This window comes from Ohtaekwangia kribbensis, assembly GCF_042676245.1.
Lineage (GTDB): Bacteria > Bacteroidota > Bacteroidia > Cytophagales > Cyclobacteriaceae > Ohtaekwangia > Ohtaekwangia kribbensis.
This window is the reverse complement of record NZ_JBHTKA010000001.1, coordinates 115,344-173,014: the sequence shown is the minus strand read 5'-3', so window position 1 is coordinate 173,014 and position 57,671 is coordinate 115,344. Positions and strand designations below refer to the sequence as shown.

The 57,671-nt window shown below is 42.7% G+C and carries 37 protein-coding genes and 1 pseudogene (1 of these 38 only partly in view); 25 read left to right on the top strand and 13 right to left on the bottom strand.

Annotated elements, in window-relative coordinates:
* Window positions 1-1,232 precede the first annotated feature (1,232 nt).
* Both ACFQ21_RS00750 and ACFQ21_RS00745 read left to right on the top strand, forming a co-directional pair.
* Window positions 1,233-1,319, top strand: coding sequence for a hypothetical protein (locus ACFQ21_RS00750; RefSeq protein ID WP_377578232.1), 87 nt, complete (start codon window positions 1,233-1,235; stop codon window positions 1,317-1,319).
* Between the two features lie 499 nt (window positions 1,320-1,818).
* Entirely contained in the window at window positions 1,819-2,433 is a 615-nt protein-coding gene (locus ACFQ21_RS00745) for a CDP-alcohol phosphatidyltransferase family protein (RefSeq protein WP_377573407.1), read from the top strand.
* A 468-nt stretch (window positions 2,434-2,901) separates the two neighbouring features.
* Here ACFQ21_RS00745 and ACFQ21_RS00740 read toward each other — a convergent pair whose 3' ends face one another.
* Window positions 2,902-3,735, bottom strand: a complete 834-nt coding sequence (locus ACFQ21_RS00740; RefSeq protein ID WP_377573404.1) for a universal stress protein — start codon at window positions 3,733-3,735, stop codon at window positions 2,902-2,904.
* A gap of 479 nt (window positions 3,736-4,214) precedes the next feature.
* Between ACFQ21_RS00740 and ACFQ21_RS00735 the strand changes: the two genes are divergently transcribed.
* The 7 genes and pseudogenes from ACFQ21_RS00735 to ACFQ21_RS00705 all read left to right on the top strand — a co-directional run.
* Window positions 4,215-4,361 (top strand): hypothetical protein, encoded by a 147-nt coding sequence (locus ACFQ21_RS00735; RefSeq protein WP_377573401.1) that lies wholly within the window; start codon window positions 4,215-4,217, stop codon window positions 4,359-4,361.
* Between the two features lie 204 nt (window positions 4,362-4,565).
* Window positions 4,566-4,751 (top strand): hypothetical protein, encoded by a 186-nt coding sequence (locus ACFQ21_RS00730; protein WP_377573398.1) that lies wholly within the window; start codon window positions 4,566-4,568, stop codon window positions 4,749-4,751.
* A 177-nt stretch (window positions 4,752-4,928) separates the two neighbouring features.
* Entirely contained in the window at window positions 4,929-5,255 is a 327-nt protein-coding gene (locus ACFQ21_RS00725; RefSeq protein ID WP_377573396.1) for a hypothetical protein, read from the top strand.
* Between the two features lie 40 nt (window positions 5,256-5,295).
* Complete coding sequence (locus ACFQ21_RS00720; protein ID WP_377573393.1) at window positions 5,296-5,451, top strand: hypothetical protein; 156 nt, start codon at window positions 5,296-5,298, stop codon at window positions 5,449-5,451.
* A gap of 122 nt (window positions 5,452-5,573) precedes the next feature.
* A complete protein-coding gene (locus ACFQ21_RS00715; protein ID WP_377573390.1) occupies window positions 5,574-6,392 on the top strand; it encodes a hypothetical protein in 819 nt (272 codons plus the stop codon).
* Between the two features lie 348 nt (window positions 6,393-6,740).
* Window positions 6,741-8,267 (top strand): sensor histidine kinase, encoded by a 1,527-nt coding sequence (locus tag ACFQ21_RS00710; RefSeq protein ID WP_377573388.1) that lies wholly within the window; start codon window positions 6,741-6,743, stop codon window positions 8,265-8,267.
* 82 nt (window positions 8,268-8,349) lie between these two features.
* Window positions 8,350-8,628: pseudogene (locus ACFQ21_RS00705) on the top strand (response regulator); the annotation flags it as partial.
* Between the two features lie 901 nt (window positions 8,629-9,529).
* On the opposite strand, the gene ACFQ21_RS00695 reads toward ACFQ21_RS00705, so the two are convergent.
* The 8 genes from ACFQ21_RS00695 to ACFQ21_RS00660 form a co-directional block, all read right to left on the bottom strand.
* Window positions 9,530-10,345: a CHAD domain-containing protein gene (locus ACFQ21_RS00695; RefSeq protein ID WP_377573385.1), complete on the bottom strand. Its 816-nt coding sequence runs from the start codon at window positions 10,343-10,345 to the stop codon at window positions 9,530-9,532.
* A gap of 260 nt (window positions 10,346-10,605) precedes the next feature.
* Window positions 10,606-11,286 (bottom strand): ABC transporter ATP-binding protein, encoded by a 681-nt coding sequence (locus ACFQ21_RS00690; RefSeq protein WP_377573382.1) that lies wholly within the window; start codon window positions 11,284-11,286, stop codon window positions 10,606-10,608.
* Between the two features lie 10 nt (window positions 11,287-11,296).
* Window positions 11,297-12,556, bottom strand: a complete 1,260-nt coding sequence (locus tag ACFQ21_RS00685) for an ABC transporter permease (protein ID WP_377573380.1) — start codon at window positions 12,554-12,556, stop codon at window positions 11,297-11,299.
* Between the two features lies 1 nt (window position 12,557).
* Window positions 12,558-13,532, bottom strand: coding sequence for an efflux RND transporter periplasmic adaptor subunit (locus tag ACFQ21_RS00680; protein ID WP_377573377.1), 975 nt, complete (start codon window positions 13,530-13,532; stop codon window positions 12,558-12,560).
* 132 nt (window positions 13,533-13,664) lie between these two features.
* Window positions 13,665-14,210 (bottom strand): DUF4136 domain-containing protein, encoded by a 546-nt coding sequence (locus ACFQ21_RS00675; RefSeq protein WP_377573375.1) that lies wholly within the window; start codon window positions 14,208-14,210, stop codon window positions 13,665-13,667.
* Between the two features lie 297 nt (window positions 14,211-14,507).
* Window positions 14,508-14,894, bottom strand: a complete 387-nt coding sequence (locus ACFQ21_RS00670) for a response regulator (RefSeq protein WP_377573373.1) — start codon at window positions 14,892-14,894, stop codon at window positions 14,508-14,510.
* Between the two features lie 327 nt (window positions 14,895-15,221).
* Window positions 15,222-16,640 carry a hypothetical protein gene (locus tag ACFQ21_RS00665; protein WP_377573371.1) on the bottom strand — a complete coding sequence of 473 codons (1,419 nt, stop codon included), beginning with the start codon at window positions 16,638-16,640 and terminating at the stop codon, window positions 15,222-15,224.
* A gap of 202 nt (window positions 16,641-16,842) precedes the next feature.
* Window positions 16,843-19,401 (bottom strand): T9SS type A sorting domain-containing protein, encoded by a 2,559-nt coding sequence (locus ACFQ21_RS00660; protein WP_377573368.1) that lies wholly within the window; start codon window positions 19,399-19,401, stop codon window positions 16,843-16,845.
* A 1,033-nt stretch (window positions 19,402-20,434) separates the two neighbouring features.
* Here ACFQ21_RS00660 and ACFQ21_RS00655 point away from each other — a divergent pair.
* From ACFQ21_RS00655 to ACFQ21_RS00640, 4 genes are all read left to right on the top strand, one after another.
* Complete coding sequence (locus ACFQ21_RS00655; protein WP_377573365.1) at window positions 20,435-20,560, top strand: hypothetical protein; 126 nt, start codon at window positions 20,435-20,437, stop codon at window positions 20,558-20,560.
* A 756-nt stretch (window positions 20,561-21,316) separates the two neighbouring features.
* On the top strand, window positions 21,317-23,503 hold the full coding sequence (locus ACFQ21_RS00650; RefSeq protein WP_377573363.1) for a beta-galactosidase: 2,187 nt from the start codon (window positions 21,317-21,319) through the stop codon (window positions 23,501-23,503).
* A 92-nt stretch (window positions 23,504-23,595) separates the two neighbouring features.
* Complete coding sequence (locus tag ACFQ21_RS00645) at window positions 23,596-26,871, top strand: InlB B-repeat-containing protein (RefSeq protein WP_377573361.1); 3,276 nt, start codon at window positions 23,596-23,598, stop codon at window positions 26,869-26,871.
* Window positions 26,868-28,247, top strand: a complete 1,380-nt coding sequence (locus ACFQ21_RS00640; protein WP_377573358.1) for a PorP/SprF family type IX secretion system membrane protein — start codon at window positions 26,868-26,870, stop codon at window positions 28,245-28,247. The genes ACFQ21_RS00645 and ACFQ21_RS00640 overlap by 4 nt, the downstream gene beginning before the upstream one ends.
* A gap of 824 nt (window positions 28,248-29,071) precedes the next feature.
* Here ACFQ21_RS00640 and ACFQ21_RS00635 read toward each other — a convergent pair.
* The 3 genes from ACFQ21_RS00635 to ACFQ21_RS00625 form a co-directional block, all read right to left on the bottom strand.
* Window positions 29,072-30,679, bottom strand: a complete 1,608-nt coding sequence (locus ACFQ21_RS00635) for a GH39 family glycosyl hydrolase (RefSeq protein WP_377573355.1) — start codon at window positions 30,677-30,679, stop codon at window positions 29,072-29,074.
* Between the two features lie 178 nt (window positions 30,680-30,857).
* Window positions 30,858-32,831, bottom strand: a complete 1,974-nt coding sequence (locus tag ACFQ21_RS00630; protein WP_377573352.1) for an alpha-L-fucosidase — start codon at window positions 32,829-32,831, stop codon at window positions 30,858-30,860.
* A 477-nt stretch (window positions 32,832-33,308) separates the two neighbouring features.
* A complete protein-coding gene (locus tag ACFQ21_RS00625) occupies window positions 33,309-35,627 on the bottom strand; it encodes a glycoside hydrolase family 44 protein (RefSeq protein ID WP_377573349.1) in 2,319 nt (772 codons plus the stop codon).
* Between the two features lie 1,021 nt (window positions 35,628-36,648).
* On the opposite strand from ACFQ21_RS00625, the gene ACFQ21_RS00620 reads away from it, so the two are divergent.
* From ACFQ21_RS00620 to ACFQ21_RS00565, 12 genes are all read left to right on the top strand, one after another.
* Entirely contained in the window at window positions 36,649-40,497 is a 3,849-nt protein-coding gene (locus tag ACFQ21_RS00620; protein WP_377573347.1) for a hybrid sensor histidine kinase/response regulator transcription factor, read from the top strand.
* Window positions 40,498-41,093: 596 nt separating this feature from the next.
* Window positions 41,094-44,252, top strand: a complete 3,159-nt coding sequence (locus ACFQ21_RS00615; protein WP_377573344.1) for a SusC/RagA family TonB-linked outer membrane protein — start codon at window positions 41,094-41,096, stop codon at window positions 44,250-44,252.
* Between the two features lie 5 nt (window positions 44,253-44,257).
* On the top strand, window positions 44,258-45,844 hold the full coding sequence (locus ACFQ21_RS00610; protein ID WP_377573342.1) for a RagB/SusD family nutrient uptake outer membrane protein: 1,587 nt from the start codon (window positions 44,258-44,260) through the stop codon (window positions 45,842-45,844).
* 21 nt (window positions 45,845-45,865) lie between these two features.
* The gene (locus tag ACFQ21_RS00605; RefSeq protein ID WP_377573339.1) at window positions 45,866-47,068 is read left to right on the top strand and encodes a hypothetical protein; all 1,203 of its coding nucleotides are present in this window, start codon (window positions 45,866-45,868) and stop codon (window positions 47,066-47,068) included.
* A gap of 196 nt (window positions 47,069-47,264) precedes the next feature.
* Window positions 47,265-48,668: a cellulase family glycosylhydrolase gene (locus ACFQ21_RS00600; RefSeq protein WP_377573337.1), complete on the top strand. Its 1,404-nt coding sequence runs from the start codon at window positions 47,265-47,267 to the stop codon at window positions 48,666-48,668.
* A 92-nt stretch (window positions 48,669-48,760) separates the two neighbouring features.
* Window positions 48,761-50,164: a cellulase family glycosylhydrolase gene (locus tag ACFQ21_RS00595; protein WP_377573334.1), complete on the top strand. Its 1,404-nt coding sequence runs from the start codon at window positions 48,761-48,763 to the stop codon at window positions 50,162-50,164.
* 130 nt (window positions 50,165-50,294) lie between these two features.
* Window positions 50,295-50,555, top strand: a complete 261-nt coding sequence (locus ACFQ21_RS00590; RefSeq protein WP_377573331.1) for a hypothetical protein — start codon at window positions 50,295-50,297, stop codon at window positions 50,553-50,555.
* Window positions 50,556-51,154: 599 nt separating this feature from the next.
* A complete protein-coding gene (locus ACFQ21_RS00585) occupies window positions 51,155-51,325 on the top strand; it encodes a phage integrase SAM-like domain-containing protein (protein WP_377578229.1) in 171 nt (56 codons plus the stop codon).
* 236 nt (window positions 51,326-51,561) lie between these two features.
* The gene (locus tag ACFQ21_RS00580) at window positions 51,562-51,978 is read left to right on the top strand and encodes a PRC-barrel domain-containing protein (RefSeq protein ID WP_377573329.1); all 417 of its coding nucleotides are present in this window, start codon (window positions 51,562-51,564) and stop codon (window positions 51,976-51,978) included.
* Window positions 51,979-52,260: 282 nt separating this feature from the next.
* Complete coding sequence (locus ACFQ21_RS00575; RefSeq protein WP_377573326.1) at window positions 52,261-53,295, top strand: glycoside hydrolase family 130 protein; 1,035 nt, start codon at window positions 52,261-52,263, stop codon at window positions 53,293-53,295.
* A gap of 5 nt (window positions 53,296-53,300) precedes the next feature.
* Window positions 53,301-55,619 carry a glycosyltransferase gene (locus ACFQ21_RS00570; RefSeq protein ID WP_377573323.1) on the top strand — a complete coding sequence of 773 codons (2,319 nt, stop codon included), beginning with the start codon at window positions 53,301-53,303 and terminating at the stop codon, window positions 55,617-55,619.
* Window positions 55,620-55,711: 92 nt separating this feature from the next.
* The gene (locus ACFQ21_RS00565; RefSeq protein ID WP_377573320.1) at window positions 55,712-57,316 is read left to right on the top strand and encodes a Na+/H+ antiporter; all 1,605 of its coding nucleotides are present in this window, start codon (window positions 55,712-55,714) and stop codon (window positions 57,314-57,316) included.
* 32 nt (window positions 57,317-57,348) lie between these two features.
* Here the strand turns inward: ACFQ21_RS00565 and ACFQ21_RS00560 are convergent, their stop codons facing one another.
* On the bottom strand, window positions 57,349-57,671 hold the final stretch of the coding sequence (locus ACFQ21_RS00560; RefSeq protein ID WP_377573317.1) for an alpha/beta hydrolase fold domain-containing protein. The gene runs 574 nt beyond the window's last position; only the last 323 of its 897 coding nucleotides appear in the window; its start codon lies beyond the right edge, outside the window; its stop codon occupies window positions 57,349-57,351.

The following is a 57,671-nucleotide window of genomic DNA, read 5'->3' as shown; positions in this document are numbered from 1 at the left end:
TAATACCACATTCGCAGAAACGGTTCCAATTCCAAGGGCGATGTGAACGGATTACCACGTGGTAGCGGGACGAACAACATCCCGCACAACGTCAAGGCATGTGATAGATAGTTCATAAGGGGCATTTATTGTATTGAATGGCATCGACATCATAGTTTACCACTGATCTTACCTGCAATACAGGCTGCATGTAGACTGATGTGTTCAAAGTCAGCTATTTCCCTTCCAATACCGGCTATAAGGATAGGCGAACCATCGGATACATTTTTCTTTAGGGCCCATTTGTATCAGTTGAACTCATATTCGTAACGAGTTTTGGTTCCTTATTTATTTTTCAGCGTTTATCCATCTCCCGCCTGTAGCCGATCTTTCCGAATGATACTTCGAATTGATTTTCCATACTATGATCACCGTTTTAACTGCCGATGATTTATATCATTGTGATGAAAATCCGTTAGCCAAAATGATATTTCTCATTCGATATATATAGCAATTGCCTGTACTATAGCTGTTACCATGCGATTTTTCTCCGCCTGCGGTTCAGGCTTTTAAGTTTGTAGCGGATATACCATCTGCAAGCTTGGGGGAAGTCTGCGTGCTAAAAGTGATTAATTTTCCATGCCAATATTCGTGGCAGCTCTCGCACCAGGACCCCGGATGATTTTCAATCTGAAAGAAGAGTATAAGCAACAATATCAAAAATTAAAGAACATCTATGCACAAATTACAATACCGATAAGCTTATCCCTGGAACATGGAGTGTTCAGTACAACTGTCTTAAAGGTAATTGATGAGGGGGAATCGATCTGGTCGTGATGGGAGTTAAAGGTTTGGGTGTCCTAAAAAAATCTATAGGAACAAATACAGCACATGGTATCTAGTCTTCACCCGTACCGGTTTTTGTTCTTAAGACTGCTGTTCATATTTCCTGTATCCGAAGCATCTTGTTTGCCATACTCCCAGGAAATTTACCAAGCAAAATTTGTCGCCTGTGTTAAAAACCTACAGAATTTCTTCCACGCGACCCTTCATATCTTATTCGTGAACACCCACTGTATTTCCACGTTGATTCAAAAACGCAGACAGACGTAGGAAATTTTGTACAGTGTTTCTACATCACCAACTATACATTTGCCATCAGCAACAATAATAGTGTACAGGAGGGTATAATTCATTATGCCGCTAAAATAGGTACCCACTTGATCGTACGCGGTGCATAGGGGCGTTCAGGTATTTCTCGCTTGCTTTATGGAAGTATATCGAAAGACGTGGTACATCGTGCGAATTGTCCGGTGTGGAAGTATATACTGGAGATGTGACAATAAAAAGTTTTGAGTATAAGACACTGTGTAGCCCACGTATCGGAGTATGTAGTCATCAAAATTGGAACATGGGCAATGTCATTTTACATCTCATGGAGTTGAAAACCAGGTCTATCACAGGTGCCTGCATTGTTATGGTTGTTTGCCTCGCTATAAGTTTAGGCTAGTTATATATATACTGATATATACTGGTCTGTTTATACTATACAGTAGGGTAGTGGAAATTATAGAGGCGCTGCTGTTTATGAGGATGTAACCGTTCGGAGTTTTCATATGTCTAGAGTTAAATCTTGATGACAAATTTTTGCTCCGCTTATGACAACGATCACTGACATTTGTTGACAGAGAACATACCTTTAGCTAAAAAATAACCTATAATTAAATTGTGTTTTTGAGTAGGACAGCACCTGATCTTATCGATCAGTGCGATTGTTTTCTAATCATAAATACTGCCTCCGTTGTGCCTCCCTCTTCAGTTTACTAAAATTTACATTGTATGCAGTCTCCACGTATCAGTTACTACATAGTTAACGGAGTGACGATGTGCCGTTTGGTATCCGCGCCATTTTTGTTGTTGCTCGCAATAATGGGACTATACGAATGGTATAAATGGTGTATGGCAGCGAGTTTTTTTACTGATGCCATTGATGGTCCGCTATCACGTAGATATCACGTAGAAAGTGTGTTTGGATCCCGGCTCGACTCGGTTGCCGATGATGTGACGGTGATTGTCTCAGCAGTAGCGCTGTGGCTATTTTATCCGGAATTCATAAAAGGTAACTGGATTGTAATTGCCGGGCTCTTTGCGTTGTTCGGCATTCAGACAGTAGCAGCCTTAGTTGCATACAAGAAAGTAACCAGCTTCCATACCTACCTGGCCAAGATCGCAGCTGTGACACAGGCCGCTTTCTTTATTGCATTTTTCTTCAAGATCGGTTTAATCAAAATACTGTTCATATTGGCTGTGGTAATTACGGCGCTTCAGCTAGTTGAGGAAATCATTCTTGTCATCATGCTTCCGCAGTGGACAGCAAACGTGAAAGGAGTGTATTGGATCTGGCGCACACGAACCCAGATAGCACATTCAAAACAATCCGGAATGGAGACGTGATTGTTTGAGGTTGGTATATTATACACTATAAATATATATATCGATATGCCTCTTAAGCTAAACAAGGAATGGCACTTGGCTCACCCTATGCCGGAAAACGCGACCATGGCCCAACGAATTAAATGGCACCTTGAACATGCCCGGGTATGCAAATGCAGAGATATACCGGACTCGATAAAAAAAGAGTTGCGTAAGCGTAAGTCATCAGGTGTTACACCGGATTCATAGAAAGCATCTGAGGTCGCACTGGTACTTCCGGAGGAGCCGTCGGTGGTATGGTTAAAGGTTCTTCACCCGGTAGAACCTCGGGCTCTTTCTGCGGCCACACAACTGGGACCGGCTCCTTTGATGGCGAGGTTTCCGGAGTCGGAATTGGTAACGGTACTTCTTTCGGCTTCGAGGGTTTAGCGTTTTTAAATGTTGCCTGTAAAGGATTATATTGCCCAGGCACAAGCGGTACACCGATGTCTATTTTAGCTTCCATGTCCAAATGGGATAATCAATTTTGTGAAGTACTTTTTCTGCAATACTGCCCTTGAGTAAATGGGCAAGTCCGCTGCGCCCATGTGTTGCCATGGCTACCATGTCACCATGAATTTCATTTACAAATTCAATGATTCCACTGCTCTCAAACTGATGACTCCGGAAATTTATAGTGAAGTCGCACAGACTATAATTTTTGGCAAATTGCTCGAGCCTTTCTTGAGCTTGCCGCTCATTGCAAAAGTGAACAGGTGTATTGATCAGCAGTACATGTAATTTGGCATGAAGCATCCGCTGGAGATCTTTTAAATCCTTTATTAGGTCGTCTTGGTCCGGTGCCAGGTTGCTGGGAAATACAATGTTTCTTATCGATTCCAACGCTACATCCCCCGGTATTGATAGTACAGGAACGGAAGATACCCGTGCTATTTTTTCGGCTGTCGATCCAATGAAAAATTCTTCCAGATCTCCTGATCCATGCATGCTCATGACAATCTGATCAATGCCCATTTCCTTTATGAAGACCTGCATGCCAGATACTATATCATCATGCATCGTATTAAAATGCACCTCAACTTTTGAAGGGAATTGCTTTCTTATTTCTTCAAACACCTTGTTGGCTGCTTTTGTCGCTTTCTGCAACTCCTGCTCATCTGCAGGAATGGGTTGTATACCGAAAGTAGTTTCTTGCAAGAGAGGAAGTACCACCATGTGTAAAACAAAAACCTCGGCCTGTGCTCTTGACGCCAGTTCGATAGCAAACTTCAATGATGACCTTGATGCAACAGAGAAGTCGGTAGGAACAAGGATTCTTTTCATGTTTTTACAAAAGTTTTTAGCAACTTAATTGTAGTCGCTGTAAGCATCGATGACAGCAGTCATGACGTTGGACGATTGTTATCATAGAATAGTATTGTGTCGTTACGAACTTGCTCAACGAACTTTGTCATCTGCTGTTTTGTTACAGTCCGCCATCAATAGAAATTCCGGTATCTTGCCCTATAGCTCACGGATGAGATGCCGCTGGAGACGTTTATAGAGCAATATTATATAGATATGGATGTAGGCGAATATACTATACTTTCAAGTTGCTATGGAGGTCGGCCTTTTTTGGGGTATATATACTCTAGGAACCTCAGAAAGTTATACCTCTGATACCGATAGTGGACATAACAGGAGTTACCCCTCAACACTATGAAAAACGATACGCAATTACAACAAGACGTCCAAGATTAGTTACAGTGGGATCCTCTGTTATAAGATATTGCTCCGCAAATTGACGTCCGTTCAAGGCGGGAGTGATAACGCTTTCCGGCACAGTGGATTCCTGCATTAAGAAACATGCTGCCGAGGCTGCTGCACAACGCGTTCGTGGTGTAAACTTTGTTGCTCTCGACATGGAAGTATCATTAGAAGAAAAGCAGAAACAGATGACACCCGTATAGCCGACGAGGCAATTAAAGAATTACTAACGTTTCTGTCTATTGTTGATCGTGACCGCACTAAGCGTAAAAGTAGATGATGGAATTGTTACACTCAACGCACAGTACGGTGGAATTACCAGCGCGAAAATGTAGAGGAGTATATTCGCGCGATAGCAGGCGTACGAGCCGTTCATAATAATATCGAACTTTCAGAGCGATTGTGTGATGGCAATACGCTCGTTGAAAAAATTAATGCTGCTTTCCATCGCCACGCCTCTATTTGATGCAACGCGTATACATGTCGAACTACACGGTAACAAAGTTCTTCCGTCTGGTAAAGTACGATCGTGGATTGAAAAGAAGAATGCTGAGAAAGTGGCGTGGTCTTCCCCTGGTATAAATCGGGTGTAAATCAAATTGAAGTAAGTAATCCCTATATAGCATAGCTAAACTGAAAATACCCGAGACGAGCTGTTTATATTTCAGCGATAAGAATCTTGATTTTCGCTGATGGCGGTCATGGGTAAATCATCCAGGGCACGCTAGTTTGGACAAGGATGAAATGGTAAGTGAACCAAGTATATACCTGTGAAAATCTCAATTCTGCTCCCTTTTCTTGTCTCGGTGCTATCGTTCCATCCCGTAATGGCACAAATGCACTCGGGTGATAAGGTCATCATCGATGAGGCCGTTAACAAAGATCTTTACGTGGCCGGAGGGACTGTTATAATAAATGCACCCGTTAATGGTGACTTAGTTGTAACAGGCGGCACCATCATGCTAAATGATACAGTAGCCGAAGACCTGCTGATAGCGGGAGGAAATATTTCGATCGATGGCGTTATCTTGGATGATGTTCGCTGTGCAGGAGGGTCAATCCAACTGAATGGCTCCGTACAGGAGACTATGTTGTAATAGGAGGGAAGATAACGATCGGTAAAAAGGGGCCATTGTTTTGGGAGACATTCTCAGCAGCGGAGGTGAAGTGATGCTCGATGGCAACGTGAAGGGAAATATCAAAAATGCTTCCGGTAAATTTGAGTTGAATGGAATCGCAGAGAAAGGGCTTGATATCAGAGGCGGCACTGTTTGGCCTGGCGCGCGAGTTTAGAAAGGTGCTTGAAGAAACGGTTCAAAAATTTGAAAGCGACAAGAACTGGACACCGGATCTTGTTACCTCCTGGAGCTGATATATATACTATAAAACACGTGAAACCAAGGTATTCTATTTTCATGATAATATGGCTCCTCGGTAGCGCGGTGATTGCACAAGATAGCGTTATGCACAGGCGACACGTCTACGCTACCATCCAGTACACACAAGAGTTTGTAATGAGCGGTTATGTACATGTTCGCGAATGGGAATTGACAGGTGATAAAATGCCTTTGAGACATCTGGGCATGACGAGTTATACGGCACTTCAAATTCGCGGTGAAATTGCTTTCTCGAACAATAGCGTTGTAAAGGTAATTTACGATCACTATTTCATGCGCGGCAGCGCTATATTTGATCGGGATATAGTCTATAACGGAACCATTATAGATGGCAGGAGTGGGATCGATGTCGCTCCAACACGATACTTTCGTATTACAGGAATTTACACGCGAACGTTTCTGGATAGAATGGACTTGAAATTACGGTACGTGACGGGTCTTGTGTTCGATCATATCGTTTTTTACCTGGATGGACGTGTTTCTCCTTCAAGTCCCAAGGACGAAGTATATGAAAAATTTGGCAGGCAGGCTTTTGCATATCCATTGGTAGGGCTTGGTGGCCAATACAAATTAAGACATCGGGGTATTCTGTCGTTTGAGGCTTCCGGAACATATATACCAAAATTCAAGAGTTTTTATACTGAAGGCGGTCATGTTTATCTGCAATACAGTAATTTTCTGGCGGACGCAAAATATACAGTTGACGTGCATAAAGTTCGGATAGGTGTGGGCGGCAAACTGCGCCATATGAAATTGTTTCAGGAAAGCCATGAAGACACCAATGAGTTATCGATGTTGGTTGCAGGACCTTATATCGAGCTACGCTATCGATTTTGATGGTGATAGAAAAATAGTTTTATACCTATATAACGCGTCTGAAATTTATCCCTATATATAGCAGTTCGACCTATTGTAATGGCGTGATGTTGATCTTGGAAGAATGACTTTGTGATAGTAAGATAATACAAAAGCCGATATGTTCTTTGTTAATGTATTTTGCACCAAACTGTTACGATTGGCTACAGCAAAGTTGAGCCGCTGTAACCGCAAAGTCTTTTTCACGAAGCAGTAACCAGTGCTATTACCGCTGCCTATTTCCTGATATCGGCAGGTGATCGGTTTGTTCAATAAAGGATGGCTTTTTACACTGTTTTTTTTAGATTCGTTAAACAAAATTTTACCGGATTGGAACAGAAGCCCATCTCACTCGAAAGCGAGGCAGGCTTCCGTGTTCTCTTTGAGTGTGCTACCATTAGTATACTGGTTATTAACGAACAGGGAAGTATTGAGCTGGCAAACCCATGTGCGGCCGCATTGTTTGCTTATCAGCCCGCTGAATTGATCGGTCAGCCTATGGAGGTTCTTTTACCGGAGGACTTGCGTGCTCGCCACATGCATCATCGCCGGGATTATTTTGCTCGACCCAAAACAAGACCTATGGGATTGGGAATGGAACTGTATGCCCGAAAAAAAAATGGAGAGGTATTTCCGGTTGCTATCAGCCTCGGACATTATCAGCTGGAAGGAGAGACATTGGCTGTAGCTTTTGTAACCGATATAACTGATCACATCAAAGCCAAGAAGCTGCTTGGCGAACGTGAAGCATGGTTCAGAAATATGGCCGACAATTCGCCGGTGATGATCTGGGTTTCCGGGGTAGATAAAGGTTGTACGTATTTTAATAATACATGGCTTAAATATACCGGCAGGCGAATAGAACAGGAGCTCGGTAACGGATGGGCTACTGGTGTACTCCCCGATGACCTGGAGCAATGCATCGCCACCTATAACAACGCATTTGATACACGTCAGTCATTTGTAATGGAATATCGCCTAAGACGCCATGATGGACAATTCAGGTGGATTCAGGATGTGGGAAAACCAACCTATATCGATAACGTGTTCACAGGTTTTATAGGTTCATGCTCCGATATACACGACCAGCGCATGATGAAAGAAGAGCTTGAACGTCAAGTCAAGATGCGAACCACGGAGCTGTATCGCGCACTTGATCGTGAAAAGGAAATGAATGAGCTCAAATCCCGGTTTGTTTCCATGGCATCACATGAGTTTAGAACACCTTTGAGCATTGTTTTGTCCAGCACTTCACTTATCGAACAATATGTAACGCTGCAACCTGACGACCGAATTCAGAAGCACCTGGCTCGTATCAAATCCTCTGTAAGTAATCTAACCAGTATTCTCAATGACTTTCTTTCGCTTGATAAACTTGAGCAAGGGAATGTTGAACTCGAAAAGGAAACAATTGATATACCGGAATTCATGGAGAGTGTAGTGGAAGATGTTCAGGCGGTGCGCAGAAACGGACAAAACGTTTCTATCTTCCATCAAGGCTATACCAATATGACGATTGACGTGAAAATGCTCCGCTATATAATGGTCAACTTAATATCCAATGCCATGAAATATTCCCCGGAAGATTCTGCGATTAAGGTAAATTCTCAAGTGGCTGAAGATGTACTTACGGTTTCAGTAGCAGACCATGGTATAGGAATTCCCGAGGCCGAGCAGAAGTATCTGTATACTAAATTTTTCAGAGCCAGAAATACCGGAAATATACAAGGGACTGGTCTGGGCTTGACGATTGTAAAGCGATATGTGGAATTAATGGGAGGTGAGGTGTCATGCATCAGTAAGCAAGGAGAAGGAACAACCTTTACAATTCAAATACCCAATGTTGCCTACCTATGAAATCCGTATTGATAATTAGAACACAACCTGGAAATTCGCGAAACACCGTGGAAACCCTGGAGCTTACCGGTTCAGGGTTCTCAGTTCGGAAGATGGACATCATGGAATTGCCTTGGCAATAGATGAAAAACCCGATGTTATACTCTGTGACATCATGATGCCTGATATAAATGGTTACCAGGTAATCAAAGAATTGAAAGACAGCCCGGTAACATCAGCTATACCGTTTATATACGTGACGGCTAGTGGCGAAAAGAGTGAGATCAAGCGGGCCGTGGACATGGGAGCTTACGGCTATATCCGAAAACCTTTCGATCCAGATAAACTTGTTCAGTTAGTTACGATATGTGTTAAAGAATAGTGACCATCAACTTTCGCTCACTTAGGTTGATAAAGATCACAGATACTGCAACGTAGTAAATACCCAGGCATTACCGTTAACGATCATTCGTGTTATAGATCTGCCGTTCAGACTGTCAACCGGGGGTTAGCAACGACTCAAAACTGAAGTCTCTGTCCATGAAAAAATCACTCACTGCAATCTGTCAAAATTTGTCTGCAGATGAAAACAATATACGTAAGGTTCGTGGTAGGCTTATCAATGATATGGTTATAGCCTGCATGCTGAATTACGCCAGTTGAGAAAGAATATATTTAATTGGATTGCAAGTTGATTTTTAATTCTCAATATATACTCATGAGCAATTGCCACTATAAAATTTAACGATAGTTGTATACATCATGGGCGAGTGGTCGTGGCCGATCGTTTTATATTTGACCAAGTTGCCAAACAGAAGATTATCGATAGTACAACTTCTGATTATTGTTTAGGTAAGTACATTGTTGCATCCCTGGTTTATCGTTTCAGTCACTATCATATAATATACGAATATATATGGCATACAATATCCTGATAATTGAAGATAACTTGGATATGGCCGAAAATATAGCAGGCAATCTTAGAACTGGCTAAATACAAATTTATAGTGGAGCCAAATGGCAAGGTCGGTGTTGATCTTGCCCAGCGCAAACATCCGGACCAGATACTTTGTGCTGATATAGCCAATATTTGTAACGAGGCTGCACTTATAGCAGCACGTGCTAAGCAAGATAAAGTAGAGACTCAACTTTTTATAGATGCTATGGATCGGATTGTTGCCGGTCTCGAGAAAAAAAACAAAATCATCTCGGCCGAAGAAAAGAGAATCATTGCATATCATGAGTCGGCACACGCCATTGTGAGTTGCAATGGCAATTTGATATTATGTATCCCTATAATGGATATTGCTTACATAAAAGGATACAATTTCCTCGTATAGACGTTCTTTGTCGTTGATGAGGCTATATTTCATTTTCTTCACCGGTTCGTTCTCCGCCGGTGTACAGTTTGACGTATAAATTGCGCGGATCACGTGATCAAAAGCAATTTGATGATCATGCCATCCGCCCAGTAATTCTTGCAACTTTTCTGTAAAGTCGTTTGGCTGTCCTGACATCTTTAACGTAAGGTAATATCGTTTTAAATCTTTTCGGATCATATGTAATTCCTGCTCTCTGAAAATCTGCCGCTTCAACCGCTTGAGCAGACGTTTCTCTTCAGCGTGCTCGTATCTGAGAATTTGGTTGGACCGTAAATTCTTTATCTCCTTCTTCAAGATCTCAATGCCACGTGTTAGCTTCTTCGAGGGACCTTTGCCGATGAATGCTACATACTTCTTGAGCCTTTTTGATTTCTCTTCGTGTATCTGGTGTAAGTAGTTCGGATTAACAGAATCGCTGGTGAAATACTTACTCACTGTATCAAACTCAATTTGACGTGTTCTCAGTCTTCCCGCCATATTGAAAAGGGTACGGAATGCCTTTAGTTTTTTGCATGAGAGTTGAACACCATCGGATCGAAGCAGGCTAATCAACGCATCGATTCGCTTCACGTTAACGCGAAGTTCGTGAACCACGTCAGCCGAACAGTTATCATCCAAATAAAAATGTCTATATACTTCGTCTAAGCATTTTTTGAACTCTTTTCTGGTCTTCTTAAGGTCTATACCATGGTTTTCGGATGCGATGACAGTTTGCATATCTATATATTTACTCCTCTATGTAACTACACTTGGGTTCGCAGAACGCCAGTCGTTGTAGCTTTATTTTGTCCCTTGTGTATCTTCAGGAACTACTCGTCCGCCTGCGAAAACTGGTGATAGTCATTTTGTGGTTTTCATGGTTGATTTCAAAATGAAACTATACGTTTTGAAATAGAACCTCAATGACGGCCATGGTAAAAAGTAATGACAGGCATCATGATCCCCTGCGATTTAAAAGGTAGTTCCAGGTCAATACGTTACTTCTGAACGATCTTTCCATCTTCCATTTCAATGATACGGTGTGTGTTTGCCGCAAATTCCTGATCGTGGGTAACCACCAGGATCGTTTGTTGGCGCTCCCTGGTAAGATGCTTGAAGATTTTAAAAACAATTTCACTATTAGCCTTGTCAAGATTACCGGTTGGTTCATCGCACAAAACTATACTTGGGCTGTTGATCAGTGCGCGCGCAATTGCGACTCGTTGTTTTTCTCCTCCCGATATAAGGTTCGCTTTTTTGTTGGCCAGCATATGAATGTCGAGTGCACGTAATTGGTCAATGGCACGTTGTCGCACTTCTTCTTCCGAATGTGCACCGAGTTTCAACCCTGGTAGCATAACATTTTCAATCACGGTGAATTCGTGTATGAGGTAGTGGAACTGAAAGACAAATCCAATCTTTGCGTTGCGTACATAAGCAAGTTGGTTCTCGGTTTTCCCTTTCATATTTTCCTGTTCAATGAATAACTCACCGTCATAGTCAGTATCCATGGTGGAGAGAATGTATAACAATGTTGATTTGCCGCACCCTGATTTGCCGGTGATAGAGACAAATTCCCCTTTCTTGATAGTAAATGATATATCTTTTAAGATGGGCAATGTTACCGGATCGTGAAAACTCTTGCTAATATGGCGGGCCTCTAAAACAACTTCATTCATACGCAGTTATTTACTTTCCCCGAATAATTAGTACAGGATCAACTTTACTGGCTTTTCGCGATGGTGCCCAACCCGCCAGGTAAGTCGTAATCAATGAAAATGAGATGGCTATAACATAAAATATAGGGTTGTAACTTACGGGATATGTTGTAATGGTAGGAAGTGATGCGGTGTGGAATGGAATCAAGTCGATGAGAGAAGAAAACAAAAAGCCAAATAGCAATCCGAGAGAACCGCCGAACAATCCAATACTTAAGCCTATTATGAGAAATATACTCTTAATATTAGTTCCTGAGAAACCGATCGCCTTCAGGATAGCGATAGTATCCATCTTTTCATAGATCAGCATGTTAAGTATATTGTATATTCCAAAACCCGCTACAATCAGAAGTGTGATGCCTACAGAATATGATATCAGGCTTCGAATGAAGGAACCTGTTTCAAACTGAGCGTTGGATGTCTTGATGTCATCCGTCTTAGTTCCGAACCGCTCGGAGAATTCTTTGCTAAGAATGGCAGCGTCATCTATATTTTTTATTTGAAGCTGCAAGTCGGTGATATAGTCGTTTGGTTTGTTAAGTATTTTTCGAGCTGTTGCCAGGGACGTATAACTTTGTATTTTGTCAATATCCTGCAGACCCGATTGAAATATACCAACAAGCTTCATAACGAAATGTGTACCGCTTGCAGTTGTAACACGGACAACATCGCCCGTTGATACCTGCAACTTGTCTGCTAGGGCCTTGCCAAGAATGATGCTGTTGCCAACTGTATTCAGGTTTTCCGGTTCGCCGGAAATAATATACTCCCGGAAGTGAAATAGATTTTGCTCTTTCTCAATATCAATTCCCTCCACCACACCAGTAATGTCAATAGGTCCATCATGGAAGAATACCTGCGCGCTAATCTTCGGTGCTATGCCTTTTATCCGGTCGTCAACTTGCAGGGCATTTTGTATCGCAATACTGTTATATATATACTGCCTGCTGGCTACAGATTTTACTGAACGAATAAAATTATATCTTCTTTGATGTACCTTGGACAACGTTATGGGCTGATGCTGGCTGGGCATCACTTCATTGTATAAACGTATATGGGGAATTCGGTTCAAGATCATGTTATCGAGTAACTCATTCAATCCTACCATAAAACTTAGTAACGCAATGAACATCGTTATACTGAACGTGACACCAATAGCAGCAATAAGCGTCTGCTTCCATCGGGCGAACAGCAACTTGCCTGCAACTTTCAATATTACACCTGCTTTCATACTACGGCTTCATAAGTATATCCTCTGCTGTGAGCCCGGAGAGAACCTCAGCCCACGTATAGTCCATGATTCCAAGCTTTACCTTTCGGCGTTCACCTGTTGAAAGAATAACGGTGGAATCTTTGGCAACGAAATGTCTTGGTATCGTTAAGACGTTATCACTTGTTCTGATAACTATATTTGCCTCGACTGTTAAATTTGGATATAGGACACGCGGAGAAGTGATAAAGACAGCCTTCACTGTAAACGACCGCGAGTCTTCATTCATCAAGGGTTCGATATCGGTAATTCGGCCTTCAAAAACCTCACCTTTGTGGCTGTCCATCGTAACAAATACAGCTTGCCCGGGTTGTATTCTTGTAATATCATATTCGTCAATCTTTAATTCTGTTATGAAGTCTTGCCGGTCTCCGACGATGGCCAAAGGGCTTGCCGTGGTAACGTATTCACCCGGTTCTTTCAAAATTTTATATACTTTTCCGCTACGTTTTGCACGGATAATATAGTCTTCCGCTTGGGTACTGGTAATCTTAAGATTATTAACAGACTGATTGAAAGCAAATTTCAATTGCCGGTGTAGCTCCCTATAATCAAGTTGTGCCTGTATATAATTTGTTTTAGAAATCTCGGCCGCCAACGATCGCTGTTCGAGCTCCACCTTGGTGCCTATATGCTGTGACCATAGATTTCGTTGCCGCTCCAGAAGTATCGAGTCGTTGATTCTCTTCGTAAATGCCAGATCGACCGCCATAAGTGCTTCCCTTAATTTACTTTGATTCTTTTTCAAGTCAGCCTGGTGTTTTGCCAATTCTGCATTTTTTACATGGAGCAGAGCCGCTTCATTTTGTAGGTACATCAGGGCATCGCCTTTTTTTAAAGTATCACCTTCCTTTACAAGTATGTCGGTGATAATGCCATTAGCCGTGCTATACACCTGGTATTGATCTTTACTCTTTACAATACCAGATCCATACACTGACTCTGTTATGTTTTGTATAACAGGCCGAATTTTTTCGGTACGAGAAAGACAGCCGACAGTAATGAACGTTATGCAAGACAGTATATATAGTTTTAGAATCATGCGAATGACGCCAAAGGAAGCCCTTGTTTACCTTAGTTTTTTGTGAACATCGTTGTGGTGTTCTCCGGATGCCTGAGGAAGGTCTTTCATTACTTTACCGACCTGTCGCTGCAATGTTTTGGAATGTACCTTCTTGAAGAAAGCCTGGGCTCTGCTGCGCCAAACATGGTGCCCGGTTTGCGAGTCAACCAAGTCCAGAATCCAGGTTCCATCAGCGTACATTTGACCGTCCTCATCAGAGCGAATCCACACCGATGTACGCTCATAGTCGTATGTCGATGTAATAACCATATCCTTGTCATCTACAATTACATGATAATGCAGTTCCAATGTCGCACAGGTGTCGGAAAGTATATACCCTTTTTTTAACATGACGCGATTGACTGCCGCTTTGATTTGCTCATCGCGAGGAAAATTATCGCGGATGGCAACTGAAAGCTCCGGGGCAGGGGGCGCTGTGCACCACGAATAACTGGTATAGTGTGTCGAACCAAAATCTATATCGCGATCTACCCGAACGCGCGTGTAGGGTGAGCAACCGATAAGTATCAGAAACAGCAGTGAACATTTCATCTTGCTATTGTTTTCTGGAAGATACAGGACGCTCATATACCAATCGCTGACGAAAGGCACTATTTAAGGTGACAATAATCATGTGCGCTGCTTCATCCTTAGTCGCGTGCGGAAGGAACGGTTATCGATGATATATACAGAAGGTTTTTTCCACAACAAATACTTTATAAATGCCAAGTATAAAGTTGAAGGCTGATAACGCAAGCGGATCGGTAATAAATGGATTGAAAAAACCGTAGGCATACCGTTGTACGTATATACGCAATTGGTATTACGTCTTGTGGCACATTTGCTTGCCTAGATATTCAATATAGATTTTAAATTTTCCGTTGATATAGGTTTGTTAATGTAGTATTCTATGTGATAGGATTGCGCACGCGCCTTATCTAATGGATTGTTTGATGTTGTTAATATAACTATTTTGATTCCGGCTGTTTGAGCATTGGATAGCTTTTGGTATTCGGCTAAAAAAGACATGCCATCCATTACCGGCATATTGATATCAAGGAAAATGTGTGTGGGTATTTTTACTTGTCCCATAAAAGAATTATTCAAAAGGTCAATCGCTTCTTTTCCGTTGAAGACGCTAAACACTTCCGATGAAGGATCGATTCGTTTGATGTGGCTTTCCGCTATGAAATTGAAAACGGGCTCGTCATCTACAAGTAGAACTATATTTGACATCTTACAAGATACTAAACTTTATCTTCACAACGCTCGCGTGTAGTCAATCCGTTAAGCTCGCACGCTATCGGTTACCCGGAGCACTATCCGAGTTATTGTACAGCCAGAATGGTAATGATGAGTATTTTTTTTGCTGCTATACACAATCTAATACATCACATATTGTCGCAAGGACAACGTCACCGATACTCAACCGCGTGCTTTGCTGTATGGTCGGAGAAAGCGGCAACGTTGTACAATGCTTTAAATGTCTGTGTAGCCTCCAGTCAAGTGAGTTTGCGAAAATAAAGAACACTGGAATTAACCCTGTCTGCGAACTTTTTACGGTTACGGAAGGTCAGGATATACAAGCCAATTATAGCGATCACGTAGTTCTTTCAACTTGAGAATGGATGAAGGTGACGGAGGTCCAACAAGTTCCTCGGACACATCGATCCATGACTTCTGCAGAAGAAACCTGCCGTCCCGCTCATTATGCCTTGACGCGTTGATGTAAATGTTATTTACAATGGCATCCACGTCCGAAGTTGTGAAAAGATTGGGACCCGTGATGCCTATTGACCGGATATGGTTTACGTCGGGAAGGAGCAGGTCTTCTTGATTGGCAATGTTAAATACACTTACCGACTCCAGCTTCTTGTTATATCGAAGATCAATTACCTTCGGACCTCGCGGTGTGATGCCAAAATTTATACTGGAAAGTTCTGTGAGGCCCTGAAAGTTGATTTTGTCCACAACAGCAGTTTCATATAGCAACGTAAAACTGGTTATTTTGTCCAATTCCCCGGTTACTGAAATACGAAATGTACCAGCTTCTGTATAGGAATGGATAAGCTCATCCCATGGACTTCCTTCCGGCTTTGTTTGGAATGCTGTGAATGTTCCATCTCCCCAATCGACCTGCAGCACCCCGCTTCCATTTAGCCGCAAAGAAATTTCCCGCGGAACACTTACATAGGTCTCCATCGTAAATGCGGGTACAAGTCGCACCATTAATGGGTGACCGTCGAGCTCTTCGATAAGTTCCTGGTAGTTAAATATCCTGACATAAGGGTTATAGCCGTTTTTCATAACAATTAATTTATAGCTATAGTGAATGCTACCGCTGAACGCTATCAAATTTACCTTGGCGTCCAAGGGATAGGTTTTTAGCGTATCGGTTTCGTTAACGATATAGGCAATCGCGTTAGCTAACATTTCTTTTTCATCGATAAGTGTAAATACGGAAATCCATAATGGATTTACCACATGGAGCGTGAAGGAAGCATAACCGAAATCTTCAGGAACCTGTTGGTCCACGGCTATTACATCCAGCGCTATATTTGTTACGTGACCTTTCCGGACATTTATTGTATAAGGTAAAGGATGATTTACCGCAGGGGCAAGCCGCGTCCCCGATTTAGGAACTGCGTATAGGATTGTAGTTGAGTCCTTGATTAACAGAAAGTCTGTAACTTTATAATTGCCCGGCAGTAACTCAATGGGTTGTGTTAAGTAAAAATCTCCCATCTGCAGCAAGTTGACTTTTTTGTTCACAAATATCGGATCACCAGCGTCCGTTGTTAATGTCAACAATACCGCGGTTGGAATTTCATCGGATCGAACGCGTCCACCAGATTCGTTTGTAACGATTTGCGAACAACTGAACTGAACCTTTTCGGGTGACACAGTGATGCTCTCATCGGTGCATTGTACAAGGATTCCATTTATCAGAATCATGATTGCGCATTGGATACTTATTCGCATAATCGATGGGGTTAGGCTTGAAAGTGTATTGTGGTATATATATAATGTTTTGAAATATAGGCCAGCTGAAATGGGAAAATGTTACTTCTGTTCTAATGTATTTTAAAAATTAACGTTTCTACTTTGACGATTTTGTCTATATGGTATATCTCTGTAGGCGTTGGATAAATCACAGGTGTATTCACATCAATGCCTCAACGTGCTATTTGAAGATCAATCGAATTATCTGCACACCTTCACTACTTGTAATTTTTAGATAGTATATTCCCTTTTCGAAATCACTAATGTCCAATTCTTCAGCAGTTAACGAGCTTAACGGTTTATGCACCAATGCTTCTCCGGTAGAATTCAGAAGCGTCATGTAAGCGTTGTGGATGTTACCTGAGTGCACTATGCCAATTTTCTCTAAAGCGGGTATAGGATATACAGATACTTTTAAGGTCGCTTCGTTGGTTGTGGTTGAGAGGACGACCGTAAAGGAGATCGAATATGGCTCACCGCGCACGTTGCCAGCATACGGAGTTGCTGTCAGTGTATAGGTTCCCGGACTCAACTTCCAGCCTCGATAATCGGTTGTATGGTCGGGGTTAACTATATCGCCGAATAATGAATATGGGAAGAAGCGTTCGACTCTGAAATAATCAATCGGGCCGTTTAGGTTGAACAGTACTTTGTCTAACAGGTGTGGCGTTGCATCGGCCCGGATACTGAGCTTGTCACAGTCGAGCAAGGACAAGTCAATGATATCACCGTCCGAAAGTATACCTCTATCCGTGTCTGTTGAGGCGTCAATGAGCATAAGTGAATTAATCGTAAACCCGTCAATAATTTTAAACGAAATGGTATGTGTGGCAATCAGCATTCGTTTGTTATAGGCCCGTACGGTTAATGTATATGTACCAGGTAAGAAATATCCGGCTTTGGTTTTTCCGTGATGGCGATCAAAGAGCCTGTAAGGATATCGTTTGTCAACATGGTGATGGCTAATCGGACCAGTGAGGTCAAAAGCAACTCTTTCTATAACGCCACTGGCGATGTTGGCGCGAATATCAAGTAAGCTTCCGGTTTGCAAGAGCCGAATAGTATCGCCGTCTTTTAGGACTTGAATATCCTTGCCGGTGTGGCCATCCAACAACGTCAGCGTTATTGCCCCCGGTATAGCAATACTTACTGGTGTAGAAAAACTTTCGGCACCTTTTGAGTCTATCACCTTGAGTCGTACCAAGTAATTGTTTGGAACATTATACTGAAATGACAACACTTTATTCGTGGTTGGCTGCGTATCAAATCGACCGTCATTGTCAATGTCCCACATGACCTGTAACGCAGACTCTTCATCGTCTGTGTCCGTTGATCTTGATGCATCCAACAGAATTTCCTGGTTCGGCCCGGGTTCAGGTGGGTATATTTTAATATAGGGAAATGGAGCTTGATTATACCCCGATACTATATCTGTTGCTATATCAGTATACGTTGTATTCCCCTGTTTGTCGTGAACAGCGATAGTGTACCGGTTATTTACACCGGGCGTAAAGTACGGAGTCACAAATACGGTGTCTGTGGTAGTACCTTCTAACACCAACTCTGATACAGCGTCTCCGTTGTACCGAAGGTGTGCCACGCTAAGTGAATCATTATCGGATGCTTGAAATACAATATGTACAAGACCTTGCTGCGGAAGTATAGTCGCCGGAACATTCGAAACGACCATAGGTGCAGGTGCATCAATGAATCCTTGATTGAAAAAATGATTTACATCGAGGATCAGCGCTGAAGTATATTCCAACCGAGTATAGTCATTAGGATACCGGTCCGGATACAGACTACCTCGCATCCCTCGCAAACCATTACCCATCAAATTGCCGTGAAAATTATCATCGTTACGGAAGTCATGTGCAAGTCCAAAGGCATGACCCATTTCATGAAATAACGCACCAACCCATGAAGAGGCAGCAGAACTTAATGAAGTCCCTTCAAACCATGGAAATGTGTAGTCTTGTCGCATCGGATAAGGACCAATGGCAGGAAAAATCTCGCCGTCATAGGAAGTGTCATCTGAGATGACAGATGGATCAAACAAGGCTAACGCTTTGCTTCCAATCATCGTCACTCCAGGCAGACTGCCGTTACCCCAACCCGCACCGAGAGCAACATCACCAGCTACGGTGCCATCAGGATGCATCAGATGAATTTCAGGAATCAACACCCATATTTCACCATTAGCCCACACGGATACACCCGCGGTACTGGCCGCATTGATGGTTCTATTCCAAATGTCCAGACCATCACCACTGCCCCGGAGTTGCTCATCTGTTTCTGCTATATTTATGACATGAACTCGTGGCGTTATACCATCAGCTTCGAGTTCAAGGTTAAAACTCTTTGCCTCCATTCCATTTCGTTTCATTTGTGTTGCAAACCATCGTTGTCCCTGCTTTACTATATTTTGAAAATTCGCCACACCGTTTACCTGTGGTGTCCGATTGGAGGGAATTACATAGGCCAGTCGAACAATGGCAGGGACAATGCTAGCGGTTTGCAAGGGAGTGATGATTTGAGGTGGCCGTAACTGACAGGTGTCATCTTTTGATAAAAGGCCCTGATCTTGTTGTGAATGGGCAGTATAAACTATATTGAAGAGTAAAAAGAACAAGAACCATATCCGCCATTGGACAGTGGCCCCATGAAATATTACTTGAATACCACATTGCGAAGCCTGGTTAACGGTTTGCACATCGGGTTGGAGGGAGATGCTTTTCATATTTCTAAAATGTTATACTAGAAATGTATGTTACGATAATATATCGTTTTAAGAGCGTGCGGAAAGCGATGTTGTCTCGATCTAACTTAGCCTTGACTAATCTTGAATATTCGGATAACTCGATATAGAGCTACCTGCACTTTTACCTACAACCAACCATCTATGATTTTTTTAGTATGTCTTTAAATAGCTTTAGGTTAGTATTTTTTTCTTTACTAATATTTGTTGGAACTCGTTGCTTTAGGTTGCTGCTGCTATGCCGAACTTACTCATCATACGATCTTCCAGCCAACGATGAAAATCATGTCAGCCTAAAGTCGTTATCATTGTTTTGTATTTTTATTAAATGGGGGACAGGATACAATGACCAATTTGAGTGCTTTTTTTGGTGACTATGAAAAGATGCATATTGATGACTATTAAAAGTCAATCAGAAAAGTCAATCAGAAAAAAAAATATATAAGCGCCTATGTTGTGGATGCTGAAAATCAATTATTTGATTTGGTTGGTGTAAAAACTAATACTGGTCCGTGATTAATCACGGGATGTCGGTATTTATTTGCTGATAAAGCGAAATGTCAATTTCTTTTTAGGACTGTTCATTGCTAACTATCGCTGCATATATACCTATATCCAGGGATAGTTGTAGCAGCAATCAATTGATTGCTATATAAAAACATCGCTCCTGTCGATTAGAATAACAGAAAGCGATCGTGTTACTCATCTTTAGTTCGATTTTTATTTCAAACCTAAACAAACAATCGATGAGCCTTTATCTGCAGTGGTGTTCGTAGCACTTGCGGTATTATTGTCAATTTCAATCAAGGCGATAGGTCGAATTTTCCTTATGCAAGCAACGCTGGGTCTATACGCTGATCAGAATTCAAGGGCACCTGGCACCGCTATTAATCTAAATGTGATAGGTTTTTGCAGATGTTCTGAAGCTGAAGCAAAGCTGGGAAACTTCGATCAGGACAGGGTAATGGAGCCAGGTACGTACCTGCGCTGCAAATCCGGTTAACTATATATATTGATGAAGAAGATCTGCTGGAGAGCTATGCTTCAACATCAAGCTGCCAATTATGTGATCTCCGTATACCTGTCGGGAATGTTTATTGCACAGGCTTCGGAGTATGCTTTGAAGGCAATATACTTTTAACGAAGTCTGAAATTTGGTATGGAAGGTCACCGATTTTTTGACCTGGCTCACTGGGGCATCGCAGCTGAAATGTTAAATAAAATTTTAGTTTAAGAGAGCACCGTCACAACCGATATAGTAGGTAAAAGTTTTATTGCCGGAAAGAGTGAATACTTTATCCTGCCCTGATCTGTATAATCAGTAAACTTTTTTTCATAATGCTTTAGCATACGATCTGAACAATACATTGAAAACATCAGAATCAGCGTAAGCAAATCGAAAACATGTCGGGTACAAAAAGGTGACCGATTGCCGCTTAAACATAAATGATGCATTGACTTTAGATTATTTATCCCACGTAAAGTTTCGAATGACAAGCACCCGTATACTACAGTTTGCTGTCATGCTATAAAATCGAGGTTAATCTTACATGATAGACGCGGAACATAAACGCAGATACGAAACGCCGATAAGGCCTTTCAAATGTACGTTAATTCTTGTGGGGGTAGATATACTTTTGTCTCCTTGTTTTGTGCTACTCTTGCTATCCTATAACCGGAAAATGTAAGGTTGGATTCAAAGAACGTTGCTTTCATGCAATTCAAGCACTATATGTATATATAGACTGAGTCAACAATCCGCTATTCAAGGGTAAATTACTTTTTCGATCTGGACTAACCAGCAATAGCAATCCTGTTCAGGTATAGGAAAAGAAAGATAATTCATCTAAAAACATCGTGTTATTGCGATGGTAGACTTTTCGTGGTGCATTATGCGATGTTTTGGCTCTTCAATGAGGTCAATACCTTTTTACTTTGTGGCCAGATGATGACTATAAGTCCACCCGGAAAATTTATAATTAGCTTTTTTTTAACAATCTGCTTTATTACAGCAGGCTCTGAGATTAGTGCGCAGCCTTATGTCTTTGATGATATATTGTTCGGGGTAGCCTATTATCATGAGTACATGCCCTATGAACGACTGGATGAAGATGTGCAGCTGATGAAAGAAGCTGGTATTAACTATGTTCGGCTAGGCGAGTCTACCTGGCAACTATGGGAGCCGCGTGACGGAGAATTTGAATTCGCATGGATGGACCGAGTGGTAGCGGCTATGCATAAAGCAGGTATAAAAGTGATCATGGGCACGCCCACGTATTCTGTTCCGGCATGGTTATACCACAAACATCCCGAAATTACGGCCATGCAGAGCGATGGACAGCGATTGAAGTATGGCATACGTCAAAACGCAGACCTCACGAATGCTGTATATCTATACTATAGTCAAAGGGTTATTAAAAGAATTGTAGAGCACTATAAAGAAAATCCGGCAGTTATAGGATATCAGATCGATAACGAAACACATTCGAAGTGGCCCGATGATAAGGACAATCACATTAAGTACATAGAGTATTTAAAAGGAAAGTTTCATAGCGTTGATACGATTAACAAAGTATGGGGCTTTAACTATTGGGGGCAGGCTATAAATGACTGGAATGAGTTGCATCCGGCCAGTGGCTTTAACCATCCGGGATATAGGCTCGAGTGGGCTCGGTATCAACGCGCTGCGGTAACGGACTTTCTCTTGTGGCAAGCATCTATCGTAAGAAAGTATAAAGGTGCTTCTCAATTTGTTATGCATGACTTTGCCGGTGCTCTTCGCAGTGATATAGACCAAAAGGCAATTTCAGAGACATTAGACTATGCGGGTGTAAATATATACCACTATGACCAGGATAAGTCTGATGGACTGCGTATTGCCATGCAGGGTGACTTTACTCGTTCGCTGAAAATGAAGAACTACATTGTTCCGGAGACCAATGCCTCGTCTATTGGGTGGAATTCAAAAGAACAGTTTCCTCCGTATGATGGACAGCTCCGGCTAAATTACTACGCACATATAGGTTCGGGTGCAAACTTGATTTCGTACTGGCATTGGCACTCGTTGCATAATGGCATTGAACAATACTGGCGGGGAGTTTTACCGCATGATTTAAAACCCGGAAGAATATATAAAGAAGTCAGTACAATAGGCCATGAACGTGAAAAGCTTGGTAAAAAGCTGGTCAACATAAAAAAGAATAATAAAGTAGCAATTCTCTTCAGCGAAGATTCGGATGTTGCGCTCAGCCTGCAACGCTTCGATAACAATTTTAAAGGCCCGGAAACCGGTCCGTGGGATGCAGACGGAGCTTACCAAAAGATACTCACCCGCTTCTATAAAACGCTATACGATTTAAATGTTGAAGCAGACTTCGTGTTTGATAATACAGAAGATCTGAGTCAATACCAGGTATTGATCGTACCGTCTCTCTATATAGCGAGCGATGGTATGTTGAGCAGACTCAGCGCTTTTGTAAAAAATGGCGGACATCTCATTGTAACCATGAAAAGTGGTTTTTGTAATGAGCACTCCGCTGTGCGCCATGCGACAATGCCCGCTGGTCTTACCGATGTGGGAGGATTTACTTACCAGGAATTCTCAACGTTGCGTTCGCCGGTTCCGTTGAAAGGAGATCCCTTTCATACAAAAGATCAGAACTATACGGAGCAATGGGTTGAATTTCTGCAGCCCACAACGGCCAGGCCACTTGCTTTCTACGATCACCCTGTGTATGATATATATCCGGCTATAGTACAAAATCATAGTGGTAAAGGAATGATGACCTATATGGGAACTATACCTTCTGAAAGTATCATGAAGAATATAGTAATGACCGCGCTTGCTGAACGCAACATTCTTGGAGTAGATTATCTGTTACCGGCGAGTATAAAAGTAAAACACGGTGTCAGTAATAGCGGGAAGAATCTTCACTTCTACTATAATTTTTCTTCCACTGAAAAGACATTTCCATATACCTATAGAGATGGTGTTAACCTGTTAACAAACGTTCCGCTTAGAAGGGGCAAAGACCTGACATTAAAGGCATGGGATGTAGCGGTCATAGAGACGCTAATATATTAACCAATCACAATCGTAAAAAGCAGTATACACAGTGTTCACTCCTAAGAGGTTGAGTAAATAACATAGAGCAAAGCAAATAACATAACGGAACCATGATCAGAAAAATCTTCGCTTATATTTTTGTATGGATTTGTATCCTTTACAGTCGGGAAATATATAGTCAGTTTAAATCAGGTACAGTAGCAATTGGTGGCGGTGGTTTTGTGACGGGTATTGTCTCACATCCCGCAACGGGTGACGTGTACTGTCGCACAGATGTGGGCGGAGCGTATAGGTGGGACGCGGCAAGTAACAAATGGATACAACTTCTTGACTGGGCTTCCGATGCTCAGGGATACTTCTCTGGCGTTGAGTCTTTGGCAATCGATCCGCAGGATCCGAGTACTATATATATGGTCTGCGGAATTTCATATATGGCTAGTGGAGCGACCGCTATATTGAAATCTACGGACAAGGGAAACACATTCACGATCACAGACGTGACATCGAAGTTCAAGGCTAATGGAAATGGATACGGACGCGGGAACGGTGAGCGTCTGGCGGTGGATCCTAACAATAGCAACATTCTTTTCTGTGGGACAAGAAGGAATGGATTATGGAAAAGCTCTGATGGAGGAAGTAGTTGGACACTTGCCTGGAGTGGCGTAACAACAACTACGAATGACAATGGTATATGCTTCGTTTTGTTCGATCCGGCCAGTGCTTCTGGTGGTATTAGCGCGACTATATATATAGGCGTTTCAAGAGTTGGAAGCGCAAACATCTACAAAAGCACGGATGGCGGAGCAACGTTTGCTGATATCTCGCCAGATACAGGATACATGCCGCACCGTGCTACATTACAGGGCAATACAATGTATGTTACGCTTGCCGATAGCGATGGCCCCGGAACCGGTGGCAAAGGCGGAGTATATAAACTGAATACTTCAACCGGCGTATGGACGAATGTTACTCCGTTCGGAAATAATTTCTCGTACGGGGGGGTAGCGATCGATCATTCAGATATAAGCAGAGTTGCTCTTTCTACAACCGGAATGTACCAGAATAATCAGTATGGTACTACATGGGGGGATTTTGTATACCTCTCAACTGATGGCGGGGTGAATTGGACATTAAAAAATGGAAACATCAGCAAGTTTGATAAAAATGGTATAGGAGTAGCAAGTGGCCAGGTAAACTGGGCGGAGAGTATTTCGTTTGATCCGCTTGACAACAAGAAAGTGCGCGTAGTTGGAGGCGGTGGAATTTTTACCTGCGCAGATATTGATGTAGCACAGAACACCTGGTTTTATGATGTGCGGGGAATAGAAGAGACAGCCTGGCTCGATGGTGTAAGTATACCAGGTGGTCCGCTCATGTCTGCTATGGGCGATATGGATGGCTTTGTGCATGCTGATATCAATACTTATCCCATGCAGTTTCATCAACCCAGTGTCGGAACAAACAGAAGTATAGCTTATGCAGGCAAAAATCCCAACAAGCTTGTGCGCTCGAGCGATGGCGGTGCACACGTCTACTATTCCAATGATCAGGGTGTTTCATGGATTCCTTGTCCAACTTCGAAAGCGACAGGCTATGGTGGACTTGCCGCTATTAACGCAGATGGTAGCACTATACTTCACTGTCCGGATAACTCGTTGGTTACGTACTATTCTAACAACAACGGGGCTAGCTGGACAGCCTCAAGCGGAGTTAGCATTACAAACGCAATTGCAGTAGGCGACCCGGTTAACAGTAATTACTTTTATACTTTCGATGCATCCAATGGAAAGATGTTGGTGAGTTCCAATAAAGGAGTCAGCTTTTCTGCGGCAGGCACTCCGGGAGCAACATCAACACCATGGACAGCTACCGTTATCCGTACCGTGCCTGGATATGAAGGACACTTGTGGATTCCCCTGGTTGACAACGGGCTTCGCTATTCTACCGATCATGGAACCACATACACAACCGTTCCTAATGTAACCTATTGCAGAGCGGTAGGCTTGGGGAAAGCGATAACACCCACTTCGTATCCGACGATATTCATATGGGGAACAGTAGGTGGCGTTCGGGGACTTTTCAGATCCACTGACAAAGGAGTAAGTTGGATTAAGATAAATGATGACGCGCACCAATATGGTGGAGCCGGACTAATATTAGGCGACATCAACGTCTTCGGAAGGGTCTACCTGGGTACGGGTATCGCCCGGGGTATTGTATATTGGGATGACCTGACAAAATATACCGTTACCACGACAGCTTCACCTGCTCCCGGAGGCGTTGTAAATGGAGCGGGAACGTATGCTATAGGGACTACAGCAGCACTAACGGCGATACCCGCACCCGGATATATATTTACCGGATGGAGTGGTGATGCATCCGGAACTGCTACATCAGTTACTGTAGACGTGAACGGTAGTAAAACTGTTACAGCAAACTTTCAGCTACAGAAATATACCTTAACTGCCACAGCATCGCCCGCTGCCGGCGGTAGTATAAGCGGAGCCGGAATGTATAATGCAGGTAGTGCGGCAACCCTCACAGCAACACCAGCTGCAGGCTATACTTTTACCGGCTGGAGTGGAGATGCATCGGGAAGTACAACTAGTGTTAGTGTAACAATGAACGGCAACAAGAATGTTACAGCTAACTTTCAGCTTCAGTCCAATACAACGAAATATACTTTAACAACTACAGCATCACCTTCAGACGGAGGTAGTATAAGTGGCGCAGGAATATACGATGCGGGCAGTACAGCAACCCTCACAGCGACTCCTGCTGCAGGCTATACTTTTATGGGCTGGAGTGGCGATGTAACGGGAACTGCCGCTTCTATGATAGTGACCATGAACAGCAGCAAAAGTGTTGCAGCTAATTTCAGTATAACAACCTTTACGCTTAGCGCTACCGTTGTGCCGGCAGCCGGGGGGTCAGTAACAGGAACTGGCACCTATCCATCGGGTAGTGTCGTAACCCTGGAAGCCGTGGCAGCCGCCGGTTATACCTTCACGGGCTGGAGCGGAGATATAGCAGGTACGGAGGCATCACAAATCGTAACCGTGAACAAGGATATAGCGGTTCGGGCTAACTTCCAGATACAAACGACTAATGTTGTTTTAAGAATTCCCAAACTGTTTTCCCCGGACAATCGCGGTGACATGAGCACCGAAGCCTGGAATATTGAAAATGCTTACCTGCTCGATGGTTGCGAAATTGTGATCTATAACCGGCAAGGACAAAAAGTATATTCTTCCACCGGTTATTCTACTCCCTGGGATGGAACGTCAAATGGCAAACCGCTTCCGGATGGTGCCTACTACTATATCATCCGACATCGTGATAATTCAAAACAAACTGGTAGCGTAACCATTGCCCGACTCAAATGAGATTACTTTTCAGAACTTTGGTTTTTGTTATGACACTGGTTGTAACGAGTCGGCTACACGCACAGCAAACCCCGGTATATAGTCATTACTTTCTTAATCCGTTTTTGTATAATCCGTCATTTGTGGCTCCTAACGGGTATACCGAAGTATACCTGAACTATAGAAGTCAGTGGGCAGGTGTTGAAGGCGCACCCACTACGGGCACACTAAGTGTCCATTTGCCGCTGAGCTATAAATCAGGTATTGCATTTACGGGTTATCAGGATAAAGCTGGTGTATTAAAAAACACTACCGGGCTGGCTACTTTTGCTTACCAGGTATACCTTGGAAATAATGTTAACGATAATCATAAGATTGCCTTTGGGCTGTCGGCCGGTGTAACCAGCGTTTCCATCCACGGTGACGATGGTTATGCAAACGACCCTGTAGTTGGAACAACATCATCGTTGGCAGCACAGTTTGGCGTGCACTATCAACGCAATAATTTCAAAATTGCTTTTGCGATGCCACATCTTTTAAACACATACGTTGCTTCAGAAAACAACTTCAATAAAGCAGACGTCAGCCCGGTTCGTAATACTGTCTCATCCGTAAGCTATAGAGTATATTTTAGCGAACGGATATCTTTTGAACCGATGGTTATATACCGGACCCATGAAAATACACCTGTTCAGTTTGAAGGTCTGGGGTCACTTCAGATTAGTACGATAGCCTGGGTTGGCGCATCCTACGGCCAGAACAATGGTGCTTCTGCTTTTGCCGGAGTGAATATCAAAGACAAATTAAAAGTGGGATATGCCTACGAATTTGCAACAGACCGGAAAAGTTCGTTGGGTGGTGGGACACACGAAATACAATTAATTTTGCGACTCGGGAAAAAGAGAGGTCCGCAGGTAAAGACCAAAATAAAAATCATAGATGCGCCCTCTTCAGTGTCGGATTTTGATGAAGGTATAGCAACGCAGGAGGAAAATGCGACAACGCAAAAGCTCACATCTCCGGCTCAAACGGTTCAACATCAGCAGATGGCCAAACAACCGCAGCATGCTTCCGATACATCTGCGATAAATGTACCGGTGGTTTCCGACAGTCAACGTAAGGATGCTATACGATCACTTTCCGGAAACGGATTAGCCCCCGGGCATTATGTCGTGGTGGGAGTTTTCCGCTCATCGGTATATGCCCGGAACTATGCGCAGAAACTCAGGCGTGCAAATTACCCAGCCGATGTGGCATATCATCCTGAACGGGACTACTATATAGTTCACATGAACAATGCGCCTCCTACAAAGGAAGAAGCACAGAAGCTCTGCAACGAATACAGACGCATGTCACGCTATACGTTTCGTGATACATGGATTATCAGCATTGAATGATTAAAAGTTTAACTGCTTTGAGTGTCTCGTTGATAGTAGATTTTTCGGTTAGACAATTGCTACCCTTAATTTGGATTATCTGGTATGCTCCCGTAAATGGCGCTTGCCTATTTTTACATAATAAAATTACTTAGGGTGAACCGAAAAATGAGAGTACTTGTCGTTCTTGAATTGACGATGTATATGGTGATTTTCCTGGTTGTAGGATGGCTTATTGCCTTGACGTAATCATTACGCAGTTATTAGGAAGAGAATCAATACATAGTCATATACAACATCTGTTACGTTGACAGTAAGAGTTTATGAAGTCACGAGGTGGATAATAATAATTTGGAAGCCGGGTGTTTCGATAAGCACAGCAAAACGTAGTAGGGTAAGGCGGGGTTGAATGAAGTCCAGTATATTTCAAGAGTTCATGTCGCCAGGAAAATAAAAAAATGACTGACCTTGTTACTGAGAATGCATGTGTAATGTATGCGCCCGTTGTTCACGCCGGGGCAGCTTATCAGGAAAATTGAACGAAAGTATTTTTTCGATGAAGGGGATGCCAGGCAATGGTAAATACTTAAGGCAGGACTGGATGTAGTTTTTGTTTACACAGATGTCTTTAAAATCAGTTGCTGGTTTGGATTGCTGTTATTTAAGTCTCCATTTGCAAAAGGCTCATCCTAAGGGTAGATTGGCAGGAGAGGAGTGTGCCTGGTGATTAATATTCGCACGTGGTACTATATATAATCTTGAGATAATAAAGTAGATGTTGGTGCGTGCGTGAATATCAGATCCCTGCGCTGCACCAACATTTAACTTTACCCGTCATACGGTACTTAAAGCTTTACCATTTTTAAAAGAAGTACATCGTTTTCACGAATGTCTAATTGGCGTGAAAAATTTCCGGCTGCCTTTATATGAATAATTTCTTTCAGAAAAGGTGAACCATCATTTTGTCTTTTGATTTGCTCTACTTGTTGCTTGGTTAGTTGTGACGGTCTGCCCATGGACAAATACGTTGTGTATGCATCGTTGCTTCTATAGCCGACTTTATAAATCTCGAGTGCATAATTACCTTCGGGTACATTATTGATTTGTACATTCAATACGCCTTTTGCTTTCGATGGCAAATCGCGGATGTAGTACTTCTGGTTGTGAACAGAGTCTCCCGGATGCGTGTTCGTGAAGTCCCACAGCAAAGCCTGAATACCACCGTTGTTGTCTTTCGTTATGATAGACGATTCATCCTTGTTAACAAGTTCAATATTTCCCATACGATTCAGAAATTGATAGGCGTAGAAGACCGGCTTGTTTATTCCCTGGGTTGTTAGCATTCCGAAGCCTCCGTGAAAAGGAGTGAACCGTGGCCCCGGTTCTTCAAATATATCGCTGAATACCCAATAGGACATGGAGTTGGCAGCAGCGCCTACTTGTTTCATTTTTTGTAATACATAGGCTGCTTCATGGTAACTGTCGTGGATCGGATCTGCGGGTGTATAGGATGCACTCCACTCGGTATAATGGAGCTCAAGATTTGGTTTGGCAGAAGCAGAAATTTCTTTTCGTGATTGGAGAACATCCCCGCTAACACTCATTGGATTTTTATCGAGCACGGTACCAGACTCACCGTACTCATCGAGGAAACCTTGCTTTACACCGTACGCATGCGTGCTCACAAAATCTATAGGTATATTATTCTTAACGCAGAAATCGATCATCTCCGGCTCCCATGCTGCCCCGGCTGTTCCGGGTCCGCCAACACGATACGACTGATTTACGTTCTTGATTGCACGTGCCGCGTGCTTGTATAATTTGAAATACTCCTCCTGGGTTCCGGCCCAGAAGCCATCGAGATTAGGTTCATTCCATACTTCAAAATACCAGGTCTTTACTTCTTCCTCCCCATAGCGCTCCGTAAAATGCTGAACAAGATTCTGAATAAGCGCTTCCCATTTTTCATAGTCCCGGGGAGGAGTAACATTACCACGCCACCAAAATATAGTCTTGTTTCCGCTGGCAAGCGCAGAAGGCATAAATCCCAATTCAACAAATGGTTTCATACCTATTGAATGGAGGAAATCAAAGAGTACATCAATGTACATATAATTGTAAACGGGATTTCCGTTTTTATCCTGCGAGTATACGGCCATGTCATCCGTTAACAGACCATGCATACGGATAAACTTAAAGTCGCATTCTTTCTTAACATAGGCCAATTGTTGTTGCCAATCTGCGCGAAGACCCTCATTGGCGCGACCTGCTCCGACGCATTCTTTAAACATGGTATTTAACGGACCGGCAACTGCGTTAAAATCTACGCTGATCGCCCGTGCTGGAGGTGATGATATTTTTTTCCTTTGTGCAGTGACAGTGATCGCCATCAGGCAGGCTATAAATAGAATTAATTGATGACGCATCAATGTTAAGAATGGAGTTCTACTCATAAAAAAATGTTGACAAGTTAAAATTGATTACGGGTTATGTTTTGGTTCGTAATTTCTGTAGGTATATTAATTGTATTTTAAAACACGCTTTTAGTATATATACTTCTTGCTATCCGATGTTATTCATTTTCTTACTTCGTTTTGGTCGTACAATACTATTTGTGTTCTTCAGTTTTAATCAATCGGTGATCACATCTATTTCAGCGTACCCGATGCGATCGGTGCCTTCTGTATTCTTCAAGGCCCGGAGCCTGATGAAACGAGCCCTTAGTGGTGTAAATTTTTTGATTTGCCACAGTGGGTTGTTTTTAATATTCGAGAATTCACCTTGATTTACCAGTTTCCAATTTTTGTTGTCAGGTGACACATAAAACTCGTAATGCGTAATGATTCCAGGACCCCACATGCCCTGGTCGGGATGATATCGGAAGCCACTAAGATTTTGTTCACTTCCCAGATCAATTTCAAGATCAACCGGAGTTGTTTTGTCTTTACCCTGATGATGCCACGCAGTAGAAGTGTTTCCGTCCAGGATTGCGTAAGCTTTATCATCATCTGTCCCAACGATCTTCCAATCTTTTCGAGAAACACCAAAGTTCTCCACGGCTACGGGACTGCTTTTACCCGAGGCAGGATCATAGGCAATAGCTTTAACATCTACTTTCCCGTCACGCTGAACAGGCGCAGTATATTTTTTCGACTGCGGGGTTGGTTCGCTGCCATCCAGGGTGTAATAAAAATATGGGCCTACATCATCCGTGGTGATCGTTATTTCACCAGATTGATTTCGCATAATAGCGGGAGCATTCAGGAACGCAGGTGCATTATAAATTCCGATGTTGGAGATCAGCGGACTTCCCTTCGAACCTGTAATAGTGAAGCGTACCTTTGTTGCTTTTACACCCGGAAAACGAAGGATGCGTTTGTACCCGATGGTTGTTCCATGGCATAATTCTCTCCAGGTTCCATCCGTGAACACTTCTACCTTGAAAGACTTCACGCGTTGTCCCAAACGAATATACTCCTGCGCCAGGAAACGATTAAACATTGTAGGGCTTTCGAAATCTATGGTCAACGAAGCCGTGGTGACATTATCATCCGTTGCCCAATATGTATCGCTATTGTTATCGGTTACGTTCGCTGCGCCAAATTCTTTCTTCTCACCGCGTACATTCGAGGCAGTTGCCTTCTTTTTTTCGGCCAGGTTTTCGGCAAATGAAGTTCTTACCATTGTGGCTAATCCCAACGCTGCTTTTTCATCTGCTTCATGAATTAAACCGTTTGGCATTATTGGAAAATTGAGAAGCAAAGTCCCGTTGCGACCAATGGAACTATAGTACGTTTCCATTAACTGAGGTACTGTCTTTACCTTGCTGTCCTCACTGGGATGGTAAAACCACTCCGGTCGAATAGAAGTATTTACCTCGGCTGGTACCCACGAGTCGCCATCTTCCAGTCCGAAATGCAGCATCTTCCATTCAACTTCTCCGGTGCCGTTTAACAAACTCCAATTGGTTTCACCTACATAGCCGGCTTCCGTTCCAACCCAGCGAAGGTCTGCCCGGTCACCGCCATCGTTCCAGATCACAATGTTAGGCTGTAATTCGCGTATCATATTGTAAGTGTTCTTCCAGTCATAATAGGTGGTGCGGTCAATGGTGCGATTTTCATTGGCACCACCATAATATCCTGTTCCTCCGTTCGCGCCATCGAACCATATTTCGAAAACGGGGCCATAGTTTGTCAGCAATTCCTTGATTTGATTTCTGAAATAAGTGATGTATTCAGGCTTGCCGTACTCAGCGTGGTTGCGGTCCCATGGCGATACATATATACCTAACTTTAGCCCGTATTCTTTACAGGCATCAGCCATTTCACGGACTATATCTCCCTTACCGTTTTTCCAAGGTGCGTTTTTTACAGAGTACTCCGTGTATTGAGAGGGCCATAGACAAAAGCCGGAATGGTGCTTGGCTGTTAGTATGATCCCTTTCATACCCGCTTCCTTGCAGATACGTGCCCACTGGCGGCAATCCAGCTTCTGTGGATTAAACAAATTAATATCTTCATTACCGTATCCCCACGATTGATCTGTATAGGTATTCAATGAGAAATGAACGAAAGCATAATACTCCATTTCCTGCCATCGCATTTGATTTTCAGAGGGAATTGGTCCAACATGACCTGGAGCTAACGTCTTGCTACAGCAGACGAAAATGGAAAAGATGATTCCGTACGAAAAATACCTGATCATTGCGTTTGATTTTTTCATGCTTGAATTGAAAGTATAAATTAAGTATTAGCAATATGTGCGTACCGGTTGCATAAATACAGATTATTATTTGACTTTAATCGTAATCTCATTATAAAGGGCTGGCGTCAGTGAAATTATATATTGAAAGAGTATAACCACTTGGGTGGTTTCTATTCCGCAAGACTTCTATTCAAATTTCGTTTTGGAATCTATAGCATCTTTCCATCACTGGGTGAATAGAAAGACAGCAGGTGCTTCAGCTGATAGCTTTATCAATAAGAAGTCATCTCTGATGCGACTGATTTTTTTTCGCAAGGCTTAGACTCAATATGATAGTAGAGTATCCAGAGATGACTTCTGTCATTGCCGAAACAATTACTCTTTCAAAACTTTGAAAGATTGTGAGCCGTTGCTGCTATTGACGCGAACTAAATACAATCCAGGTTTAAGAGTAGATCCCAGCGACAGTTTTTTTGAACTGCCTGAATGGACAACAGTTTCTACTATCTTTCCTGTTGCATCCAGTATTGTGATTTGTAATTGTTTGTCCGATTCAGGCACTTCAAGTGTAAAAGTCTTTACAAAAGGATTCGGATATACTTTAATGCCGAGTTTGTCGGTGTTAAGCTCTGTAGAACTTTCTCTTCCGTTGGAACTTCCCACAGTGGTGATTGACCATTGTTGGTTAAAGTGGTTGCTGGTTTGCCATTGACCTAACAACGAGGGATTGGCCTTTAACCCCAAGCCATCTATATATAGCCCGGTAGCACGATTCTTAAACTTTACATAGCTTCCGGTAACTACCTGCAACCATTGTTGGTTGGGACTGTTGCTTGCAATTTTTTGACGTACACTTGCGCGATTACTGGTGCTGCCGTTGCCGTCAAGATACAAGCCTGTAGCACGATTTTTTATTTTCACATAACTTCCTGTAGGCTCAATAATCCATTGCTGCGCTGTACTTCCGCTGGAGCTCCATTGGCTGGCTTCGCTTCCATCGTTGGCAAGGTATAGTCCATCCATCATCATTCCTGTAGCCCTGTTTGTGAAGGCAACATAGGTTATTGGAGATGCTGCCCTGGTAAGTAAAATTGCTGTCGTGGAGAGTGATGGAACGGTTATCGTGAGCGAGTTTGAATTTACCGATACTGTATTTGCCTTCAGTGCATTTTGCGTATGCGATACGAAGGTCTCTGTCGCCGGTAAAGATGACAACTGCAATGTTTTATAGTTTCCATCGGCAACCGTAAAATTACTTAAGCTGATTGTTACCGTGCGGGAAGCACCCATGTCTCGATTGACGAGTACCACCGTTAATGAATCAGAATTTTCATTTACTGATGAGTAAGCAGAAACTATATTTTCAAGAGACGAAGTACTGGATACACTATATTTTTTTGCGTTCCTGCTAAAGAGGTGCAAGGTTTCCCACATACCGATAGACCAATTCCAGGGCGAGAACAATTCAACGCCATGGTTTGCAAATGTACCGAGATGTGAAGCATAGATGACCGACTCAAGGCTTGGGTTGCTACCAGACATGGTACCCCATTCACTTACTCCTGTCGTTATACCGTGGTTGGCACCGAAATGTTCTGTTAACCAGTCGTTGACACGCTTGAATATATATTGTTTGGTGAGCGAGGTGTCCCATCCGCCCGTACTTGTTCGTATACCATTTGAGCCGGGATAGTCGTATGTCTCATCAAAATAAATCCGGTGTCCCTGCAATGCCGCAGCATCATCACCATTATACCAGGGGTAGTTATGAATATCGACAACATCCACCAGTTTAATGCCGGTTGCTTTATATTCATCGGCAAGGCGTTTGATGAAGTACTCAAGCCAGGGATAATATCTGCCGTTAATATATATACTTTCATTTGCCCATTTATACCAGTGCCATTCAGAAGTGTTAACAGGTCCGCAAAGCTTGATACCCGGATATATAGCTTTCGCTTTCTTGGCTAATTCTATATAGCGATCCATGAAGGCAGCGGCAGATAGCTGTGTGGGCATAGCCCAGTCATGCGTGCCACTCCAGATATCCACTTCATTGTCCATACTCCAGTATAAAAACTTGTTCTTGTTAAGTCCTAAGCCATTGGCACCAAACCAATGATTAAGAATTGCCACCGAAGAATCGGCCGGCCATGGCTTACTGAACAATTCCTTGTTTCCTTCAATCAGGGCAGGAGCGTCATCGTTTGGATTAGGAGTGCCGCCACCGGCTAAATTTTGATGATTGCCAAACCAACCCGGATGAGCCTGCATATACTCCCAGTCAGGGAAGTTGTGCTGGCCGCTGGATGCCACTCTGCCCAGTAATTGAAAGGCAAACATGCTCTGCACATTCGAAAAATTGGTATTGATCTTTTTTGCATAAACATCCCAGTCAGCACCATAAACGTTGTTGAACCAGTCAGGGTGAACAGCAAGTTTTGCACGCCAGTTATAGGCCGACATGTTATTGCCTCCACCGATCCGAGCAAAGCGCAGCCCTGCATCTTTGTAAAATTGATCTGGTTTGTCAAGGCTTTCATTTCGTCCGTATATGAGTGGTGAAATCAAGCGTTTGTTTTGAGTTGCATTAACTGTAATAGATACATTTTGTGCGAACGTTGAAAGTATTAAACAACACATCAATGCTAAAGTCCAGCACAGTTTTGTAAACTGAAGTATTGGTTTTTTCATAGTTAGTTGGTTATAGTGTGTTTGTCCTTTTTATTGTGGAACTGCGTTTAATTTGACGCAGTAATCCGTTTGTGCCAGTGTCTGCCCGCAGACTCTGGCGATGGGCGTTTGAGAATAAAATAAACTCTTTGAAAACAGTGGAGAGTCTAAGAAAGAGGCATAAAGAATATACGACAACGATTGAGGAACGAGATTAAAGTAGTCGGTTGAAGCGAATGTCTTCTGTAATAGCTGGAAATGGCGAATTAGGTAATCCTTGACGCTACAATAGCACAGATTGACTAAAAGAAGGGTTCAAAAAGTCTCCTTTCCGAATTCATACAACCGTTATTCCTTCCGTAGCGACAACGTGATTTTCACTTCCGAGTATATCTTTTCGACTTTATTACTACCAACAATGGTACTAGATTAAATGAATGTAAAACCCGATAAAAGGTAAGTATGAATTTCTAATGCCGTTCTGCCGAATTTAAGAAGGTTATACGGTATAATGGATGAAAAATATAATGTAAATTATACTTATTGTCCCAGTCGATTCCCGGATTTTAGCTTGATTTGACTTTTTGCATTTAAGAAAATTGAACTGCTGCCGCACGGGCGGCTACATGTAAAATGCGAGGTATAGTTCACGAACACACAATCATCATGTGCTCAGCACGTGGGTAAAAGTAATTGTGAAGCAACTTTAAGAAGCATGGAAACTTTGTCCAAATTTTTCACTGGGAAAAACGGTACTATATATTTTCTCTGTCTTTTTAGCTTGACATCGGCTTGCCTGTTTGCTCAAAGTGAGCAGTTTAGATTCAAGCAACTTGACTTGAAGGACGGTCTGTCACATCCCGATATTGCAACAATATATAAGGATAGTCGCGGGTTTGTTTGGCTTGGTACTGCCTCTGGTTTAAACCGTTTTGATGGTTACTCTATAAAATCGTTCGTCAACGATCCACTCGATACAACCTCTCTGCCAAACTATTACGTCTACAATATCTTTGAGACTCCTGAGCGGATGTTAGCATGTATGACTTCAATCGGCCTCACGCTTTATGATCCGGAAAGTGAAACGTTTAATCGTCATCCGAAGGCTTTCTTTGAAAAGTATGGCACTTCAGACCGTCTCTTTAAGATCGTACAGGATACCGATGGTTCTTACTGGTTTGTAGAACGCGATAAGCTGATAAAATATCATCCGAGACAGGATGGATATATAGTCATTGAGAATAACGCAGCCGATCCATTATCAATCACTAAAGAAGAAATCACAGATTTCTGCATAGATAAGAACAGAAATTATTGGTTGATACATGCCAATGGCAAAGTAGAAAGAATACAAATCCACGACAAAAAAGGAGTAGTAGCCGAACGAATTACTGTTCCTGACGATGCAGGTATATTACGCGCATATCGAATCCTTGCGGACTCCGATGGAGACCTTTGGCTGTATGGAGCGGGGGCGAGTAACCGTGTCTTTGTTTATGATGTTAAAAAGAAGAAGTTGATCGAGAAGAGTGTTGCATTGCGACTCAATGCAAATTTCGTGACCGGTATGCTGGAGGACGAAAATGGCCTGATGTGGATTGGAACAGATCACGGAGGTATCATTCTTCTGGACAAGAGGACAGGCGCTGTTCGATATCTTTTTCATGCCGATGGTGATCAAACCAGCCTTGCAGCAAATTCAATCACTTACTTATATAAAGATGACCAGGGTGTTGTTTGGATCGGTACCTATAAACGTGGCGTAAGTTATTATCATCCCAATATTTACCAGTTTGATATTTACAAGCACTATGCTACCGATCCGCACAGCCTGCCTTTTGAGGATATAAATCGGTTTGAAGAAGACAAGAAGGGAAACCTATGGATCGGAACAAATGGAGGTGGGCTACTATATTTTGACAGACAGAAGGGAACATTCAGGCAGTACCTGCATGAACCCGCCAATAAAAACAGCCTCAGCGGAAATGTGGTTGTGAGCTTGTGCCTGGACGCAGACGATAACCTCTGGATAGGAACATATAAGGATGGACTCAACAAGTTCGATGGTAAAAATTTCACACGGTTTACCCATACTCCGGGCGACACCACGTCACTACCCAGTGTTGATGTTTGGGAGATTTTTGAAGACTCTCAAAAACGTATTTGGATTGGAACGACCGATGCCGGGGCTGCACTCTTCGATAAAAAGATGGAGAAATTTCATAGAATAAAATTATGGGGACCCAATGGAATGCAATCCAATACGGTCGAAGCGATTAACGAGGATCGTTACGGCAATATATGGTTTGGTACCTTCTCTGGCATTGACGTGCTTTCTGTGAAGGACCAAACATTTAGTCATTTCGAATATTCTTCCAAGCCAAATTCCCTTAGCAGCAATGTCATTTTAGATATCATGAAGGATTCCAAGGGACGTATGTGGATTGGAACTTCTAATGGCTTAAATCTTTTTGATGAGTCCACGAAGGGCTTCTCAGCATTTAAAGAAAATAACCGCAGGGACAATGCTGTGTTAACAATACAGGAAGATAACATCGGTGATATCTGGATCAGCGCATTGCACGGGCTCTCCAAAATCACACTTGCGGCTGGTTCGTTACAGGGTGCATCGGTGAAGCACTATACTGAACTGGATGGATTGCAGGGCCGGCAATTTAACTCAAATGCAAGTTTCAAAACACACCGAGGTGAGTTGATATTCGGCGGACCTACTGGTTTTAATATTTTTCGCGGAAATCAGCAAGGCAAAGACTTCTTGATAGATAAAGTTATTTTTTCTGACCTCGAGCTATATGAAAAACGTGTTGACATCGGAGAGAAAATCGAGGGTGCAACTATCTTAAATAAGTCAATCTCAGAAATTGGGAAGATCACGCTTCCATACAATAAGAATTTCTTTTCATTAAAGTTATCCGCATTAAACTATCTCAATCCCGAACGTGATCAATATATATATCAGCTTGAGGGATTAAATGAAGATTGGCTGCCCGTGGATTCGAAAAATCACGAGATCATATTTAACAGCCTAAACCCTGGTAACTACCTGTTACGGGTACGAGCGTTAAACGGGGACGGAGTGCCGAGTAAAAATGATGCGATTTTAGTCATCACGATTCAACCTCCTTTTTGGAAAAGCAGGGTTGCATTTATACTATATGGATTGATCGTGGTTGTTGTTCTCTTCTTTACACGCAAAATCATTCAGCAGCGTGAGCAAATGAAATTTTCAATTGAACAGGAACGGCGTGAGATGCAAAGACTGCATGAACTGGATATGTTGAAAGTGAAGTTTTTTACGAACGTAAGCCATGAATTCAGAACCCCGCTGACGCTTATACTTACACCGGTAGAAAGATTGATTAAGAAAGCGAAAGATCCCGAGCAGCTGGCGCAATTTCAACTCGTTCTTCGAAATGGAAAGCGCTTGATGAATTTAGTAAATCAATTGCTGGACTTTAAGAAATTAGAAGTGCATGAGATACAATTCAGCCCATCCCAAGGCGATGTTATAGCCTTTATAAAGGATACTGTATTTTCGTTTTCAGATCTTGCAGAGAAGAAAAACATCAAGCTCTCATTTGATAGTGTTGTTAATGGTTATGAAATATCTTTTGATCATGATAAACTCGAGAAGATTCTTTTCAATCTTCTCAGCAATGCCTTCAAGTTTACACTTGAGAATGGTAGTGTTACTGTAACGGTTGATATACTACGGGAAGCGAATGAACAATTAATACGAATAGACGTAAGTGACACCGGTATAGGCATTCCGAAGGATAAGCTGGATAAAATCTTCGAACCATTTTTTCAAAGCGATATACCCCGAAGCATCGTAAATCAAGGCAGTGGAATTGGACTGGCTATCACTAAAGAATTTGTACGGATACATGGTGGGCACATACAAGTTAAAAGCGAGGTAGGTGTCGGGAGCTCCTTTACGGTGATGTTGCCGCTACGCGAATCGGAAGAAGCCTCTGCTCACAAGGAAGAAGTAAATATTACTGATTCGCACGACAATGAAACGATGGTGTTGCACGAGGTGGATGGTGTAGTAAATTCAGAAAAGCTTCCGGCTAAAACCGAAAAGAAGTCGTTGCTTCTCATTGATGACAACGATGATTTTCGTTTTTACCTGAGGGATAACTTAAAATTCTCTTATACAATACATGAAGCAGGCAACGGTAAAGATGGCTGGGGGCTTGTTCTATCAATGCAGCCTGATTTAATTGTGAGTGATATTGCTATGCCTGAAATGGATGGAATTGAATTGTGTATAAAGATTAAATCGGATGAACGTGTGTCTCATATTCCGGTGATCCTGCTCACCGCGAGGAGTAACGAAGACCAACGCATCGAAGGATTGAAAGCAGGTGCTGACGACTATATTACCAAACCCTTCAACTTTGAAGTGCTTGAAGCAAGAATCAATAATCTATTATGCCAGCGAGAGAAGTTTCAAAAAGCATTTCGGAAGACGTTGGATATCAAATCAAGCGAACTCCAGATAACTCCGTTGGATGTGAAATTTATGGAGAAGGCAATTAAAATTGTCGAGGCAAATATATCCTCGCCATCCTTCTCCATTCAGGATCTTGGTATGGAGCTTGGAATTAGCAGGGCATATGTTTTCAAGAAAATTCTTGCCTTGAGCGGAAAGACACCACTCGAGTTCATTCGAACAATTCGGTTACAACATGCTGCACAGTTACTCGAACGAAGCCAATTATCGGTTCGGGAAGTTGCCTATAAAGTAGGTTTCAATACGCCAAAGTATTTTACAAAGTACTTTAAGGAACAATATGGCGTGTTGCCATCCGATTATGTTGCGTCAAAAAAACAAGAAGACGAAAATCCTGAGAGTCCGAAATGAACCCTCGTTATACTGCAGACTCTTTCACAAGGGGTATAAATGATTCACTGTCGTCTTCATTTCTTTCAAGTATACGAATAGCACCTATCATTTAGATTTTTCAACCTTGCCGGCAGTAGGGGCGCATTTACATTTGAGCATCCTTACTATTATGAAACATCATTCCAGGAAGCGTTTGAAGTGGCTTACAATGACCGAGCTGTTGTTTTTAACTTTCGCCCTTGTAAGCGTGTTGGCTTTTATTTACCTATGCCTATACCCGTAGAATTGCTTTACCATCGATAGATGTGTTCTCTTAAAGCGGTCAATTAAGATCAGCTTAATAGCTTATCCGTTTTCACTTGCCAGTTTTCTTTTCAATGCAAGTTGGTCGTGGCTTAAACGTCTTAAAAGAGCTCACGAAAAATCGACAGTCATAATAATTAGACTCGTTGTGCTGCTCAATTGGACTAGCTCCAATTCCAACTGACACATCTTTACTGCAAACGATTACAGCTGTTCAGAAGCAAAATCGATTGCATACCCCTGCATTACAAAATATCGATCCTTTTCAACAGCTAAAGTCGGTTCCCAATAACCTCTAACCAAATCAACTTATGAAGAAAAACCTTTACAGATGGTTAGTCCTTGTCACATGTTCGTTCCTGGTGTGCCAGACCGTGGCAGCGCAGCAGCACAAAATTACAGGAATTGTAAAAGACACACCGGGATCTATTATGCCCGGAGTTAACGTGTACGTGAAAGGCACTTCTACAGGCACAACCACCGACTCGAATGGTGAATTTGCCATCGAAGCCCAAACGGGGCAAGTTCTTACATTTTCATTTATAGGCTATAAGAGTCACGAGTTCACTGTAGGAGAACAGACGCGCGTTGAAGTGTTTCTGAATGAAGATGTAGAGACGCTTAATGAAATAGTTGTAATCGGCTACGGCGAAGTACAACGAAAAGATGTTACAGGTTCTATATCTTCTGTTAAAGGTGAGGATATAAAAAGAACGAACGTCACCACCCTGGAGCAGGCCCTGCAAGGTCGGGTACCAGGCATGGTGATTCAGCAAGTCTCCGGTCAACCCGGTGGTGGTGTCTCTGTTCAGATTCGAGGTATAACTTCTTTGGGTGGCAGTTCTCCGCTATATGTAATAGACGGTGTAAGAGTTAGCGTTGCCGGATCAACAGATGGAGGTATGAATCCTTTAGCCGGTATTAATGCTTCTGAGATTGAGTCGATCGAAGTATTAAAGGATGCTTCTGCCACAGCGATCTATGGTGCACAAGCATCCGATGGCGTTGTTTTAATTACTACCAAAAGAGGAAAGCAGTCAGCTCCAACAGTTTCCTATCAGTTTTATACCGGGTTTCAACGACTGATACAAAGACTTCCTGTTATGGATTTGCGTGAGCATGCAACGTTCTTAAACGCAAGGGCTGCAGAGCCAACGTGGAATTTTGATGCTCGCCCAGAATTTCAGAATCCAGAATATTTAGGTGAAGGAACTGATTGGCAGGATGCACTATTTAAAACTTCGCAGGTAAGCGAACATTCAATTTCGTTAAGTGGGGGAGATGAAAAAACGCGCTACTATTTATCTGGAACATACTATCAAAACGATGGTATTGCTTTTGGATCTAAATTCGACAGGACATCACTCCGTTTAAACCTGGACAATAAAACCACCAAGTGGTTAAAGATTGGTACCAGTCTCCAGTTCGTAAACATTGATGAAAGGGTTAACGCGACTACTTCGAGTGTAATCTCGAAAGCTCTTACCATGACCCCTGATATAGCTGTACAGAATTCCGATGGCTCCTGGGGTGGTGCACATAATGAAAATCCATGGGTACCAAGAACGGAAAATCCATTGGCGCTTGCATTGATTAACAAGGATGAAGCTAACCGGAAGCAAGTGTATGCAAATGCCTATGCGGAAGTTGACATTGCGAAAGGCCTGGTCTTAAAAAATGTTATAGGGGGAAATTTCTCAACCTATAACAGAGACCGTTTTAATCCATCCTATATAATGGGCAACCTTATAAAGGATCAAAGCGATGCCAGTGCTGAGTATAGCGATTTTAATCACACAGAAATGAGTACAGTCCTTACCTACAACCATTCCTTTGGAGACAAGTATAAATTGACGGCCATGGGGGGACACGAGTGGCAGTTAAATTATTCTAGACAATTAAGTGCAGCACGCAAAGATTACCCCACCAATACAGTTCAGACCATCGGAGGAGGTGATCCTGCAACGGCTACAAACGGAGGCAGTAAAGGTCAATCTGCTATCGAGTCGTATTTCGGTCGCCTGGATTTTGGTTTTAATGATCGATACCTGTTTACCGGTAATGCACGGTATGATGGCAATTCAATGTATGCTGAACAAAATCGTTGGATAATGTCCTATTCAGGTGTCGTAGCCTGGAAGATAAATAATGAAGCATTTTTCGATGGTATAAATAGCGTTGATGAATTGAAACTGCGTGTGAGTTCCGGTTTGACTAACCGTGCAGGTGGCAGAGATTATTCATACGCAAGTACGCTTACCACCGCATCAACAGGCCTTGGAGGTGTTGCGTTGGTGAATGATGAAATAGGAAACCCGGATTTGAAATGGGAACAAACTACCTATAACAACATCGGTCTCGATGGAGCCTTTTTTAACTGGCGCATAAGTTTCTCAGTTGATTTTTACAAACGCAAGACCAATGATCTTGCCATGCAAATCACGTTGCCAATGTACTCAGGAACAGCATTGGGTACCTGGCCTCCCGGTTCATTAAGAGCCCCCTATGTAAATATAGGTTCCATGGAGAATCACGGATTCGATTTTAGAATAAGTTCTGAAAACGTCAGAGGTAAAGCTTTTACCTGGAGAACAGATGTTACCGTATCTCACAACAGAAATAAAATAACTGCTCTAAATGCAGAAGGCGCTTCAATTGACAGGACGTATAGCAAAACTGTACCGGGCAGGTCATTGGGAGAATTTTATGGATATATAGTAGAAGGTGTTTTTGCAACCCCGACCGATGTGCTGGGTGATGAAGCAAATGGTATTGCACCACATCCAAGGCCGGTGAGAAACAATGAACCACTGCCTTTTGCCAACGCAGCCGGTAGCATTTGGTATGGTGACCTTAAGTTCAAGGATTTGAATGGAGACGGAATTATTGATGAACGTGATCAGAAGTTTTTGGGATCGCCAATTCCGAAAGTTCAAATAGGGTTGAATAACACCGTTACCTATAAGAATTTTGATCTGACTATATTTTTTACTTCTAACCTTGGTAACAAAGTATATAACGCAACGCGGAAAAATCACGAAGACCCACAGGGAAATTCTGCCTACTTTACCAATCTGAATAATTACGCAAAGCTTGCCTTAGTTGATCCCAACGGATCAGCTTCCGATATCAACAATGTATATGTGAGCAATCCCGATACGAAGATATCCGGGTTGCGGAATGATAAGACAAATGGAAACCAGAGAGTAACGGATGTATACGTTGAAGACGGTTCATTTGTAAAGTGTAAAAACATTTCGTTAGGGTATACATTCTCAAATAGTCTTACGCAAAAGCTACACTTAAAATCTTTAAAGGTATATGCAAGCGCTACAAACCTTTTTACGATAACCAAATATTCGGGCATGGATCCTGAAATCGGATCCTGGGACCCGCTGAGTGCAGGTATTGATGATGGCTACTATCCTCAGCCAAGAATAATCACGTTCGGTTTAAACTTATCATTATAGAAACTATGAAAACAAAATCTATAATAATCTATTTAACGCTTGCTGTATCTGGTCTGTTGGCATCGTGCTCGGATTCATTCTTAGATCGTCCTGCGTTGTCAGTAGTATCGAGCAATAACTTTTATAAGACTTCTGCCGATCTGCAGAAGGCGACAGCCTCCTTATATAGCGGTGGTATATGGGGAGCGTGGACTTCGGAGTGCTATTTGCCGATCGGTGAAGTTTTAGGTGGTAACATGGTGCTGGGATACAATGGTGGTGCTGTTGAGCTAAATACTTTTTCGCTGAATGGCTATAACGGTAATCTGATTACAGAATGGAGAACGATGTATAATTTGATTGCACATGCCAACACTACCATTCATGCCATAGAAGAACTAGCAGCAGATGATATTCCGAAAAGGGATGTAAATGCTGCCCTGGCAGAGGCAAAATTTATGCGCGCCTATGCCTACTTCGCCCTCACAAGACTATGGGGAGATGTTCCGATTATTGCAGACAGCAGAGATTTATTCGACAATCCGTTGGTATATAGAAATCATGCTACTGATGTATATACATTCATTGCGAATGATCTGACGTTCGCACGAAAAAATTTACCGGTAACTGGCGATGCATGGACCAAAGGCAGAGTTACTACATGGTCGGCTCAGGGGTTGTTGTCTAAAGTATATTTAACATGGGCAGGCTTGAATCAGAGTGGTACGCGTGATCAGGCACTCCTGGACAGCGCCAAACTATATGCAGGCAATGTATGTGAGAGTGGTTTATCATTGCTGACTGACTATGCCGATGTTTTTAAATATGAAAACAACGATAATGAAGAGTCCTTGTTTGCTCTGCAATGGCCAACGAATGGCGGAGGCTGGTACAATGGTAATATGCTTCAGCTTTATAGCAATGCATTAATAATAAACGGAGGTGGAGGATATTTTGGTATTGAAGTCACGTATGACATGTATCTTCAATACGATGAGAATGACTTGAGACGCAAGGCTACTTTCATGTATAAGGATGATGTATATCCTGAACTAAATACAAATTTGAACGGCCTGAAATTTACCGGCAATAGTGGTTTGAAGAAGCATATTATAGGGAACGAGAAGGATCTCAATCTGCCGCTCATGACCAATACCGCTTCGCCGGAGCATACTATACTCTTAAGACTTGCTGATATATACCTGGTTTATGTTGAATCTGTTCTGGGAAATAATGCTGCAACTTCCGATGGTAAAGCACTGGGATATTTTAATCAGATAAGGACTCGCGCAGGTCTCGATCCGGTTAGCTCCGTCACCGAGACTTCGTTATTCAAAGAAAGAAGAATAGAGCTGGCAGCGGAAGGCGAATACTGGTTTGATGTTGTGAGGCTCTCATATTACAATCCTTCAAAAGCGCTGGAACTCCTTAATGGTGGTGAGAACAGACGTGCCCCCATTGAAATTGATAGTGAAACGCGCGAGGTAACGCCCGGCGATTCTTATGGAGTAATTACACCTGCAACTATCAATTCATTTAAGTTGCCCGTACCATCTTCTGAAGTAACTGCCAATCCATTATTGTTGGAACCTGCGGTACCTTATTCATTCTAAAAACAGATAAGCACTTTGCACATGAAAAAGATATTATACAATCCTATTTATTTTCTTCAACTGTTTTGCATAGTCTCGGCCATTGCGCTGTTATCTGCATGCAAAGATGATGAAGTAGAACTCCCGGTGATTACCGAAATACGAAATTATGCTGCATCACCCAACGATACCATTGTGCATACCTTGAACTCGGATCAATGGATAGTGCTAATCGGTAAAAATCTGCACGAGGTCTCTGGAATTTATTTTGGAGGTATACCTGCTACCGTGAACGGAGCTTTAACTACCGATGAAAGTATAGTTGTACAGATTCCATCGATTCCGTTTCAAACAGTGCCCAGAGACAAGTTGAATGTTGTTACCGTTGTGAATGGCAGCGGCTCGGCTTCTGTTGAAATTAAGATCACAGGCAATCCTATAATTTCTCATGTCAGGAATTATGCCGACTCACCGAATGATACAATTTTAAACTCAGTAGCGCCCGGTCAGTTTATAAATTTAGTTGGATTTAACCTGGAAGGCGCTACCAGTATAAATTTTCAAGGTGTAGACGCTGATTTGGCGAATGTTATTTATACCGATTCAAGTGCTATTGTGAAAGTGCCTGATGATTTTTCGGGTGGAGATGCTTCACGGGCAAACCGGATTACATATACCACCCGCATAGGCAGTAGTATATATGGCATTCCAATTTTTGATCCGGCTATTCTGGAATATTACAAAGACCCATTATGGACGTTGCTTTCGGGAGGTATAGGGAATGAAAAGAACTGGATGATTGATTTCAATGCTGAAGGAGTTTCTCAAAAGTTCGCAGGTCCGATGTGGTTTTCCGGAGACGAATTGCGTTGGAGCAAGGAATGTGCTAAGCCCGGTGGTAACTGCTGGACGTACGAACCTGCTTGGCAAACCTGGATGCCGGGCCCGAAAAACTACGGTACCATGACGTTTAAGATTAAAGGCGTACCGGTAGTGCCGAGTGTCACGGTCAATCAAGCGGGACTGGCCGATAGTAAAAATGGAACCTTCACCGGCGACTATTTTTTAGATGTTGATAAGAAGACGATAACATTTACCGGCATTGTTCCGCTCAACATGGGTTGGGAAAATGCAGAATGGTCGAAAGCGTATATTATTACCCTTACAGAAGATGGTATGCAGCTTGGTTTTAAACATAAAAGCAAGACGGAACTTGAGCTTTATAACTTTATCCTGAAGGAGTAATGCCTCTTTTAATTCAGTAGCCAGATAATAACGATTTAATGCCCTCCATAAAAGAACCTGCGGGTATACAGGTATATATATAGTATATGCCTGCAGGCTTCTTTATCAATAAGAAATTTTTTACTAAAGATTATAATACATGAAGATTACGTGTCGATTCCGAGTGCTGGTATTTTTTACCACCATGGTACTTTTTATGTCCTGCAAAAAGGATGATGTTGATCCCGAACTTTCCGTTTCTGAAAAGGCATTTTCCTTCAATGCCGAAGGAGATACATCGGAGGTTTCCATAACCAGTAATGACAGTTGGACGATCTCTAATCCTGCGCCAACATGGTTGCAATTGAGCCAGGTCAATGGCAACAGCGGTAGTGCTGTTATTAAAATTATAGCCAGTATCAATGTCTCCGGTACGTCCAGGTCTGCAATTCTGAATGTTCATTCAGACAACGGTCAGGACAGACGCATTACCATTTCGCAGGCAGCGCAGTTTTTTCCAACCTACAACACATCTCCTAAGCCGCCCGACATGACAGGAATGAGTAGCACTGCAGTAGAACTTGCAGCCAAAATGAAACTGGGCTGGAACATTGGAAATACCTTCGAAGCACCTGGCGGAGAACAAGGCTGGGGCAGCCCCGTGATTACGGAAGACTTCATAAAGTTTGTAAAGCAATGTGGATTCAATGCCATCAGAATTCCATGTGCCTGGGATTGGCATCATGTCGACAATAAAGCAACTGCAAAGATCAATCAGGACTGGATGAACCGCGTGAAAGAAGTAGTCGGATATTGTGTAAAGAACGATGTATACGTTTTACTAAATATACATTGGGATGGCGGCTGGCTGGATCATAACATTAACAGCTTGAAAAAGGACTCTGTAAATGCGAAGCAGAAGGCTTACTGGGAGCAAATTGCTACGGCCATGCGTGATTTTGATGAGCACCTCATGTTTGCCAGCGCCAACGAGCCTCCTATAGATGATGGCAACCTCGAGCAAATGGCTATTCTTACCAGCTATCATCAGACGTTTATTAACGCAGTTCGTTCGACCGGTGGAAAGAATACCTATCGCGTTCTGGTGATCCAGGGACCGAGTACAGATATACTAAAAACATACGACCTCATGAATATTTTACCGGTCGATAAAACAGAAGGTAGAATGATGGTTGAAATTCATAATTATACTCCGTTTCAATTCACCTTGTTGGATGGTGATGCAAGCTGGGGCGACATGTTTTATTACTGGGGTAGCGACAACCACTCTACTATTGAACCGGATCGCAATGCTACCTGGGGAGAAGAGGCCGACCAGATTTCATATTTCCAGAAGATGAAGGAAAAGTTTGTTGACAAAGGTATTCCTGTGGTGATGGGAGAGTATGGAGCTTACAAGCGCGGTGGCAGTACCCATGTTCCGAAGGATTTGGAAAAGCACAATAAGTCAGTTGAACATTGGACAACATTTGTTACCCGGGAAGCCATTGCCCACGGCGTTATACCCTTCTGGTGGGATACCGGAGGTGCGCTGGATCGGGCGAAGCTGACTGTAAAGGATCAGGCTACGATTGATGCACTGAACGCGGGGGCTGAATAATGATCTTCATGAAATCGCTTCCCGGAAAGACAGAGGCCTTGACTTCAAACAAGAGGTGCGGCACTGGTGCTCTTGTTATTATACTATTCGTTATGATCTTTCTTGCCGGCTGCAGGGAAGATGATAATGATGATGCCGTGCCTGAGCTTTCAGTTTCTGTATCCGAGCTTACGATCCCTGCAGAGGGAAGTAAATCGGAAATTAAAATTACGAGTAATGATAATTGGCGAATCGCTAATCCCGGTTTAGCGTGGCTGCAGATCAGTCAGACAAGCGGAGGCAGCGGTACAACCTCTATTGAACTGTCGACAGGCGTTAATAATACAGGCAACACGCGCACGGCTATATTGAATGTAAGCTCAGACAACGGGCAGGCTAGACGCATTAAGGTATCGCAGCAACCTCAACTATATCCATCCTATAACACGTCACCTAAACCATCCGATGCCATCGGTATGAGCAGTACGGCTATTGAGCTTGCCGCAAAGATGAAACTGGGCTGGAATCTTGGGAACACCTTTGAAGCTCCGGGCGGAGAACAAGGGTGGGGCAGTCCTGTTATTACGGAAGACTTTATAAAATTCGTGAAGCAGAAAGGTTTCAATGCGATTCGAATTCCATGTGCCTGGGACTGGCATCATGTCGACAACAAAGCAACGGCGCATATAGATGAGAACTGGCTCAACCGGGTAAAAGAAGTTGTGGGCTATTGTGTGAACAATGACATCTATGTTTTACTCAACGTTCATTGGGACGGTGGCTGGCTGGAGAATAACTGCACTCCGAATAAAAAAGATTCTGTCAACGCCAAACAGAAGGCCTATTGGGAGCAGATAGCGACCACCATGCGCGACTTTGACGAACATCTTATGTTTGCAAGCGCGAACGAGCCAAACGCCGATGATGCAACGGAAATGACTGTGTTACTTTCCTATCATCAGACTTTTGTAAATGCAGTTCGCTCAACCGGTGGCCGTAATGCATACAGAACACTTGTAATACAGGGTGCAGCCGAGCTATTGAGTGTCTCTGCGTTTCCAAAAGATCCGACTCCCAATCGCATGATGTATGAATCGCATAATTATACACCTTCCCAGTTTACGTTTCTTAATGGCGATGCAAGCTGGGGTAAAATGTTTTACTATTGGGGAGCCGGACATCATTCCACCATTGAACCAGACCGTAATCCTACCTGGGGCGAAGAGGATGAACAACTGAAGGGTTTCAACTTACTCAAAGAGCAGTTTGTAGATAAGGGGATTCCCGTGCTCATGGGCGAGTATGGCGCATACAGGAGAGATGGCAGCGAGCATGTTCCTTTGGATTTGGTTACACATAATGATGCCGTTGACTATTGGATAACGTATGTAACCAAGCAGGCCCGCGCACGTGGTATTGTACCGTTCTGGTGGGATACAGGCGGTGCACTTGACCGCACCAACTATACGGTAAAAGATCAACGAACTATTGATGCTCTTATCGTCGGTGGCGGTTAATACAGCTGTCAGGATCGGAACTCCAATTAAATGAAGGTTAAACGAAGGACCCGAAGGGTATACACTAAAGATTTCGTTTGTAAAGAACATCGGGTAGTCTGTTACTAATATTGGTGGTCTGGCTATCGGTATGATGATCGCTATTTTGAACGGTCTGTGGATATGGGATGAGATATCCTTTAACAAATATCATACAAACTATTCGAAGATTGGCCAGCTTATGGAGACCGGAATGGACAATGGAGATAACTCCATGACTTACCCACTTAGTGTGGAGCTTATGGAAAATTACCATGCTAATTTCAAGTGTATGACGAGAACGTCATGGCTGGTAGAGCCTATCTTATCTACTGGTGAAAGAAGAACTCACCACGGTAGGCCTATACGCTGATGCCGTTTTAATGGCGCAGGAGATCGTTTAAGAGGTTTTTTGCTTTTATATCTCCTCGTTTTATTCATCTAAAATCAAACGGTTGGGTGAAAAATCGGGAGTCAAAAATGCCCGTTCATTTTGACTCCCGATTTTCATACCAATGATTGCTATATAGCTTGTTCCCTAAATTAATATCCGGATTTCATCAGCACGAAGTATCAATTTCAAACACGTAACGCTGTTTTATGAAATTCATTTAAAGCAAACTCTTCTCATTCGTAAAAACAGACGTAAGGAGTGCAACAGTATATCTGCACCTAACCGTTGGAGGTAATCGAAAGAACTTTCTCTAAAGCGGAAAGTACACGTAGATCAACGGTCGGTGGGGCCAGCGGTAGCTCCAGGGAGTGCAAGGAACTCAACAAGTATATAGATATAGTACGATTGAAGATTTTTGAAATATATAGAGCTGATAACAAAAGATGAAGAGGTAAGTTGTCAGATAATCATCAATAAATTTTTAGGCATGACAGAAAGCCGATGTTCATCCAAGCGTTTAACGAGCACAATAAGGCGGTTGAAAAACTGATTGGCAAAGACTATGCAGCTGTTACCTCATCAAGTATAACGCATGTTTGTCCACTTTAGAAAGCTTTGTTAAACAGAAGTATCACGAAGACGATATCCCATTATCAAAATTGAATTACGCATTTATAGTTGAATTTGAGCTTTTCCTGAAGACTCAACAAGCGTGTGCACATAATACCGTTAATCGGTGCCAAATATAAAAGAAACTAACATCGGCGAATGTCTCTGCTTACCGATGAGAATAGTAGTAATTGGGCCTATATCTTTTCCCACCTCGTAAATATCGGCATCGTAAAGAATAGATGTGAGATACATGCAAAAGAATTGACAGTATCTGTAAGTATCGTCACGCTATATACATGTACTTTCGTGTACTATTCTGTGGTATAGATTAACTTCTGGTGCAATATGCATGGCAACCTGTAAACAAATTATTATGAAAGAAAACGAACTGGACAATGAGACGGGCAGTAATCATGCTGGCAATCATGCCAATGAACCAGTAAAACTACTGACAGCATCTTCCATCGTGGGAGATAGGGTGCTTAATAAGCAAGGCGAAGACTTAGGAAAAATAATTGACTTGATGGTCAATCTCGATAATGGCAATATTCAATACGTTGTCATCGCTTTTGGAGGATTTATGGGTATGTATCGAAAGTATTTTGCTGTTCCCTTCGATGTGTTAACAATTGTACCCGAGCAAAGAGCATTTATCTTTGATCAAAGCAGAGAGTCGTTCGAAAATCATCCGGGGTTTAACAAAAAGCATTGGCCGTTAGCAAACTTTCATAGCCAGCTTTCGCGATCGTATAGTGGGTTTATGGGGCCTAACACCGGCACGGATCATTGATGCTATACGGGACTAAGTATAAATAGATGAGCTTATGCGTGAATTATGCAAATGTCTGCTTTCTATCTGTAACATTCTGGTTGGAATAAAACATGATATTTGATTTTGTCGAGTCGATGTTGAAGACTTAGATAGGATATAATTTTTAGTCTAAATATAATTGGCGAAATGTAATTGGACAGGACTTGAAACGCCTGTCCTTTTCATTTCCACGATTTGTCTGGTGATGAACATCAAAGGCAAGCGAGTCAAAAACAATAATATATATATATAATCAAATTTATGATTTCTGTTCGCAAAGAAGGAGTGGTGCTTGGAAAAACATCACATGCGTTTGAAGATGCCGGTGTACTTAACCCGGCAGCTACCCGTATTGGTGACGATGTGCATCTCCTTTATAGGGCGGTGCGCAAAGGTAATCATTCAACGATTGGATATTGCCAACTCCAGGGAACACAACGGGTGAAGAGAAGAAGCGAAGTGCCTATGCTTTCGCCCGCGTTTCCCTATGAGTCGCATGGTATTGAAGACCCGCGGCTGGTAAAAATTGACGATCTATACTTTCTTTCCTATTGCGCATATGATGGTGTTAACGCTATGGGTGCCTTGGCTACCTCAGACGACCTGGTGCACTTTGAACGGCACGGGCTTATTGTTCCGCAGTTTTCATATGAAGAGATGAAAGCAATCATTCACTCGAAAGCAGGCCTTAATGAAAAATACAAGCGGTATAATGTTCACCACGAATCATGGACCACGGCAGGTCAAAAGAAATTAGTATGGGATAAGAATGTAGTATTTTTTCCAAGGAGAATTGATGGTAAACTCTGGTTTCTTCACCGGATAAAACCCGATATTCAGGTTGCTTCGGTATACTCCCTGGATGAACTCACTCCAGATTTTTGGCGTGATTACCTTGAGAACTTGGAAGACTACATTGCACTTTCACCTCTATATGACCACGAGGTAAGCTATATCGGTGCGGGGTGTCCACCTATTGAGACTCCCCATGGATGGTTGCTGATATACCACAGTGTACATGATACCATGGACGGGTATGTATATACAGCCTCGGCCGCCCTGATGGATTTGCAAAATCCTCAGAAAGAACTTGCCAGACTCCCGTATCCTCTGTTCGTTCCGGAATTGGATTGGGAGCTTAAAGGAGAAGTAAACAACGTGGTATTTCCCACGGGTGCAGCGTTGTTTGATGATACACTATATATATACTACGGAGCCGCTGATGAACAGATTGGATGTGTGTCCTTGAATCTCAAAGAACTGCTGGATGAACTGAAACAACACTTTAAGAGGTAGCCATCATGAGCTCAATAACTGATACGAAGACAAGATCATCTGTTTCAACTCGATATTTCGAGTCGGATGAATTGCAACCTATAAACCTGGATTTACCCGAGGTCTTGTTTATCGCGTCTTATCCGCCTCGAGAGTGTGGTATAGCCACCTATACGCGCGATCTGATCGAAGCCATCACTGAAAAATTCAGCGCTTCTTTTTCAATAAAGATATGTGCACTGGAAGGGTGTACTTCATATCTATATGGGCAACAAGTAAAGTATATACTTCCGGCATTCGAGTATACGGCATATGAAGACCTCGCCCTCAATCTGAATTTGAACAAGAATCTGTGCCTGGTTTTTGTGGAGCATGAGTTTGGACTTTTTGGCGGTGACTATGGACAGCATCTGTTGTCCTTGCTTTGCCGGTTGAATAAACCGGTCATTACTACATTTCATACCATCCTTCCGGATCCAGATCCGGAACGTAAAAAAGTCGTGCAGGGTATAGCAGACAATTCTGTATCGCTAGTGGTGATGACTTTAAATGCTGCGAAGATTTTGGAAAAAGAGTATGCTATAGCCAAAGAAAAAATCACCATTATACCACACGGTACGCACCTGGTTTCGTCTTTTGCTAGTCGTGAAAAAAAGGCGCGAAATCATTTGGGAAACAGATTGGTGCTCACAACTTTTGGCCTGTTAAGTCCCGGTAAAAACATTGAAACTGCCTTGGATGCAATGCCCCAAATCATCCGGGAGTTTCCCAATGTACTATACCTGATTATTGGAAAAACGCATCCTGGTGTAATCCAGCAGGAAGGGGAGCGTTATCGCAATTACCTGGAGCAAAAAGTACAAGATCTGAGTCTTCAAGGTCACGTTCGTTTTATCAACCGGTATATGCCGCTTGCCGACTTGCTGACGTATCTGCAGCGTACCGATATTTACCTGTTCACCTCAAGCGATCCCTTTCAAGCTGTAAGTGGTACATTTGCTTATGCCATGAGCTGTGGCTGTCCGGTGATCTCCACACCGATACCACATGCAAAAGAATTGTTGGCAGGTGCCGGACTTATGGTTGATTTTCAGCGTCCGGATCAACTGGCAGAGTTAACTATAAAACTATTATCGGATACAACGCTTCGCCACGAAATGAAGCTCAACGCACTGCATAAAATAAGTCCGACCGCATGGCCCAACGCTGCCCTGGCGCATGTAGCGCTGCTCCTCAGGCACACAGGGAAACGAATTGAACAGCGCTATACTTTACCGCCTGTTTCATTGTCGCATATGATCAGGCTAACAACTGACACAGGCATCATCCAGTTCAGCAAACTCGCCAGCCCGGATATTAACTCGGGCTATGCCTTGGATGACAACGCTCGAGCGCTGATCGCCATGTGTAAGTACTATGAAGTTATACGCGATCATAGTGCGCTCGTGGAGAATTACCTCGGTTTTATAGTGTCGTGCCAGGGTAAGGACGGGAGGTTTATGAATTATGTTCGCGCTGATGGAACCTTTGATGCCAAAAACCAGGACGAAAATCTGGAGGATGCCAATGGAAGGGCATTATGGGCGCTTAGTGAGTTCATTACACGAGAAGACCTTTTTGATCCGGCATTAATAGCACAGGCAGAATTATCATTTCTCACAGCGGTCTACCCATTAATAAAAATGCGATCGCCCCGCGCCATGTCTTTTGTACTGAAAGCGCTATATCTATATAATGTCAGTAAGAAGAGTTCTATTCTAAAAGAACAGATTGCGCTGCTGGCCGATGACCTGATTGCAAAATACAGGCGCGTAGCGGATAATAACTGGAAATGGTTTGAATCGTATCTCACCTATGGCAATGCTGTTATTCCGGAGGCGATGTTGTGTGCATACCTGGCTACCGGCAATCCTTCTTATAAAATTATTGCTAAGCTAAGTTTTGACTTCTTGTTAAGTATAATTTTTCAAAACGATGAAATAAAAGTTGTATCCAACCAGGGATGGCTTCAGAAAGGACAGCCAGCTCAACGTTATGGCGAGCAACCTATTGATATAGCCTATAGCATCCTGGCCCTTGACAGATTTCACGAAGTATTTCCCGGCGATGGTTATCAGGGAAAAATGCAGGCGAGCTTTAATTGGTTTCTCGGAAAAAATCATCTCAATCAGATCATGTATAATCCTTCAACGGGAGGGTGCTATGACGGACTCGAAGAGCATCATATCAATCTTAATCAGGGCGCTGAATCAACGGTAAGCTATTTGCTGTCACGTATGGTAATGGAGAAAAACTATAATCCGGTTGGATTAAAGAAACACAAACTGCTGGAAGAAGTATATTAAAGCGCACTGGTTTGCGGCTGCCAGTATATATATATAAGGAAATTGTCTCCTGCTGTCATGGCTGTTGTTACTCGCCTTATTAAATGACTTGTATGGGGAACTTCGAGATTTTAATAATTATCATTGCTATTCTGGTTGCCCTGCTGGCAATCGCAGAACACTTCCGACTTCCACAGTCCGTCTTATTGGTTTTGTCCGGGCTGGCCATTGGATTTATACCCTCCATTCCCCAAGTCACGCTTAACCCCGAGGTTGTGTTTTTTATTTTTTTGCCACCAATACTCTTCGATGCTTCTTCGCATATGTCGTGGCGTGATTTTCGAATGGAGATCAAACCCATTTCTACATTGGCTATTGCATTGGTCTTTTTTACTACCATTACCGTTGCTATAACCACACACCTGTTGATACCCGGTTTTCCCTGGGCTTTTGCTTTTGTGCTCGGTGCCATTGTGTCTCCACCGGACGCAGTAGCCGCTACAAGCATCACCAAAGGACTTGGCTTAAACCGAAGAGTGGTTACAATTCTGGAAGGAGAGAGTCTGGTAAATGATGCATCCGCATTGATAGCCTATAGGATGGCTATTGCAGCAATAGGTACGGGCGCATTTGTGATGTGGGATGCTGCCCTGAATTTTTCCTTTATCGTGCTTGGTGGTATAGTTGTCGGACTACTGACAGGCTATATATTCATGACTATTCTGAAGAAAGTAGCTGATAATTCTATTATAGCGACATCGCTTACCTTACTTGTACCATTCCTTGTATATTTAGCGGCCGAGCGGCTTCATACTTCGGGCGTACTCGCCGTAGTGACTGTTGGACTGATGATGTCATGGCGTGCATCCGAAGTATATTCTTACCAAACACGAATTCGCAATAAAGCCGTTTGGGATACCCTCATCTTCCTGCTTAATGGTTTTATTTTTATTCTCATCGGCCTGCAGTTTCCCTTGACACTTAATGACCTTGAAACCTATAGCGTTGGACAATTAACGATATATGCCCTGGCAGTGAGTATAGTTACTATACTCGTTCGTATACTATGGGTTTTCGCGGCTGCCTTTTCGCCTTTTGCCTCATCAGGAAAAAAGAGAAGTATTGACACACAAAGTAACACCTGGAAGAATGTGATGATTGTGGCCTGGACCGGAACTCGTGGAGTCGTGTCGCTGGCAACGGCACTGGCTTTACCACTTACAGTAGACAGTGCACCGTTTCCGCATCGATCGCTGATTCTTTTCCTGGCCTTTACGGTGATCTTTGCAACCCTGGTAGTTCAAGGGCTGTCACTACCGTTACTGGTAAAGGTTCTTGGCGTTAAGAATCTTTCGGACCCAGACCAGGAAGAGCATGCTTTGCGCCTGTTAATGGCCAACAACGTAATACGCTTTATAGAGGAAGAATTTCCGTATGAGATAACCACCGAATTAAAGCAGCGCCTGAAAGACAGGTATATAGTATTGATCGATGCACTCGCTAAAAATGGTAACGAGCAACACGCGCTGGCTCAACGACTGCCGAAGATATCTGAATTTTCAAGTGCACAACTGGAAGTGCAGAAATTCGAACGAACATTACTGGCTCAGCTTCACAAGGACGGAACATTTAACCAATCTGTTATCAGGCGTATAGAACAGGAGCTTGATACAACCAAGCTGCAATTTGACAGGGCTCACAAAAGGAAAAAGCGATAATCGTATAGTATATATATAGTGCGAGTCAAGGTTTATAAAATGATTTTGTTATTTAGTATAATTTCGATGATTTCATTTTTAGCCTGTTTGGATTCCGGAAAGTCCAGTAGCATCCATACGTGAATCATATTTTTATATTCGCGATAATTGATAAGTATACCTTGTTGGTTTGCCTGCGACTTTAATTTCCTGGTGTCAGCCACTAAAATATCATGCGTGCCTATAAATATAGATATCTTGCCAAGGCCTTCAAGAGACCCGTTGATCGGGCTTACCATATTCGTGTTCGGATCCGATGTTCCCGCATATAGCAACCCAGCCTTTTTTAAACCTGCAATTCCTAGAAAGGGATCAA

What these genes read in the sequence shown, in the direction of transcription:
- ACFQ21_RS00745 (WP_377573407.1), top strand. Translation starts at nt 1,819, where the DNA reads ATGCAGTCTCCACGTATCAGTTACTACATAGTTAACGGAGTGACGATG.
- ACFQ21_RS00740 (WP_377573404.1), bottom strand. Translation starts at nt 3,735, where the DNA reads ATGAAAAGAATCCTTGTTCCTACCGACTTCTCTGTTGCATCAAGGTCA.
- ACFQ21_RS00730 (WP_377573398.1), top strand. Translation starts at nt 4,566, where the DNA reads ATGGCAATACGCTCGTTGAAAAAATTAATGCTGCTTTCCATCGCCACG.
- ACFQ21_RS00715 (WP_377573390.1), top strand. Translation starts at nt 5,574, where the DNA reads ATGATAATATGGCTCCTCGGTAGCGCGGTGATTGCACAAGATAGCGTT.
- ACFQ21_RS00695 (WP_377573385.1), bottom strand. Translation starts at nt 10,345, where the DNA reads ATGCAAACTGTCATCGCATCCGAAAACCATGGTATAGACCTTAAGAAG.
- ACFQ21_RS00690 (WP_377573382.1), bottom strand. Translation starts at nt 11,286, where the DNA reads ATGAATGAAGTTGTTTTAGAGGCCCGCCATATTAGCAAGAGTTTTCAC.
- ACFQ21_RS00685 (WP_377573380.1), bottom strand. Translation starts at nt 12,556, where the DNA reads ATGAAAGCAGGTGTAATATTGAAAGTTGCAGGCAAGTTGCTGTTCGCC.
- ACFQ21_RS00675 (WP_377573375.1), bottom strand. Translation starts at nt 14,210, where the DNA reads ATGAAATGTTCACTGCTGTTTCTGATACTTATCGGTTGCTCACCCTAC.
- ACFQ21_RS00670 (WP_377573373.1), bottom strand. Translation starts at nt 14,894, where the DNA reads ATGTCAAATATAGTTCTACTTGTAGATGACGAGCCCGTTTTCAATTTC.
- ACFQ21_RS00665 (WP_377573371.1), bottom strand. Translation starts at nt 16,640, where the DNA reads ATGCGAATAAGTATCCAATGCGCAATCATGATTCTGATAAATGGAATC.
- ACFQ21_RS00660 (WP_377573368.1), bottom strand. Translation starts at nt 19,401, where the DNA reads ATGAAAAGCATCTCCCTCCAACCCGATGTGCAAACCGTTAACCAGGCT.
- ACFQ21_RS00655 (WP_377573365.1), top strand. Translation starts at nt 20,435, where the DNA reads ATGAAGAAGATCTGCTGGAGAGCTATGCTTCAACATCAAGCTGCCAAT.
- ACFQ21_RS00650 (WP_377573363.1), top strand. Translation starts at nt 21,317, where the DNA reads ATGTTTTGGCTCTTCAATGAGGTCAATACCTTTTTACTTTGTGGCCAG.
- ACFQ21_RS00645 (WP_377573361.1), top strand. Translation starts at nt 23,596, where the DNA reads ATGATCAGAAAAATCTTCGCTTATATTTTTGTATGGATTTGTATCCTT.
- ACFQ21_RS00640 (WP_377573358.1), top strand. Translation starts at nt 26,868, where the DNA reads ATGAGATTACTTTTCAGAACTTTGGTTTTTGTTATGACACTGGTTGTA.
- ACFQ21_RS00635 (WP_377573355.1), bottom strand. Translation starts at nt 30,679, where the DNA reads ATGAGTAGAACTCCATTCTTAACATTGATGCGTCATCAATTAATTCTA.
- ACFQ21_RS00630 (WP_377573352.1), bottom strand. Translation starts at nt 32,831, where the DNA reads ATGCGATGGCAGGAAATGGAGTATTATGCTTTCGTTCATTTCTCATTG.
- ACFQ21_RS00625 (WP_377573349.1), bottom strand. Translation starts at nt 35,627, where the DNA reads ATGAAAAAACCAATACTTCAGTTTACAAAACTGTGCTGGACTTTAGCA.
- ACFQ21_RS00620 (WP_377573347.1), top strand. Translation starts at nt 36,649, where the DNA reads ATGACTTCAATCGGCCTCACGCTTTATGATCCGGAAAGTGAAACGTTT.
- ACFQ21_RS00615 (WP_377573344.1), top strand. Translation starts at nt 41,094, where the DNA reads ATGAAGAAAAACCTTTACAGATGGTTAGTCCTTGTCACATGTTCGTTC.
- ACFQ21_RS00610 (WP_377573342.1), top strand. Translation starts at nt 44,258, where the DNA reads ATGAAAACAAAATCTATAATAATCTATTTAACGCTTGCTGTATCTGGT.
- ACFQ21_RS00605 (WP_377573339.1), top strand. Translation starts at nt 45,866, where the DNA reads ATGAAAAAGATATTATACAATCCTATTTATTTTCTTCAACTGTTTTGC.
- ACFQ21_RS00600 (WP_377573337.1), top strand. Translation starts at nt 47,265, where the DNA reads ATGTCCTGCAAAAAGGATGATGTTGATCCCGAACTTTCCGTTTCTGAA.
- ACFQ21_RS00595 (WP_377573334.1), top strand. Translation starts at nt 48,761, where the DNA reads ATGATCTTTCTTGCCGGCTGCAGGGAAGATGATAATGATGATGCCGTG.
- ACFQ21_RS00590 (WP_377573331.1), top strand. Translation starts at nt 50,295, where the DNA reads ATGATGATCGCTATTTTGAACGGTCTGTGGATATGGGATGAGATATCC.
- ACFQ21_RS00580 (WP_377573329.1), top strand. Translation starts at nt 51,562, where the DNA reads ATGAAAGAAAACGAACTGGACAATGAGACGGGCAGTAATCATGCTGGC.
- ACFQ21_RS00575 (WP_377573326.1), top strand. Translation starts at nt 52,261, where the DNA reads ATGATTTCTGTTCGCAAAGAAGGAGTGGTGCTTGGAAAAACATCACAT.
- ACFQ21_RS00570 (WP_377573323.1), top strand. Translation starts at nt 53,301, where the DNA reads ATGAGCTCAATAACTGATACGAAGACAAGATCATCTGTTTCAACTCGA.
- ACFQ21_RS00565 (WP_377573320.1), top strand. Translation starts at nt 55,712, where the DNA reads ATGGGGAACTTCGAGATTTTAATAATTATCATTGCTATTCTGGTTGCC.